General features: G+C 30.7%; 52 protein-coding genes, 1 tRNA gene and 1 pseudogene (1 of these 54 running past the window's edge). 23 read left to right on the top strand and 31 right to left on the bottom strand.

Features of this window, described 5'->3' with window-relative positions:
- Both ACH5TW_RS02010 and ACH5TW_RS02015 read right to left on the bottom strand, forming a co-directional pair.
- Positions 1-1631: SprB repeat-containing protein (locus ACH5TW_RS02010; RefSeq protein ID WP_439334806.1), on the bottom strand; the 1631-nt coding region annotated here is incomplete at its 3' end.
- A gap of 717 nt (positions 1632-2348) precedes the next feature.
- Positions 2349-2641: pseudogene (locus tag ACH5TW_RS02015) on the bottom strand (PaaI family thioesterase); the annotation flags it as partial.
- A gap of 205 nt (positions 2642-2846) precedes the next feature.
- Here ACH5TW_RS02015 and ACH5TW_RS02020 point away from each other — a divergent pair.
- The 3 genes from ACH5TW_RS02020 (at position 2847) to ACH5TW_RS02030 (ending at position 4321) form a co-directional block, all read left to right on the top strand.
- Positions 2847-3176: an ArsR/SmtB family transcription factor gene (locus tag ACH5TW_RS02020; RefSeq protein WP_439334807.1), complete on the top strand. Its 330-nt coding sequence runs from the start codon at positions 2847-2849 to the stop codon at positions 3174-3176.
- Positions 3169-3618: an SRPBCC domain-containing protein gene (locus tag ACH5TW_RS02025; RefSeq protein WP_439334808.1), complete on the top strand. Its 450-nt coding sequence runs from the start codon at positions 3169-3171 to the stop codon at positions 3616-3618. Before ACH5TW_RS02020 ends, ACH5TW_RS02025 begins: the two co-directional genes overlap by 8 nt.
- Before the next feature lie 136 nt (positions 3619-3754).
- On the top strand, positions 3755-4321 hold the full coding sequence (locus tag ACH5TW_RS02030; RefSeq protein WP_439334809.1) for a GNAT family N-acetyltransferase: 567 nt from the start codon (positions 3755-3757) through the stop codon (positions 4319-4321).
- Between the two features lie 15 nt (positions 4322-4336).
- Here the strand turns inward: ACH5TW_RS02030 and ACH5TW_RS02035 are convergent, their stop codons facing one another.
- Both ACH5TW_RS02035 and ACH5TW_RS02040 read right to left on the bottom strand, forming a co-directional pair.
- Positions 4337-5812 carry a pyridoxal phosphate-dependent decarboxylase family protein gene (locus ACH5TW_RS02035; protein WP_439334810.1) on the bottom strand — a complete coding sequence of 492 codons (1476 nt, stop codon included), beginning with the start codon at positions 5810-5812 and terminating at the stop codon, positions 4337-4339.
- Positions 5813-6041: 229 nt separating this feature from the next.
- Entirely contained in the window at positions 6042-6734 is a 693-nt protein-coding gene (locus ACH5TW_RS02040; protein WP_439334811.1) for a hypothetical protein, read from the bottom strand.
- Positions 6735-7163: 429 nt separating this feature from the next.
- Here ACH5TW_RS02040 and ACH5TW_RS02045 point away from each other — a divergent pair, with 429 nt between their 5' ends.
- A complete protein-coding gene (locus ACH5TW_RS02045) occupies positions 7164-9224 on the top strand; it encodes a DUF3857 domain-containing transglutaminase family protein (RefSeq protein ID WP_439334812.1) in 2061 nt (686 codons plus the stop codon).
- A gap of 143 nt (positions 9225-9367) precedes the next feature.
- Here ACH5TW_RS02045 and ACH5TW_RS02050 read toward each other — a convergent pair whose 3' ends face one another.
- The 4 genes from ACH5TW_RS02050 to ACH5TW_RS02065 all read right to left on the bottom strand — a co-directional run bounded on the left by ACH5TW_RS02050 (position 9368) and on the right by ACH5TW_RS02065 (position 14448).
- Positions 9368-10495, bottom strand: a complete 1128-nt coding sequence (locus ACH5TW_RS02050; protein ID WP_439334813.1) for an alkaline phosphatase — start codon at positions 10493-10495, stop codon at positions 9368-9370.
- A 179-nt stretch (positions 10496-10674) separates the two neighbouring features.
- Complete coding sequence (locus tag ACH5TW_RS02055) at positions 10675-12333, bottom strand: DUF5060 domain-containing protein (protein ID WP_439334814.1); 1659 nt, start codon at positions 12331-12333, stop codon at positions 10675-10677.
- Between the two features lie 11 nt (positions 12334-12344).
- Entirely contained in the window at positions 12345-13283 is a 939-nt protein-coding gene (locus tag ACH5TW_RS02060) for a family 43 glycosylhydrolase (RefSeq protein ID WP_439334815.1), read from the bottom strand.
- 178 nt (positions 13284-13461) lie between these two features.
- Positions 13462-14448 (bottom strand): aldo/keto reductase, encoded by a 987-nt coding sequence (locus ACH5TW_RS02065; protein ID WP_439334816.1) that lies wholly within the window; start codon positions 14446-14448, stop codon positions 13462-13464.
- 131 nt (positions 14449-14579) lie between these two features.
- On the opposite strand from ACH5TW_RS02065, the gene ACH5TW_RS02070 reads away from it, so the two are divergent.
- Positions 14580-14936: a hypothetical protein gene (locus tag ACH5TW_RS02070; RefSeq protein WP_439334817.1), complete on the top strand. Its 357-nt coding sequence runs from the start codon at positions 14580-14582 to the stop codon at positions 14934-14936.
- On the opposite strand, the gene ACH5TW_RS02075 is transcribed toward ACH5TW_RS02070, so the two are convergent.
- Complete coding sequence (locus tag ACH5TW_RS02075; RefSeq protein WP_439334818.1) at positions 14929-15876, bottom strand: NAD(P)H-dependent flavin oxidoreductase; 948 nt, start codon at positions 15874-15876, stop codon at positions 14929-14931. The genes ACH5TW_RS02070 and ACH5TW_RS02075 overlap by 8 nt on opposite strands.
- Before the next feature lie 173 nt (positions 15877-16049).
- Here ACH5TW_RS02075 and ACH5TW_RS02080 point away from each other — a divergent pair, with 173 nt between their 5' ends.
- Positions 16050-16553 (top strand): nicotinate-nucleotide adenylyltransferase, encoded by a 504-nt coding sequence (locus tag ACH5TW_RS02080; RefSeq protein WP_439334819.1) that lies wholly within the window; start codon positions 16050-16052, stop codon positions 16551-16553.
- A 14-nt stretch (positions 16554-16567) separates the two neighbouring features.
- On the opposite strand, the gene ACH5TW_RS02085 is transcribed toward ACH5TW_RS02080, so the two are convergent.
- Together ACH5TW_RS02085 and dnaK are read right to left on the bottom strand one after the other, a co-directional pair.
- Complete coding sequence (locus ACH5TW_RS02085; protein ID WP_439334820.1) at positions 16568-17797, bottom strand: class I SAM-dependent rRNA methyltransferase; 1230 nt, start codon at positions 17795-17797, stop codon at positions 16568-16570.
- 204 nt (positions 17798-18001) lie between these two features.
- Positions 18002-19906 (bottom strand): molecular chaperone DnaK, encoded by a 1905-nt coding sequence (dnaK, locus tag ACH5TW_RS02090; protein WP_439334821.1) that lies wholly within the window; start codon positions 19904-19906, stop codon positions 18002-18004.
- A gap of 423 nt (positions 19907-20329) precedes the next feature.
- On the opposite strand from dnaK, the gene ACH5TW_RS02095 reads away from it, so the two are divergent.
- The 4 genes from ACH5TW_RS02095 (at position 20330) to ACH5TW_RS02110 (ending at position 24913) form a co-directional block, all read left to right on the top strand.
- Complete coding sequence (locus ACH5TW_RS02095) at positions 20330-21754, top strand: L-serine ammonia-lyase (RefSeq protein WP_439334822.1); 1425 nt, start codon at positions 20330-20332, stop codon at positions 21752-21754.
- Positions 21755-21857: 103 nt separating this feature from the next.
- Entirely contained in the window at positions 21858-23192 is a 1335-nt protein-coding gene (locus tag ACH5TW_RS02100) for a rhamnogalacturonidase (RefSeq protein WP_439334823.1), read from the top strand.
- Positions 23193-23298: 106 nt separating this feature from the next.
- Complete coding sequence (panB, locus tag ACH5TW_RS02105) at positions 23299-24117, top strand: 3-methyl-2-oxobutanoate hydroxymethyltransferase (protein WP_439334824.1); 819 nt, start codon at positions 23299-23301, stop codon at positions 24115-24117.
- A 94-nt stretch (positions 24118-24211) separates the two neighbouring features.
- Positions 24212-24913, top strand: a complete 702-nt coding sequence (locus ACH5TW_RS02110; protein ID WP_439334825.1) for an RluA family pseudouridine synthase — start codon at positions 24212-24214, stop codon at positions 24911-24913.
- A gap of 10 nt (positions 24914-24923) precedes the next feature.
- Here the strand turns inward: ACH5TW_RS02110 and ACH5TW_RS02115 are convergent, their stop codons facing one another.
- The 5 genes from ACH5TW_RS02115 to ACH5TW_RS02135 all read right to left on the bottom strand — a co-directional run bounded on the left by ACH5TW_RS02115 (position 24924) and on the right by ACH5TW_RS02135 (position 28117).
- Positions 24924-25571 carry a sensor histidine kinase gene (locus ACH5TW_RS02115; protein ID WP_439334826.1) on the bottom strand — a complete coding sequence of 216 codons (648 nt, stop codon included), beginning with the start codon at positions 25569-25571 and terminating at the stop codon, positions 24924-24926.
- A 125-nt stretch (positions 25572-25696) separates the two neighbouring features.
- The gene (locus tag ACH5TW_RS02120; protein WP_439334827.1) at positions 25697-26422 is read right to left on the bottom strand and encodes a hypothetical protein; all 726 of its coding nucleotides are present in this window, start codon (positions 26420-26422) and stop codon (positions 25697-25699) included.
- A gap of 6 nt (positions 26423-26428) precedes the next feature.
- The gene (locus ACH5TW_RS02125) at positions 26429-26944 is read right to left on the bottom strand and encodes a hypothetical protein (RefSeq protein WP_439334828.1); all 516 of its coding nucleotides are present in this window, start codon (positions 26942-26944) and stop codon (positions 26429-26431) included.
- Positions 26945-27030: 86 nt separating this feature from the next.
- Positions 27031-27657 carry a CPBP family intramembrane glutamic endopeptidase gene (locus ACH5TW_RS02130; RefSeq protein WP_439334829.1) on the bottom strand — a complete coding sequence of 209 codons (627 nt, stop codon included), beginning with the start codon at positions 27655-27657 and terminating at the stop codon, positions 27031-27033.
- Position 27658: 1 nt separating this feature from the next.
- Complete coding sequence (locus ACH5TW_RS02135; protein WP_439334830.1) at positions 27659-28117, bottom strand: Lrp/AsnC family transcriptional regulator; 459 nt, start codon at positions 28115-28117, stop codon at positions 27659-27661.
- Positions 28118-28275: 158 nt separating this feature from the next.
- On the opposite strand from ACH5TW_RS02135, the gene ACH5TW_RS02140 reads away from it, so the two are divergent.
- Both ACH5TW_RS02140 and ACH5TW_RS02145 read left to right on the top strand, forming a co-directional pair.
- Positions 28276-29475: an aminotransferase class I/II-fold pyridoxal phosphate-dependent enzyme gene (locus ACH5TW_RS02140; RefSeq protein WP_439334831.1), complete on the top strand. Its 1200-nt coding sequence runs from the start codon at positions 28276-28278 to the stop codon at positions 29473-29475.
- A 71-nt stretch (positions 29476-29546) separates the two neighbouring features.
- Positions 29547-30281 carry a hypothetical protein gene (locus ACH5TW_RS02145; protein WP_439334832.1) on the top strand — a complete coding sequence of 245 codons (735 nt, stop codon included), beginning with the start codon at positions 29547-29549 and terminating at the stop codon, positions 30279-30281.
- A gap of 103 nt (positions 30282-30384) precedes the next feature.
- Here ACH5TW_RS02145 and ACH5TW_RS02150 read toward each other — a convergent pair whose 3' ends face one another.
- Both ACH5TW_RS02150 and ACH5TW_RS02155 read right to left on the bottom strand, forming a co-directional pair.
- Complete coding sequence (locus ACH5TW_RS02150; RefSeq protein WP_439334833.1) at positions 30385-31119, bottom strand: metal-dependent hydrolase; 735 nt, start codon at positions 31117-31119, stop codon at positions 30385-30387.
- Entirely contained in the window at positions 31074-31406 is a 333-nt protein-coding gene (locus tag ACH5TW_RS02155; RefSeq protein WP_439334834.1) for a metal-dependent hydrolase, read from the bottom strand. The genes ACH5TW_RS02150 and ACH5TW_RS02155 overlap by 46 nt, the downstream gene beginning before the upstream one ends.
- A gap of 101 nt (positions 31407-31507) precedes the next feature.
- On the opposite strand from ACH5TW_RS02155, the gene nhaC reads away from it, so the two are divergent.
- The 10 genes from nhaC to ribB all read left to right on the top strand — a co-directional run bounded on the left by nhaC (position 31508) and on the right by ribB (position 41665).
- Complete coding sequence (gene nhaC / locus ACH5TW_RS02160; protein ID WP_439334835.1) at positions 31508-32992, top strand: Na+/H+ antiporter NhaC; 1485 nt, start codon at positions 31508-31510, stop codon at positions 32990-32992.
- A 141-nt stretch (positions 32993-33133) separates the two neighbouring features.
- Positions 33134-33772, top strand: a complete 639-nt coding sequence (locus ACH5TW_RS02165) for a peroxiredoxin (protein ID WP_439334836.1) — start codon at positions 33134-33136, stop codon at positions 33770-33772.
- An 11-nt stretch (positions 33773-33783) separates the two neighbouring features.
- On the top strand, positions 33784-34095 hold the full coding sequence (locus ACH5TW_RS02170; RefSeq protein ID WP_439334837.1) for a thioredoxin family protein: 312 nt from the start codon (positions 33784-33786) through the stop codon (positions 34093-34095).
- The gene (locus ACH5TW_RS02175; RefSeq protein ID WP_439334838.1) at positions 34076-34333 is read left to right on the top strand and encodes a DUF6952 family protein; all 258 of its coding nucleotides are present in this window, start codon (positions 34076-34078) and stop codon (positions 34331-34333) included. The genes ACH5TW_RS02170 and ACH5TW_RS02175 overlap by 20 nt, the downstream gene beginning before the upstream one ends.
- A 138-nt stretch (positions 34334-34471) precedes the next feature.
- Positions 34472-34975, top strand: a complete 504-nt coding sequence (gene tpx / locus ACH5TW_RS02180) for a thiol peroxidase (protein WP_439334839.1) — start codon at positions 34472-34474, stop codon at positions 34973-34975.
- 10 nt (positions 34976-34985) lie between these two features.
- The gene (locus ACH5TW_RS02185; RefSeq protein WP_439334840.1) at positions 34986-35354 is read left to right on the top strand and encodes a diacylglycerol kinase; all 369 of its coding nucleotides are present in this window, start codon (positions 34986-34988) and stop codon (positions 35352-35354) included.
- Between the two features lie 108 nt (positions 35355-35462).
- Entirely contained in the window at positions 35463-37853 is a 2391-nt protein-coding gene (locus ACH5TW_RS02190) for a DNA translocase FtsK (RefSeq protein ID WP_439334841.1), read from the top strand.
- A gap of 15 nt (positions 37854-37868) precedes the next feature.
- A complete protein-coding gene (gene lolA1 / locus ACH5TW_RS02195) occupies positions 37869-38504 on the top strand; it encodes an outer membrane lipoprotein periplasmic chaperone LolA1 (protein WP_439334842.1) in 636 nt (211 codons plus the stop codon).
- 9 nt (positions 38505-38513) lie between these two features.
- Entirely contained in the window at positions 38514-40487 is a 1974-nt protein-coding gene (locus tag ACH5TW_RS02200; protein ID WP_439334843.1) for an LptF/LptG family permease, read from the top strand.
- 32 nt (positions 40488-40519) lie between these two features.
- On the top strand, positions 40520-41665 hold the full coding sequence (gene ribB / locus ACH5TW_RS02205; RefSeq protein ID WP_439334844.1) for a 3,4-dihydroxy-2-butanone-4-phosphate synthase: 1146 nt from the start codon (positions 40520-40522) through the stop codon (positions 41663-41665).
- A gap of 98 nt (positions 41666-41763) precedes the next feature.
- Here the strand turns inward: ribB and ACH5TW_RS02210 are convergent, their stop codons facing one another.
- A complete protein-coding gene (locus ACH5TW_RS02210; RefSeq protein ID WP_439334845.1) occupies positions 41764-42957 on the bottom strand; it encodes a DegT/DnrJ/EryC1/StrS family aminotransferase in 1194 nt (397 codons plus the stop codon).
- 109 nt (positions 42958-43066) lie between these two features.
- Complete coding sequence (locus ACH5TW_RS02215; protein WP_439334846.1) at positions 43067-43696, bottom strand: NAD(P)H-dependent oxidoreductase; 630 nt, start codon at positions 43694-43696, stop codon at positions 43067-43069.
- 188 nt (positions 43697-43884) lie between these two features.
- Between ACH5TW_RS02215 and ACH5TW_RS02220 the strand changes: the two genes are divergently transcribed.
- Positions 43885-43969: transfer RNA gene (locus ACH5TW_RS02220), tRNA-Ser, on the top strand.
- A 156-nt stretch (positions 43970-44125) separates the two neighbouring features.
- On the opposite strand, the gene ACH5TW_RS02225 is transcribed toward ACH5TW_RS02220, so the two are convergent.
- The 11 genes from ACH5TW_RS02225 to ACH5TW_RS02275 form a co-directional block, all read right to left on the bottom strand.
- Positions 44126-44767 carry a DUF6266 family protein gene (locus tag ACH5TW_RS02225; protein WP_439334847.1) on the bottom strand — a complete coding sequence of 214 codons (642 nt, stop codon included), beginning with the start codon at positions 44765-44767 and terminating at the stop codon, positions 44126-44128.
- A 1003-nt stretch (positions 44768-45770) separates the two neighbouring features.
- Positions 45771-46559, bottom strand: coding sequence for a hypothetical protein (locus tag ACH5TW_RS02230; protein ID WP_439334848.1), 789 nt, complete (start codon positions 46557-46559; stop codon positions 45771-45773).
- Positions 46560-46564: 5 nt separating this feature from the next.
- On the bottom strand, positions 46565-47782 hold the full coding sequence (locus tag ACH5TW_RS02235; protein WP_439334849.1) for a putative phage abortive infection protein: 1218 nt from the start codon (positions 47780-47782) through the stop codon (positions 46565-46567).
- Between the two features lies 1 nt (position 47783).
- Positions 47784-48992 carry a GIY-YIG nuclease family protein gene (locus ACH5TW_RS02240; protein ID WP_439334850.1) on the bottom strand — a complete coding sequence of 403 codons (1209 nt, stop codon included), beginning with the start codon at positions 48990-48992 and terminating at the stop codon, positions 47784-47786.
- A complete protein-coding gene (locus tag ACH5TW_RS02245) occupies positions 48985-50922 on the bottom strand; it encodes a DEAD/DEAH box helicase (RefSeq protein WP_439334851.1) in 1938 nt (645 codons plus the stop codon). Before ACH5TW_RS02245 ends, ACH5TW_RS02240 begins: the two co-directional genes overlap by 8 nt.
- Before the next feature lie 3 nt (positions 50923-50925).
- Positions 50926-53634, bottom strand: a complete 2709-nt coding sequence (locus ACH5TW_RS02250) for a class I SAM-dependent DNA methyltransferase (protein WP_439334852.1) — start codon at positions 53632-53634, stop codon at positions 50926-50928.
- Between the two features lie 172 nt (positions 53635-53806).
- Positions 53807-54529 carry a hypothetical protein gene (locus ACH5TW_RS02255; RefSeq protein WP_439334853.1) on the bottom strand — a complete coding sequence of 241 codons (723 nt, stop codon included), beginning with the start codon at positions 54527-54529 and terminating at the stop codon, positions 53807-53809.
- 29 nt (positions 54530-54558) lie between these two features.
- Positions 54559-54846 (bottom strand): helix-turn-helix domain-containing protein, encoded by a 288-nt coding sequence (locus ACH5TW_RS02260; RefSeq protein ID WP_439334854.1) that lies wholly within the window; start codon positions 54844-54846, stop codon positions 54559-54561.
- Position 54847: 1 nt separating this feature from the next.
- Entirely contained in the window at positions 54848-55144 is a 297-nt protein-coding gene (locus ACH5TW_RS02265; RefSeq protein WP_439334855.1) for a helix-turn-helix domain-containing protein, read from the bottom strand.
- A gap of 66 nt (positions 55145-55210) precedes the next feature.
- Positions 55211-56905, bottom strand: a complete 1695-nt coding sequence (locus ACH5TW_RS02270) for a hypothetical protein (RefSeq protein ID WP_439334856.1) — start codon at positions 56903-56905, stop codon at positions 55211-55213.
- Positions 56906-56944: 39 nt separating this feature from the next.
- Positions 56945-57671, bottom strand: the 3' portion of a protein-coding gene (locus ACH5TW_RS02275) for a site-specific integrase (RefSeq protein ID WP_439334857.1). Its footprint extends 575 nt past the window's final position; only the last 727 of its 1302 coding nucleotides appear in the window; its start codon lies off the right edge, out of view — the gene reads right to left on this strand; the stop codon is at positions 56945-56947.

The following is a 57671-nucleotide window of genomic DNA, read 5'->3' on the forward strand; positions in this document are numbered from 1 at the left end:
CCCTCGATCGTAGCCTCGTCTGATACAACAAATGGTCCATCATCTGTAGATAATGAGAAGATTGGTGTACCTGTACCTGAAGTACTTACTATGGTTAATGTGCCATCGGCATCATCATAACATGTTACATTCGTGCTTGAGGTTACTAGGGTAACATTATCTGGCTCATTCACATTAGCAGTGCAACTGCTAGAACAATCTGTATCATTAGCATCCCTAACTAAAATAGTATAATCTGTACCTGACGCGGATAACGTGCTAAATGTATGCTCATCATCGCCCCCATCAGCAAACCAATCCGTACCATTATTAATACTAAATTCATAATCGCCACTACCTCCTGTACCAGTTACTGTAATTGAACCATCTGATCCCCCATTACAACTTACATTACTAGGAACGGCATTGCAAGTAACTTGAGATACAGTAATTGTTTCTTCACAAGTCACGATAACACCTGATTCATTTCCTAATTCTACTTGAACAGTATACGACCCTCCTTGTATTGTAGTAACAGATACATTTGCGGTATCAGTTATCCCACCATCAAAAGATGCTCCTGCGGTGTTACTAACAAATGTCCATGAATACGTATCGGCTCCTGAAGCTTCTGGAACACCAAAATATTGAGTATCTCCAGCACATAAACTAGTTGGACAATCTATAGGTTCCCCCTGTGAATTAGTACATAACCCAGTTGGGTTTTCTGGAAAATCACTAGGACAAAGAGGCGCAGCCAATGCAATTTGCAAAGACCGATCTTGGTTACCTAAATTCCCTAAATTCCAATCTATAACTCTCATATGATATGGTGATCCATTAATGCCACCAGCCGATAAAATAGGACTAAGTCCCCAATCTTGTCTTAGAGCAATATGTCCTCCCCAAGACATTATTACAGTTTCTTGAGATGGCGTAAATTTAACCGTAAATTCTACTTTTGTTTCTCCTCTAGTCAAGTCTAAAACTTCCACAGCATTTAGTGGAGTGCCACTTTCAAAATATTCGTAAGTAACTCCATAGCCATTATTAAAATCGGCGCCCCATATAGATATAAATCCATCTCCAAGGGCTCCATAACCATCATCATCTCCATTAGTTACTAATGCATTAAACTCATTTCTAGCATTTTGAACACCTGTAATACCATCGTTTGGAGCTGCTAAATAAGAAGGAAGCGTAATATCAAGTCTATCATCTGGAGCAGACAAAGCAGATGGAAGTAAAGGATTTACTTCTTCTTCATTGGTATGGGGTACCCCAAAATTATGTGGTTGAAGTTGCTGATAATGTGTTATAAAATCTATAGCATATTTTGAACCATTAACCAAATCATATCCTAAGGTTAGAATAACTTCTTGATTTATTGGCATATTAATCATAGTCGCTCTATACGCTACTGAATGTCCTTCAATATAATGAGCCTGATTTGGATTTAAATTACCATTTTGCCACATCATTGGGTCATCAGGATTTGCACTGTCTTCATTTCCTGCCTGAGCCAAACTAATCCCTTGTCCATAAATTGTCGTGGACAAAAGAAACATCCCCATTGTTAAACAACAATAGATTAAATTTTTAATGACGGTACTTTGAATAGACCAGCCATTTGGTTTTGTAAAATTTTGCATAATAGTAGAAATTAATTAATAGTCGTGTTTACCTAACAGGAAGTAAATATTATAGGCAGATAACAGGGAATTTATTAAGCATAAAAAATTATACTAAATAAATTATTTTGCTATTAATCAATAAAATTAACCATTAAAGGTTATCCTAATATTCTTAAGGGAATAATATAACAATATAAATATTTAAATCAATTTACCAACATTAATTCGTTAAAAATCAATAATTCACGACCAACTGTTTAGTTTTTTTTATATTAATTTTCTATTTTTGATGAAGCATTCTCCTAACTTAGAAAATAACCGCACTAAACTTTCGCTTTTAGATTTAAGCAATTATTAGAAATTGCCAAACAACCCAATTTAGTAAAATTGATACATCAGACGATTAAAAAAACTATGTTCAAAATGCTGTGGATACTTATTATCAAAAAACCACAATACCTTTTATTGTGTTTGATAAATTAATAAATACCTATGCTGGTTGTACACGTTTTGCTTAATTAATTGGAATAATAAAGTATTACTTATTGGTTGGACTTGGATTGGGAGTTTAAACAAGATAATGAAATGAAGTTACTCTTAAGCTAGTAATTAATTTACTATGACATTAGCAAAAGTTGTTTATTATAAAGCGACATATTCAGATATTCCCAAGTCATTTTCAACAATATACATTTCAGGCTTACCAACTGCAATTTCCATATTTATAACACATCGAACAAAACCTTCTTTGACGCTTTTTAAATGGTTTGCAGTAATTTCTATACCACGCACAAAAAACTTCTCGGTATCAATAAAAATATGAGACGCAACTACCAACACTTTCAGCTAATGCTGCCGTAGCTCCACCATGCAACACACCATCAGGCTGATACACTCTAGAATTTATAGGCATTCTTGCGACTAAAAATTGTCACCATAATCTACAATCTCAATGTTTAAGGTTTCCATTAAGGTGTTTTACTCACTTTGTTGGCTTGCTCTAAAATGTCTTCTTTAGATATTGACATAAAATAATGTGTTTCTTTTGTGTTGGTAAAAACACAAAACGCCATGCTATTCTAAACGCTATTTTATTTTGAATTCATTAGAATAATTGCAAATTAGTTTTTGGTAAGTCTGACCTCCTATTCAAAAAAAAATTAAATTTATTAAATTATTTTTGCGTAACCGAATAGTTACATTTATATTTGTAACCAATCAGTTACTTAATTTATGAGAAGAGATGTATTTCAAGCTATAGCAGATCCCGTACGAAGAGATATAATCGATCTTCTTTCAAAAAGTAAGCTTACTATAAATGAAGTGGCTGATAAATTTGAAATTAGCAGGCCAGCTATTTCAAAGCATTTGAAAATTCTTGACGAATGTGGTATTGTTTCCTTTGAAAAAAAAGGACGAGAACGCATTTGTTATATCAATCATCAGAATTTAATTCCTGCTTTCCTATGGATTGATAAATATAATAAGGAATGGGAAAAACGAATTGATTCTTTTGAAGACTACGTTAATCAATTAAAACACAAAACAGACAACAATGAGTGATTTAAACAACAGAACGCTTACACTAGAAAAAATATTTGATGCACCAATAGACATTGTTTGGAAAGCTTGGACAGCATCAGAACATATATTAAAATGGTGGGCACCTCAAGGTATGAGCTTAAAAGTTATTGAACATGATTTTAAAGTTGGGGGTACATGGAAATACACTATGCCAATGCCAGATGGAAACGATTTTATTTCTGAAGGTACCTACAAAGAAATTGTAGAAATGGAAAAAATTATTACCAGTGCCGATTTTAAACCTATGACAGAGAATGTAGAGTTACAAGCTTTTTTTGAAGCACAAGGTGATAAAACAAAATTCACATTTAGCGTCGTACATGAAACTGAAGAGTATTGCAAACAGCAAGAACAAATGGGATTCTATAACGGCTGGGGTTCTGCTTTTGATAGATTAGGTAAGCTTTTAGAAGGTATTTAATAATTAAGAAGAATAAAAATATAGAAAAGGCATTTGATAATAAATCGAATGCTTTTTTTTATTTTCAAAGTACAAATAATTATATTTGATTTAGTTTTAATTAAAAAAAATTCCTGTCTTCTCAGGAATAAAAACTATGAAAATACCAACTCTAGAAAACGAACGTGTAAAATTATCAGTTTTAGGTTTAAGCAATTATAAGCTTATTACTGAAATTGCTCAGCAACCTAATTTGGTACAATACTCCCCAAGTAAAATTGATACACCTGAAGATTTAAAAAGTTATATTCAAACTGCTGTTGATGCTTATTACAAAAACACCGCTATACCTTTTATAGTTTTTGATAAGCAAACGAATGCATATGCTGGTTGTACACGTTTTGGATTAATAAATTGGAAAAATAAAGTATTACATATTGGGTGGACTTGGATTGGAACACAATTTCAAGGTAGCGGACTTAATGCCAATATGAAGTTTTTAATGCTACAATATGCTTTTGAAACCCTGAAGTTCGATAAGGTTGAGTTTCGTATAGACGAACGTAATATAAAATCTAGAAAAGCAGTTGAAAAATTAGGTGCAAAATTAGAAGGTATTTTACGTAAAGATACGCTTATGCTTGATGGTTTTAAACGAAGCACATGTTGTTACGGTATTATAAAAGAAGAATGGGAAGATATAAAGAATGATATCACTTTATAATTTTCACTCCATTATTTATTCAGACAATTTTAAATGCACTTTCTTCCCTACTCTAACAACTATATCTATAATTTCTTTAATGTCTTTTTCTGAAGTTCTGAAATTGACAATACAAGCTCTCAAACAATAGTGTTCTTTACCAATAGCGTTAGATAAAAACACATCACCGCCAGTTTGTAATTCATTTAATAAATCTTCATTTAACCTATTAAGGTATTCGCTGTCATTATTACCTTCCAAAGGTTTATAACGAAACGTAGCAATGCTTAAATTTTGAGAAACCGCTTCTAATTCAGGATGTTTGTTAGCAAGGTTGAATAACATTTCAGAAAGCTGAATATCTTCACTAATTAGTTTTTCATAACCACTTCTACCTACTTGTTGTAATGCTAACCAAACTTTTAAAGCTCTAAAACCACGCGAGTTTTGAAATCCGTACTCATAAAAATTCTGAGCAACATCATCTTCATTATTACTAAAGTTATAATATTCTGGATGCGAACTATAGGTATCAATTAAATGTTGCGGATTCTTTACCAAAGTACAACCAGCTTCAAGTGGACTATACAACCATTTATGAGGATCTAAAGCAATAGAATCAGCATCCATAATGCCTTCAAACATCTGTTTTAGTTTTGGAATAATAGCAGCTGGCGCACCATAAGCTCCATCAATATGAAACCACAAGTTGTATGTTTTACAAATAGTAGCTATAGCACTTAAATCATCAACCATGCCTGTACTAACATCGCCAGCAGTTCCAACTACCATTAATGGTGTGCAATTGTTTTCTAAATCCTTTTTTATGGTAGATTCTAAAACCTTAATATCCATTTTATTGGAAGCATCCGTTTGTATCCAACGTACCGCGTTTGTACCTAAGCCAAATAAAATAGCTGCTTTTTCAATCCAGGTATGTGTTGTTTTAGAACAGTAAACTGTTAATTTATTAGATGTATTTTGAATACCTTCTTCCTTAACACTTTTTGGTGCTTTCGCAGTTCTTGCCGCTAAAAACGCCGTGAAATTCGCCATATTACCACCACTAACTAATATGCCACCATAGTTGGGTGATACACCAATAAACTCACATAACCACTTAACCGTTTGTTTTTCAATTTCGGTTGCTATCGGGCTTAAAATATGAGCGCCAACATTAGGGTTTACAGAAGCTACTAGTAAATCGGCCAATGCGCCAATTGGAGCTGCAGAAGATGTTATATAGCCAAAAAACTTAGGATGCCCGTTAAGTAAGGAATGGTTAAACAATAAATCGGTTGCTTTAGACATCAATTCGTTTGCATCTGTTCCGTTTTCGGGTAAGGGCGCGTCACCTAAAATGCTTTGTAATTGATTCGGACTCTCATTTGGAGTCACTGGTTTTTTATCTATGGAACCAATAAAATTAGAAATATCATCAATTAATTGATACCCGATTTTTCGAAATTCCTCCGAATCCATTTCGATGGATGACGTTCTGGTTTTTGACATGGTAATTGCTAATGTATTTATGTATCTACTAATTTAGGAAATATAAACTAGATTGGGAATTCGGGAGGGTTTCAAGAGTTACGCTTATCGGTTACGTATAATATTAGTGGCGCGTTTAGGCACTAATTTAATAAATAGAAACTTGCCAGCGGAAAATTCCGCAGGAATTTTCCAAGTAGGCTAGAACCAGCCATTAATTTTATGCTTTGTTGGCAAATCGTATTTTGTTTCAATAAACTATTTCAGTTATTATTAATCGTTTTATGAAATAGTCATTAAAATCAACTTTAGATTTTAACATTCCGCCTGCAATAATAAATGGGTGAATTATTCCAGCAGCTTCTCGTATGTCAAGGTATTTGGTCAAATAATCGGATTTGTTAGTGATTGAATTTAATGCTCTTGAATAGCTACCAACATAATTTATATCAATCCAATTTTTTCGAGATTCGATGATGGAATCCACATTAATCGGATCTTTGTATCTAAACGAAGATTCAGAAGTATTGTATCCGAAAGTTCCATCTGGCAATAAATATTTACGCCTAATTTTTAACATTGGAACTCCATTATAACTCAAAGTCAGTTTTTTTGGGTCACGTTCAATCCAAATCGAGTCAGGAACACTGTAAACTTCTAGTCTCAAATCACTTTTTTCAAAAATTTTCCTGCTGCTTTTTGAAAACTTATTCCAATATTCTGTATCCTCTTTTATCAGTTCAGTTAAAAATTGCTTGTATGCACTTTTTGTGTTTAAATTCGGGTATTGTCTTTTAAGAAAGTCCGATTCAAAATCGTTGACAAGATAAGTCAGAGTTTTGCTATTTTCTTTTCCCAAAACTTTTTCAAATTCTGCTATATTTTTTTTATTAGAACAGCTAAAAATCAGAAGTAGAATTATGAATAGATTGATGAGTTTCATTTTTAGATATATGTTTGCCAACGTTTAAGATATGAATCTGTTTCAATGATTTATATCATCCGATAAGCGAAGCTAGAATTTTCTTACCACAAAATCAATTGTTTAATATGATAATTTACAACAAGTTATAAACAGTTGTCAATAAATATACCTACCAAAATATTGAAAAGTGTTTGTTTGATTTTATTAGATTAAATAAAAACTTAGTAGTACGCTTTAGGTGATTTCTCCTAACGTCGAAATGACTCGTAATTGTAAAAAACACTCGTTTGTCATGTCGACATGAGGCACGATTGAGACATCGCATAATACTCACACGCAAAACAATGTAATTATTTTATGGTTTAAATAATTTAATTTCAAAAATATATTTGTTAAGAATTTTCAAACATTTACATTTACTCTACGAAACTATTGCATCCTTTTTATATGAAAAACGTCGTTATTGCTCTCCTAATTACTTTTATAAGTTCGTCTTCCCTATTTTCTCAAGTCATTAAAAAAAAAGAACCTTCTTGGATAGATCATGTCGATTATTACAAATCTGAAATGAATAAAGACGATGTTGCCGAAGGTTCTGTAACCTTACTTTACGACAACCAAGTTAACATACCCAAACAAGAAGCGTATTCTAGATTAACTACCAAAATTATTGACAACATTGGTGTGCAAAACGCCTCTAACATTACTATAGATTACGACCCAACATACCAAACCCTAGCCCTACATAAGGTTAATATTATTAGAAACGGAAAGGTTCTAAACAAATTAGATATTGCAAATTTTCAGGTAATGAGACGTGAGCCTAATGCCGAAATGTATTTGTATGATGGGTCGCTCTCGGCTGTTTTAAATATTTCTGATGTTAGAGCTGGCGATATTATAGATTACTCATTTACTATAAAAGGATTTAATCCATTGCATAAAAAATTCTCGGTATCTTTTTACCTAAACGATTTAGTACCTATTGGCAAAATTCATGGCCGTATTTTATCTAAAAATGAATTAAATATTAAGTCTTTTAATACCGAAATAAAACCTGAGATTTCTAAAAAAGGTAATTTACATCAATACAGATGGCTTTCTACAAATACCGAAAAATTAGATTACGAAGAAAACACACCAGAGTGGAAACTTCTTTTTGAAACCGTTTTTGTTAGCGAATACAACTCGTGGAAAGAGGTTGTTAACTGGGGTGCAAACCTTTTTAAAATAAAAGAACCTTTAAGTCTAGAACTTTTAGCCAAAATAAAAGAGATAAATAATACTTATAAAACCGAAGGTGAAAAAATAAAAGCCACTCTAAATTTTGTACAAGACGATGTTAGGTATTTAGGTTTAGAATCTGGTATTGGTGGCTATAAACCTTTTACACCAAACACTGTTTTTGAAAGACGTTTTGGCGATTGTAAAGACAAAAGTTTATTAATGACAACTATGCTTAATAGAATGGGAATTACCAGTTACCCAATGCTTGTTAATACTACTTTAAAACATACCACAAAAGACTTACTACCGTCTCCTAAATTTTTTAATCATTGTGTTGTTAAAATTATTGATGGTGCTAAAAACGAGTTTTGGTACGATCCTACCATTTCTAATCAAGGTGGCGAATACAATACAACATATTTCCCAAATTATGAATGTGGTTTAGTTTTAAAAAAGGACAATGATATTTTTGATGATATTGTATCTTCTTTTGATAATCGTGTAGATACTATGGAAGAATACACTCTCGAAGGTGTTGGAAAAGGTGCTAATTTAGTAGTAACTACAACTTATTACGAAAGTGAAGCGGATAATATGCGTAACTATTTTAAATCGTACAGTATTAGTGCTATAAAAAAGGAACTAGAAGCCTATTACTCGGCCTATTATTTTAATGTGTCATCAGTTAACCCTCCAAAATACTCAGATAATATAAAAGAAAATATATTTACATTAAATGAAGAATACCAATTAGATAGTTTATGGCAGCCTATGATTGAAAAGAAAGGTTATTTGTCTGCTACTTTTATGCCAACAAGTTTAGTTAATATCATTTTTGAACCAAAAAAAGAAACTAGAAACGAAGATTATGCTTTGTACTATCCTATATCAAGATCGCATAGAATTAGATTAAAAGTTCCTACAAATTGGCCTATTGAAAAATTAGACATTGATATAAATTCTTCTGGGTTTTATTATGAATTAGATGTTAATTATCAAAAACGAGATAAAATTATAGATATCTCACATTTTTTTAAAACTCAAAAAGATTACATTTCTCCTGAAGAATATAAGCAGTATACCAAAGACATTAGTAAACTAGACCAAAGTATTTCGTATATATTATATGCTCCAGAAAATTATTCTAGTAGCAGCGCCCCTATCGATTCCAATTTAATAATGAATGGTATTATGAACATTATTAAGCTCTTAATAGGCTTAGCTGTAATTATTGCTATTGTTATATTAATTTATTGGAAAATGAATAAGGACAAGGGGTAAATATAGATTTTCTTGTAGAGCCTTTTTTTATTATGCAGTAATGAGGTACGTTTGAGATAATATCTATTATTTTAAAAACCTAGAATTCTCTTTATGTGATTTCTCCTATCGTTGAAATAACTAGCGCCTGCTTAACATATTGCTTAATTCTTAGGCTTCCAGTTTGTAACCTTTAATATTTTATGAAATATTTCGTTATTCTGGTATACACCTGAGAACTCTTCTGCTCCCGGACCATAAGCAAAAACAGGTATTAAAGTTGCTGAATGCCCTCCTGTAGAGAAAGTTGGTGTAATGTCGTTATAATCGCTATACTCTTTACCATCTGCATCTTTTTTCTTTGTAGATGCTAGCGTAAACCCTCCTGTTTCGTGGTCGGCAGTTACAATGACTAAAGTATTCCCATCTCGTTTGGCAAAATCTAGTGCTTTTCCAATGGCATTATCAAAATCTATTAATTCTGAAATAAGAAAATCGCTGTCGTTATCATGTCCGCCCCAATCTACTTGAGAGCCTTCAACCATTAAAAAGAAATTAGAATTGTCTTTATTCAAAAATTGAATTCCAAGTTCTGTTGCATTAGGTAAAAAATCACCTCTTCCTTTTGCTACTGCCGGCATATGTTTTTCACCCAATACATATGCAAACTTTGATGCCGATTTTATACTTTCAATACTACCCAAGGCTGTTGTGTCAATTTTAAATGATTTAGCTGTTAAATCATCAAAAAGATTTCTTCCGTCTTTCCTTTTATTAAAAAACTTAATTCCACCACCAGCAAGAAAATCAATATCAGATTCTACTATGTCTGAGGCAATTTCTTCATCAAAATTTCTACTTAAAGCATGTGCTAAAAAACTAGCAGGTGTTGCGTGTGTTAAAGATGATGTAGATATAACACCTGTTTTAATCTGTAATGGTGATACAATTTCAACCAATGAGATTAACTCCGTTGAATCTTTAGCAACACCAATGGCGCCATTATAAGTTTTTGTACCTGCTGCAAAGGCCGTAGCTCCAGCTGCAGAGTCTGTAATATCATGACTAGAAGAAGACGTATTAATTAATCCAATATGTTTAAAACGACCATAATTAGGCGCTGTTTCTTTAAAATAAAAAGCTGAAGACACTTGTGACAAACCAGTACCATCTCCTATTAAAAGAATGACGTTTTTAGGTGTATTCTTTTTGGTTTCTGTTAATGTTTCTACTGGCTTACAAGAACAAAAAGCAATGATACTAATGAACAAAAGATACTTTGTAAATTTCATTATTTAAATATTAGAATTTGAAGCGATAAAGTTAATTAAATCAATGTCACTAAAATGTTTTTTTTATAATATTTATACAATTCCTCCTAAAGCAGAAATAACTCGATTATGTAAAACCATACGTTTGTCTTGTCGAAAAGAGGAATGACTGAAACATCACAACATTCGCGTTTTTATTATTATTTCTTAATTATCAAAACCCAATCGGTTAAAGTATCTGGTGCTGTAAATGTAACGGAGTCATTATTAGATACTGAAATAGCATCTATAATTATTTTGTTACCTGTTTTAGCATCTAACCAAATAGCATTTTTATAATCGCCTGCTTCTAATTGTAAATCAAACGGGTTTCCACTTGTTGTAAATACTAAGTATTGGTTTCCTTTTTCAGATAAACACCATACTTTTTTAGCATCATGATTAGATAATAAAGCATCCGTTGGAATCATCTTGTAGAATGTAATCTCATTCATCATGACATCACTTAAAATATCTAATTCTAAAGTAGATGCTAAATACGGGTTATCATCTTTAAAAAATGGTAAACCTTCAGGACCAAAAGCTACCAGTTCGTCTTCGCCTGCTTGTCCGCACCAATTAAAAGAAGCTCCAGCAGTAACACATGCCCAAGCTGCTTGACGTAAATCGTCTAAAGTTGCCTTTGTACGTTTCTGCCAAAAACGTCTCCATAATGCGTTACCTTCAATCATATATACAGGTTTCCCTGGAACATAGCCAGCTAAACAAGCCTCGTGATGTGTCCATGGTTCTTTCCAATAAGGTCTATCAACATCACGTTCTTCAGAAAATATATAATGATTTTCTATAGCTGCAAAATTATATGCTTCACGATGGTATTCGTTATTAATGGGATACTCATCTTCATAAGTACGTAAATGATTAAACACATCGTATTTTTTAACTAATTGTGCCCAACCAAGTTCTTCTTCTTGTCTGTCTCCTGGAACTTCCCAAACATAGCCCCAACCCGCAATATTTGCATATGGTGCTAATCTGGCAACTACATAACGCACATAAAAATCTTTTTCAGCATCACTTAAACTTGTCCATTTTGGACCATCATTTCTACTACCATCAAAACCAAGAAACATGTGTAAGCCTACATCTTTATTATTTAACCATTCTACATGGCTTTCCATAAGCTTCCATACATCTAAACGCATAGTGCTTGATGCTTTACCCTCTTTATACAATGTTAAGTCTTGAGTTGTTGGCACTGGTCCATCATGATAATATTGCTCAAAACAGCATAAAGATAACAGCCAATTAACTTGTAAATGATTATACCCATGATCTATCATAGGTTGGTATACATTTTTTGTAATCCAATCTAAAGGTTGTGCTATAGAAGCATGACCGCTTTCATAATAAGATTTTAACCATACAGGTTCTTCGCCATTATAAGCAAACCACCTTGGGTTTTCTTTATAAGCCTTTAAAATACCTTTACCTGCTTCTTCAGAAGTACATTCAAACTTTGCTTCTCCTCCTTCAGTAGCATCACTCCAATTCCATTTATAAGTCCATACTCCTATTTCATTTGGAATAAAACGCATTTTCCAAATATTTCCAGTAGTAACATCTCCACCGCCTTTACCATCGCCATCAAAAAAACCAAAAAACTCAGTTGTTTTTCCTGAAGGTGAAATGAATGTTGTATTCAATTCAACATCATTAAACTTATTAGCATACACATTTTTATTTTCTAATGTTTTTTCAAACGTTCGATGCAAACCAATTTGCTCTAGAGGTTCTGGTTTTGCACAACTAAATGCTGTAAAAGCAATAGTTAAAAAAAGTAAAAAAGTAATTCTCATCTTGTGTTTAGTTATTTGGTTGGTATGACTGGTTGTATAGTACCATCATCATTATAAAATAATTTATCAAAACAAATAGATCTTCGGTATGGATGCGGACTCGTTTTATGTCCCCAACCAAACTTACGCTCAATATCTGGGTTATTTTTGTAATACAAATCGGAGTTATGATAAAACATATACCATTGTCCTTTATATTCTACAATAGAATGATGATTCGTACCACTATTCATTTTAGGTAAAATAATACCTTTATAATCAAAAGGCCCTAACGGATTATCACTCATTCCGTATTTAATCTCACCACTTTCGCCAACATAAGATAAATAATATTTGCCTTTGTATTTATGCATCCAAATAGCTTCAAAAAAATCATCGGTACCTTCTAATAAATGAACTTCTCCATCATAAGAAATCATATCTTGATTTAGCTTTATAGCATTTACAACCAGTTGCCCCATATATAAATAAGCTTGTCCGTCATCATCTATAAATACAGCAGGATCAATAAAATCGCGATTACAAACAACACCTTCTGTATTGGTATGAATTAATGGCTTACTTAACGGATCTACGAATGGACCTGTGGGTTTATTACCAACGGCAACACCAATTTTACTATGCTCTACAGGATAATAAAAATAATATTTACCGTTTCTATTAATGCAATCTGGTGCCCAAGCCTGAGAACTTGCCCAATTAAGGTTATCTACAGAAAATGCTTTTCCGTGGTCTGTCCATGTTTCCATATCAGTAGTGGAAAACACATGCCAGTCTTCCATAGTAAATTTTATAGCATCATCTTTATCATGAGATGGATAAACATACAATGTATCGTTAAATACCCTAGCTGATGGGTCGGCAGTATACATGTGCGTAATAAATGGGTTTTGAGATAAAACCAATTTAGTAATTAAAAAACAAATGGTTAATAGCGTGAATCGAATCATTATATTTAGTCTTTGGTTAAAAGTTTAATTGGTGTAATCTAAGTTAATAAATCAAGATAACTTGCCTTAATATTAATGCTCTCAATTTCCTTCACAAATTTCGTTTTAGGCTTCTGTTTTATATAATACGTTTGGTATTCAGTAAACCCTAACTTTTTTGTATTTATATAACTTTGATTTAATATGCACCACGAATTTCGTTATGAATGGCTGATTTATATAATTGTATTAAAGCTTCATGTGTTTCAGAAGACATAGCATCTATATTAGAAACTTCAGCATTTGAAATGACTTGATTGGTGGAACTTGCACCAGGAATAATTACACTTACAGCATCATGATCTAACAACCAACGTAATGCCAATTGCACCATAGATAAGTTACTTGGTAAAATGTCTTTTTTTATAGTTTCTACAAATTCTAATCCTTTTTCAAAAGGCAGGCCTGCAAAAGTTTCACCTACATTAAAAGCGTCTCCGTTTCTATTATAATTTCTATGATCGTTCTCTGGAAAAGTAGTATCAGCACTAAACTTACCAGAAAGCAAACCACTTGCTAATGGCAAACGCACTATAATACCTACTCCTTTTTCTTTTGCTTTTGGAAATAACTCGGTTACTAATTTTTGACGGAATACATTAAAAATAACTTGTAGTGATAATAAGCCTTCTTGTTCTATACAAATTAAACCTTCTTCAACAGTTTCTACACTTGCTCCAAAATGCTTTATCAAACCTTCTTGCTGTAATTCGCGTAGCCAATTAAAAATATCACCATCTATTAAATACTGAGTTGGAATACAGTGTAATTGTAATAAATCTAACGCATCTACTCCTAATCGTTTTAAAGAACCTTCAACGGCATTTCTTAAAACTGCTTTTGAATATTTATCTGGATACGCATCTCCAGTTCTACCAAACTTTGTGGCTACACGTATTGGTGTATCACAAGTTTTTAAAAATTCACCTATTAGAGTTTCACTTTTTCCATCACCATAAACATCGGCTGTATCAAAAAATGTTATACCATTTTTAACAGCTTCATTTAAAATACTAAAAGCTATTTCTTTTGAAATATCTTGTCCCCAATCTGCACCTAATTGCCAACAACCTAAACCAACCTCACTCACATTAAATCCATTATTTCCTAGTTTTCTACTATTCATTATATATTATTTAAATTAAAATCAAATTTAAAGTTTTTAAACACTTTATCGTAAATATACTTATACAAACGAATATTTTGTCTTATCTATAAATTAATTAGATATTTTACATTACCAAATTAAAAATATTTATGAAAACAATTGTTCTAGTTCTTACCCTAATGTTTACAGGATTGTGTCATGCTCAGTTTATATCAAATGATGGTGAATACCATGTTGCAGCAGGTGCTTTAATTTCAGGAGTAACATATACTTTTGTATATTCCAAAACAAAAAATAAAAGCAAAGCTTTTTGGTATAGCTTAGGGGCGTCTGCTCTTGCGGGTATTACTAAAGAAGTTTATGATAGTACAAAGACTGAAAATAGTTTTGATAATGCAGATGTTCTTGCTACTGTAGTCGGTGGATTAACAGCAAGTGCTAGCTTGAGTTTATTTGTTGGCAACAAGAAAAAGAAAAAAAACAAAGAGATTGCTTTAGTTAACTAGTCAAATACCTAATAATATCTTTTGTTGGTAGAATTTTATGAGTATGTTCTATACTAGGACCTGCAACCCATACCGTTTTATAAGTTGCTTTAGTTGCTGCGTTTTTAGTAGCATTCATGCCTATTGAAAAGCGAATCATTTTAACCCATTTTTTAAGTTTTCTATTTTTATTTAAAATCGATTCTAACCAAGTTTGTTTCGTTCCAATTTTCTGCACATATGGCGTATTAATAACTGTACAAGGTGTGCCAGAAATACGTTCTGTCATAACAATATCATCTGCTCCATAATCTACACAAGCTTGTTTATATTCGTTAGTAACACTTGCTTCAATTGAAGCTATAAACGGACTTCCAACTGAAACACCTTCTGCTCCATAGCTTAACATAGTATCAACATCAGCTTTACAGCCAACACCACCAGCAGAAATTATTGGAATACTACAATTTTTACTAAGATTTTCAATAAGTGCTTTTGGCGTTTCATTACCTCTATGTCCTCCTGCTTTATTATTAACCGCAATAATAGCATCGGCGCCTAAAGCTTCTACTTTTTTTGCAAATTTTAAATCGACTACATCACAAAAAACTTTAATTCCTACTTTATGAGCTTGATTTATTGTTTCCTCTGGACTACCTAAAGATGTAATTATAAAATCACAACCTTCTTCACAAATAACACGTAGTTGCTCTTTATATTTTAAGTTTGATTTATTTACTATTAAATTAAAACCAAAAGCGCCTTCTTTAGGTTTAGCTGCTTTTAACTGTCTTAAGGCTATTCTTAACTCGTCGAGTGTTCTATAATTTAATGCAGGAATACATCCTGCAATACCTCCATGCATAGCCTCTTTTACCATTGCTACGTTTGAAACTAAAAACATAGGAGCCTGAATAATAGGGTGTTTTATACTTAAAAGCTTAGTGAGTTTTGTAGCCATAATTATTTTTATTCAAATATAGTAAAATATTATGCGCGCATAGTAACTGATAATCAATTAGTTATAAATACTTCAACAAAAACAACCATAAAACACTGATTTCATGATATTTATCATTTTATTATTATACCTATATATCTAATTTTATACTATAAACTAAATACCAATAAATCATGAAAAAAATAATATTAGGTTTCCTCTTTTTAGGATTAATCACGTTAACAAATGCTCAAACAGTCGAATTATCAGAAACAGTAATTGATTTAAACAACAAATACTTAAATGCTGTAGATCACAACAATGCCTCTAAATGTGTTAAATATTTAGAAGAGAAAGTTGTAAACTATAGAAATAACACTATATATACTTCATTGTATAATGATGAGTATGACACATATAAAGTATCTTTTAATATTCCTGATGGAGAAATTACAGCAGTGTATAATATAAATGGAAAAATTGTTGAAACTAGAGAAAATTATAATGATGTAAGATTACCTCTAGTAGTTTTACAATCTATAGCTAAACGATTTCCTAATTGGGGTATAATAGGTGATGCTTATTATATTAAATACCAAAGCGAAAAAGACACAGTAACACAAGAATATAAAATAAAGATTAAAAATGAAGATGAAATAATTACAGTAAAAACCAATGAAAACGGTTTATTCTTGTAAAAAATCTATATTAATTAATCTAAAAAACGATAATAAGCACATTTTAAATATGCGCCTTCTGGAAACCCAATAGGATGATCTTCATCATGTTGGGTTTTTAGTATGACTTCATATTTTCTATTTGATGATGCTAAAGTTTGACCATTAATATCGAAAAAAGCTTGACTAAGCACTCTTGATGAGCAAGAAGCTAACACTAACAATCCATTTCTAGCTGTTAGTTTTTCTCCTAACTCTGCTAATTGTGCGTACTTCTTTTTTGCTAAATCTATTTCTGAAGCTTGTTTTGCAAAACTAGGTGGATCTATAACAACAACATCAAACGTTACTTTATTTTTAATTAACTTTCTAAGTGCTTCAAAAGCATCACCAGCAATGGTTTTATGTTTACCTTTATAATTATTTAACTTTCCATTTTCAAGAGCAATTTCTAAAGCTTGTTTACTTATATCTAAACTAGTTACTTCTTTAGCGTCATTATATAAAGCATGTACCGAAAACCCACCAGCATAAGAGAACACATCTAAAACTGTTTTATTCATACTCCACTCTCCTACTTGTTTTCTATTAGCTCGATGATCTAAAAAGTAACCTGTTTTATGTCCTTTAATAACATTTGCCGAAAAGTTAACACCATGCTCTACAAACTGAACCACTTCGTTATCTAAAACGCCATAAACAACATCTCCATTTTTTAGTTGGTGCGCTTTAGACTGTTCTAAACTTCTACTTAAACGAATAACAACCGTTTTTACTTCAGAAACTTCTTGTAAACTTGGAATAATAGTATCTAAATAAGGCAGCCATATTTCAGAATAAATTTTAACTACTAAAACAGAAGCATACACATCGGCTATTAACCCTGGAAAACCGTCGTTTTCACCAAATAATAAACGATAACTATTCGTGTTTGTCTTTAATAAATTTTGACGTTTGTTATAGGCTATTTCTATTTTGTTATGAAAAAAAGCAGCATTTATCTCTGCCTTTTCAATGCTGCTATGCAACATTTTAATGCTTATAGGAGAATTAGCATCATATAAACCTAAACCAACAACACGGTTTTTATTTTTACCAAAAATGATTGCTAAATCACCTGATTTGGCATCGGTATTTATTTTAATAATATTATCTGAAAACACCCAAGGATGTCCTTTTACAACAAACTGTTCACCTTTGGCATTAAGCTTTACTGCTAAACGCTTAGGATTGTAATCTGACTTTAATTTTGTTGAAAAGTACATATTAGAAATTTGATGCAAAAGTAACAGTTTTCTTTTTGTTTATTGAGTTAGAAGAATAATAAGTATAAACAAAAAACGCAACCATTTCTGGTTGCGTTTTTATTATTTAAAACTTCAGTCTTGCGACTTCTAGCTTAGATATAAAACCCTTTGACTTCGCTCAGAATAAGTGATTCACTCAATTTTAAAAAATCGGTTCTCTACTTACTTAACTTCTTCAAAATCTACATCTTCTACATTATCACCTCCTGCTTGAGCTGGTTCTCCTGCTCCTGCATCTGGTCCTGGAGCTCCTCCTTGAGCTTCTGCCTGTGCTTTGTACATTTCTTCAGAAGCCACTTTCCAAGCTTCGTTTATTTTATCTAAAGCAGGTGTAATAACCTCTAAATCTTTAGATTCGTAAGCTTTTTTCAACTCTTCTAAAGCATCAACAATAGGTTGTTTTTTATCATCAGATAATTTATCACCAAACTCTTCTAATTGTTTTTCCGTTTGAAAAATCATAGAATCTGCTTCATTTAATTTCTGAGCATTTTCAGCTGCAGCTTTATCTGCATCAGCATTTGCTTCAGCATCTGCTTTCATTTTCTCGATTTCTTCTTCGCTTAATCCAGAAGATGCTTCGATACGAATATCTTGTTTCTTACCAGTTGCTTTATCTTCCGCAGATACTTTAATAATACCATTGGCATCAATATCAAACGTTACTTCAATTTGTGGTGTCCCACGTCTTGCTGGTGGAATATCACTTAAATGGAAACGTCCAATTGTTTTATTATCGGCTGCCATAGCACGTTCACCTTGTAATACGTGAATTTCTACTGAAGGCTGATTATCGGCTGCTGTAGAGAATACTTGCGATTTTTTAGTAGGAATTGTTGTATTCGCTTCAATAAGCTTAGTAAATACATTACCCATAGTTTCAATACCTAAAGATAAAGGTGTTACATCTAAAAGTAATACATCTTTAACATCTCCTGTCAATACACCACCTTGAATACCAGCTCCTAAAGATACTACTTCATCAGGATTAACACCTTTACTTGGTGTTTTTCCGAAGAATTTTTCAACAGCCGCTTGTACAGCAGGAATACGTGTAGAACCACCTACTAAAATAACTTCATCAATATCAGATTTTGATAAACCTGCAGATTTTAATGCAGATTGACAAGGCTCGATAGTACGTTTTACTAAATCGTCAATTAATTGTTCAAATTTAGAACGTGTTAACGTACGTACTAAGTGTTTTGGTCCACTAGCTGTAGCCGTAATATATGGTAAGTTTATTTCTGTTTGTGCAGAAGCAGATAATTCAATCTTCGCTTTTTCAGCAGCTTCTTTTAAACGTTGTAAAGACATAGGATCTTGACGTAAATCCATAGACTCTTCAGCATTAAACTCATCGGCTAACCAGTTAATAATTTTATCATCAACATCATCACCACCTAAGTGTGTATCACCGTCTGTAGATAATACTTCAAATACACCGTCACCTAATTCTAGAATAGATACATCATGTGTTCCTCCACCAAAATCAAAAACAACTATTTTTTGGTCAACACCTTTTTTGTCCATACCGTAAGCTAATGCAGCTGCAGTAGGTTCGTTAATAATACGTCTAACTTTTAAACCAGCAATTTCACCAGCTTCTTTAGTTGCTTGACGTTGACTATCGTTAAAGTAAGCCGGTACAGTAATAACAGCTTCACTTACGTCTTGTCCTAAATAATCTTCAGCTGTTTTCTTCATTTTTTGAAGAATCATAGCCGATAATTCTTGAGGTGTATATAAACGACCATCAATATCTACACGAGGTGTATCGTTATCTCCTTTTACTACTTTATATGGTACGCGTTCTGCTTCTGCTTTAGATTCAGAATATTTATTACCCATAAAACGTTTAACCGAATAAACTGTTTTTGTTGGGTTAGTAACTGCTTGACGTTTTGCTGGGTCACCAACTTTAATTTCGCCTCCTTCTACAAATGCAATAACCGATGGCGTAGTACGCTTACCTTCTGCGTTTGGGATTACAACAGCTTCATTACCTTCCATAACAGAAACGCAAGAGTTGGTTGTACCTAAATCGATTCCAATAATTTTACTCATAATATTTTTTATTTATTGTGTTGAATGTTCATTTTTAAATTCATGGTACTAAAGTCAATGATTATGCCAACCCAGAAATGCTGACACAGTGTCATATTTCTATCACAGTAAGCTCTCGAAACAATCAGTATTACTTAAATCGAGTAAAAAATTCAGTCACCTGTCATTTATCATTTGTCATTTATTTTGGGCGCAACCACAAGGGGTCGGGCTATTCACTACAAGTTCTCGCTCGTACTTCGCTGCGGGCTTTTATTCGTAAATTATTAATTTTTAAATTATTGAACTCATGAATATAAATATTTCATTGCTATCCATTACGCAAAGATAAATACCATCAGAAAACAACAAACTATTAACTTTAGATAGTACTAATCAACTAAAAAAAGAATATATATTTGTTTTAAACTAAAACGTTAATTCATGGAGTCCATTTCTGTTTTCGACATGTTAAAAATTGGTATTGGTCCTTCCAGTTCACATACCTTAGGGCCTTGGCGTGCTGCCGAACGCTGGTTAAAAGAACTTAAAAAGAAAGATGAATTTAACAAGGTAAAAAAAATTAAAGTAAACCTATACGGCTCCTTATCATTAACTGGAAAAGGACATGCTACAGATTTTGCTATTATGCTTGGTTTATTAGGGTCCGACCCAGAAAGAGTGCCTACAGAAAGTATTAAAATACTAATAAACTCTATAAAAGAAACAAACACATTACTACTTAACAACGAAAAACCAATACGTTTTAATCCTGAAACCGATATTATTTTTAATAAGGATTTTTTACCATTTCATGCAAATGCTTTAAAGTTTACAGCATATCTAGACGACAAAAAAACAAGCTCTACTTTTTATTCTATTGGCGGTGGTTTTGTTGTTAAAAAGAAAAGAAAAAACTCAAAGAAGCAAAAGAAAATCTTTAAAACAACCTTTCCATATCCTATTTCTCTAGGAACCGAATTATTAAACTATTGTAACACACTTAATAAATCAATTTCTGAAGTTGTTTTAGAAAACGAAAAATCCATTAGACCTATTGAAACCATTGATTCTGAATTAGAACGCATTTGGGACACTATGCTTGAATGCATGTATAATGGAAGTCATACCGAAGGTTTTTTACCTGGAGGTTTAAATGTTAGACGTCGAGCATATGACACTAACAAATTATTAATTGGAGATGCCACTTATACAAACCCTAATGAATGGATAGCTGCCATTAGAAATACCGAAGTTAAATTTCGTCAAATCATAAAATGGGTTAGCTGTTTTGCGCTTGCTGTTAACGAAGTTAATGCCTCATTAGGTCGTATTGTAACAGCTCCTACAAATGGTAGTGCAGGCGTTATTCCTGCCGTTTTAATGTACTATTTGGTTATTGAAAACCATGATGGTGACTTTGAAGATATTAAACGTTTTTTATTAGTTGCTGGTGAAATTGGCAGCCTCTTTAAAAAGGGAGCTACTATATCGGCAGCCATGGGTGGCTGTCAAGCAGAAATAGGTGTGTCATCTGCAATGGCAGCAGCAGCCTTATGCGAACTACAAGGTGGCTCACCAGAACAAGTTCTAATTGCTGCTGAAATTGCTATGGAGCATCATTTAGGATTAACCTGTGATCCTATTGGAGGTTTAGTACAAATACCATGTATTGAGCGTAATGCTATGGGAGCAATTAAAGCTATTAATGCTTCTGAATTAGCGCTTGATACCAATCCTGAAAACACCAAAGTACCGTTTGATAAAGTTGTAAATACCATGTGGAAAACTGCAAATGACATGAATACTAAATATAAAGAAACCAGTGAAGGAGGTTTAGCTATTAGTGTTAATATGGCAGATTGTTAGCATTATATCTTTCAAGAAATTTTTAATACTCTACACTTAATTTACTATTTTTACATACTTTCAATATTAAAAACATAATCACTAAACTTACCCTATTAAAAAAATGAAAAACATCTATTTATTAGTTGTCGCTTTGATATTCGTATCATGTTCGCAACAAACAAAACAAAAAGCAAGCAATGAAAACGTTTTTCCTGACGGAACCATCATACCAGATTGGTTTTTAGACGATTCAAAAATAAACTATGCCAGCCTTGGTAAACTTTATACGATAACTGATTATGGAGTAACTAATGACAGTACCATTGTACAAACTGTTGCAATTCAAAACACCATAGATGAAGCCTACAGAAATGGTGGTGGCGTTATTGTTATACCAGAAGGTACATTTTTAAGTGGTGCTTTATTTTTTAAACCTAACACCCATTTACATGTTACTAAAGGTGGTGTATTAAAAGGATCTGATAATATTGTAGATTACCCTTTTAAAGCTTCTAGAATTGAAGGCCAAAGTATAGAATATTTTTCTGCGCTTGTAAATGCTTTTGGAGTGAACGGATTCACTATTACTGGTAACGGTATTATTGATGGTAACGGATTAAACTACTGGAAAGCCTTTTGGCAACGTAGAAAAGAAAACCCTAAATGCACAAACCTTGAAGTATCTCGACCTCGTTTAGTATTTATTTGGAAATGTGACAATGTACAATTACAAGATGTACACCTTAGAAATTCTGGTTTTTGGTCTAGCCACTATTATCAATGTAATAATGTTAAGATTTTAGATTTGCGTATTACCTCTCCACACAAACCTATTAAAGCTCCAAGCACAGATGCAATAGATTTAGATGTGTGTTCTAATGTATTAGTTAAAGGATGTTATATGGCTGTAAATGATGATGCTATTGCATTAAAAGGAGGAAAAGGACCTTGGGCAGATAAAGATGCAAGTAATGGAGAAAATACTAATATTATTATTGAAGATTGTGAATTTGGTTTTTGCCATGCCGCATTAACTAATGGTAGCGAATCCATTCACAATAAAAATATAGTAATGCGTAATTGTAAAGCAACTGATGCCAAACGTTTATTATGGTTAAAAATGCGCCCAGATACAGCTCAAAATTATGAATACATTACTGTTGAAAATATTACAGGCCAAGTACATAGCTTTATTTATATTAAACCTTGGACACAATTCTTCGATTTAAAAGGAAGAGAAGATGTGCCTCTATCTTATTCTGATAACATTACTATGAGAAATATTGACGTCAAATGTGATATTTTTTACGATATGAAAATTACTGAATATGATAAGCTTACAAATTTTACGTTTGAAAATATAAATGTTGAAGCCAAAAATGGTGATTATGATAAAACGATAATTGAAGGCCTTACATTTAAAAATGTAAAAGTAAATGGTGAATTAATTGATTAAAAATATTAAAACAAATTATGCAAGTTTTAAATTTAAGTCGCCTTATTATTTTAACTTCAAACGAATTTGTTTTAGTATTTTTACATACTATAAAAATTAAAAAGACATGTCTGTAGCAAAAAAAGAATACAAACGTATTACAGTAAAAACATTAGTTGATATGAAAACTAATGGTGAAAAAATATCGATGCTTACAGCCTATGATTATACCATGGCAAAAATTGTTGATAGTGCTGGTGTAGACGTTATTCTTGTTGGTGATTCTGCTAGTAATGTTATGGCAGGACATGAAACAACATTACCTATTACATTAGACCAAATGATTTACCATGCATCTTCTGTAATTAGAGCTATAGATCGTGCTTTAGTAGTAGTAGATTTACCGTTTGGTAGTTACCAAAGTGATCCTAAAGAAGCCTTACGCTCTGCTATTAGAATTATGAAAGAAAGTGGTGCACATTCTGTAAAACTAGAAGGTGGTAGAGAAATAAAAGATTCTATAAAACGTATTTTAAACGCGGGAATTCCTGTTATGGGACATTTGGGTTTAACACCACAATCTATCTATAAATTTGGCACCTATACAGTTCGTGCTAAAGAGGAAAAAGAAGCAGCAGATTTAATTAAAGACGCTAAAACACTAGAACGTATTGGGTGCTTTGCCATTGTACTTGAAAAAATACCTGCTGCTTTAGCAAAACTGGTTGCAGAAAGCGTTAGCATTCCTATAATTGGTATTGGAGCTGGAAATGGTGTTGATGGACAAGTTTTAGTTTTGCATGATATGATAGGAATGACACATGAATTTCATCCTCGCTTTTTACGTCGATATATGAACTTATATGAAGATATGACAAGTGCTATTTCTCAATATGTTGGTGATGTAAAATCTAAAGATTTCCCTAATGATTCTGAACAGTATTAAGTCTTTTTAGTCCCGTATTAGCAACCAGTTAATTCATATGCTTTAAAACTTTGCGTCTTAGCGCCTTTGCTCAATAAAGAAAATAGTAAAATTAGTGTCAACGAAAATAGTTTCAAATAAAAAAAATCTTCAAGTCTTATTTGAAGACAATCACATTATTGTGGTTAATAAACGAGCTGGCGATATTGTACAAGGCGATAAAACAGGAGACAAACCACTAAGTGATGTTGTTAAAGAATACATTAAAGACAAGTACAACAAACCAGGAAATGTTTATTTAGGAACCGTACACAGACTAGACAGACCAACAACCGGCTTGGTTATATTTGCAAAAACGAGCAAGGTATTACCACGGTTAAATGCACTTTTTGTTTCGAAAGATATACAGAAAACTTATTGGGCTATTATTAAAAACAAACCTAAAAAGGATAGTGACACTTTAATTAACTGGCTAAAAAAGAACCCTAAAAACAACAAATCTACTGCTTATACTAAGGAAATAAAAGATAGTAAAAAGGCTATTCTTCATTATGAATTATTAAAAAAATTAGATAATTATTTCTTAATTGAAATTAATTTAGAAACTGGTAGGCATCATCAAATACGCTCACAACTATCAAATATTGGTAGCCCGATAAAAGGTGATTTAAAATATGGTTTTGACAGAAGTAATAAAGATGCTAGCATTCATTTACATGCTAGATATATTGAATTTATTCATCCTGTAAAAAAAGAACCAGTAACAATTACTGCACCTTTACCAAAAGATCCTATTTGGGACGCTTGTTATAGTTAAATATTGCTATTTAGTAGGGGTAGTTTAATGTTAATAAAACACCTCCTTTAAGTTTTGAAACAATCTCTAATTCTGCATTAATTAAAGCGGCTCTACTTTTCATATTAATTAAACCTGACCCCATTTCTATATTTCTTATATTAAAACCTACTCCATCATCTTTTGCTGTAATTAATAATTTATCAGGTTTATAATCTAAAGTAATCTCTAAATTTTTAGCTTCAGAATATTTTACCGAATTAGATAAAAACTCTTGTAAAATTCTAAAAATAATGATTTCGTGTTTTCTATTTGAAAAATCAACCTTATCTCCTATTATTTTAAGCTCCGCAGAATTAAACTTCATTTTTTTAAGTCGGTTTAACTCATTAGTTATAGATTTTTCAAAACCAATATTCAAAACCACCTCATTATTTAATGTTTTGGAAAGCGCTCTAACTTCCGATAAGCTTTGTCTTAAAGCATGTGTTGTATCTGAAAATTTATCTTTAACATCATCAGCAACTTGCATTTTTAAAATACTTAACTGCATACTAGCAAATGAAAGTAACTGACCTACATTATCATGTAATTCCCAGCCAATATTTTTTAAAGTCTGTTCTTGAGTTTCTGTTTGAGCTAATGTAATCTCCTCTTCAAAAGCCTGTTGTTGTTTCATTTTATCTAATAGTAATTTATTTTTTCGTTTCAAAAAAACTACAAAAAACACTATAAATAAAGTTATTATAATTACTAAAACAGCAATCATATAAACTAATAAATATCGTTCTGAAGCTGAACTAACTAATCGTTCTGAGGTTTGCACCATATTAAAGCAAAGGTAAAAGTTGAATACATTAAAATGTTTGAAAACAAATAAATCTGCTGTCTTAGCATAGTAAAATCCCAATCAATATATATATTTTTTAGACTATCATACACATAGTAAACATCATAAAATACAATAGGAGTAATAATTAACCACCAAATAAATATTCCAGTAGCAATATAGAAATTCATAGATTTATAAAATGTTAAAACTTTATCACTTTGTAAAATTTCTACAAAATAAAACATACAACACAAAATTATTATAACGGCACCGAACACAACGATACTTGTAAAGAATTTAACAAAAAAATCATCCCAATTAATAATAATACACCCTATTGAAAACACAAAAAAAACTAAACCACTAATAGAAATTATTTTTTTGAAAGATTCTTTTTTTAATATTATATTAAAATAAAAAACAAAAAATAAAATAGCACCAATATCCCAATATAATGTACACCACCAATAATTTTTAGTAAACACAGTTCCTACTAAAAAACTTAAAAACATATCTGGTTGAACAAAGCTGTTATACTGATTTGCTAAATCGCAGATAGTTAAATAAACTAAAAAATATATAAAATATTTAACAACAGTAAACTTATATTTTTTAAATAATAACAATCCTGTTATTGCTGCAATAGCTTCAAAAACATGTGTTAATAAACTATAATTTTCTTTTAAGAATTCTTCCACATTAAATTAAGGGGCATAAGGTTTTGTTCCTCCATCTCCTCTATTTAAAGGTGGTGCAGGAATATCATCATCTGAAGGCGGTAAAACTATATTTATACTATTTGCCTTAGAAACCGATTTATTTCCTGTTGGAACAATAAACATTGTGTTTCTATTTTTTTTAGGGGGCTTAGCATTATTATCATATTTACCTAAATATACCCGTATACCAGTCATATTATAACCTAATGTATCAGATTTTGCCTTTGCGTATGCCAAATATTCGTTAACATCTTTTAATGACCACCATACAGAACGTGTTGCTTTTTTTGATCCTTCTACTTCTAAAGTAGAATCTATTTCTGTTGGGTTATTATTTGCCCAATTATTACTTAATTTAATAGCTTCTGCCACCGAAATTGTATCTTTTGGTATAACAATATTTGTTACCTCTCTATCCAATTCAATATCTCTTGGGCAAAAATAATAGGTAGCCAATGCACCCAATATAATTCCCAAAATCATGTAACTTATTTTTTTCATATTTACATTTAATTTTAGTTAAAAAAGTTTTTTAAAAGTAATAAAAAAGACTCAACTCTGTGAGAGTTATTAAATGTTAAAATATTTTAAGTAGGAAAACCTAGCATACCACCCATACCAACAGTAAATAACCAACTACCATAAATAGCATGTTCGACAGATACTAAAAGTGTTGATTTTGTTTTATTAAACGTAAATGCAAATAGCAAACCTCCTAAAAAAGTTAAAATTATCACCAAAGAGTTCTTAAAAAACAAATGTGCTAAAGAAAACACGATGGCATTTACAAAAATGAAAAGTGATATGTTTTTAAATAACAGGTTATAACGTTTAAAAAAGAACGTTCTATACAATAACTCTTGTGGATACACCGAAAACAAGCTATATATAAAAATAAATTTACCCCACATAATAGGTTTATTAATAACAATTTCAAAAAGCACCTCTGCATGAGTTAACCAAACAAAAAACGTTGTTAAAACGGCAATTATTAAAAGTTTAATTAATGTTTCTTTCCAAAAGCGTTTCCAATTTAACTTAGGAGTTATTTTAATTTTTTGATTTTCAACTTTCAATAAAATATAAATGATGTAAAATAATCCCAAAATCCCAAGAGAGAGCTTTAAATACAAAGAATAAGGAAGTGAATAACTAACTGGTATTAGTATATAAATGATAAAAAACTCGATACTTTTATAGGATATTGAATTCATTTTAAAAATTAATTGCTGTAGTGTGCTTTACTTCATTTATTACAAACATACTATGTGTACTACCAATATGGTTAATTGATGTTAACTTATTTACCATAAACTCTCTAAAAGCTACCATATCTTTTACTAATACTTTTAGTAAGTAGTCGTAATCACCACTAATATGATAACACTCTAACACTTCATTTAAATTAGTGACTTCTTTTTCAAATTTTACAACATAATCTTGAGTGTGCTGAATAAGTTTAATATGACAAAAAGCAACAAACGATTTATCGACCTGCTGTTTATTAACCAATGCCACATATTTATTTATAAACCCTTCTTTTTCAAGCTTTTTTATACGTTCATAAACAGCAGTAACAGACAAATTTAACTTATTAGATAGCTCTTTATTTGTTTGCTTACTGTCCTTTTGCAAATATTCTAATAACTTTTTATCTATAGCATCAAAAATCATAATGGAAAATTTTTCATTAAAACATATTCAAGACTTAAAACTACAATAAAATAATCTATAATTATCAATTATCATAGTTTTATATATCAAAAAATTACCAATCTATTGTTTTTAATTCTAAATATAATCAATTTTGTTTAAATACTAAAACTTACATTATGGCATTTAAACCCGCAAACAATATACAAGACTTACAATATTTTGGAGAATTCGGAGGAGTAAACCCATCTATATCAGATTCTTCAACATATACCTTCCTCTCAGCAAAAACTATGTTTGACACCTTTGAAGGCAATGCAGATGGTTGTTATTTATACTCACGCCACTCCTCGCCTTCTAATTTATATTTAGGTGAAGCTTTAGCGGCTATGGAAGGTACAGAAACTGCCAATGTATCTGCTTCAGGAATGGGAGCCATCACCCCTGTTTTACTACAACTTTGTAATACTGGCGATCATATTATATCTAGTAGAACCATTTACGGAGGCACTTATGCTTTTTTAAAAAACTTTACACCTCGTTTTAATATTGAAACCACTTTTGTTGATATTACTAATTTACAAAAAGTTGAAGCTGCTATTACACAAAACACAAAAGTATTGTATTGCGAATCGGTTAGCAATCCACTATTAGAAGTGGCAGATATAAAAGGTTTATCTGAAATTGCTAAAAAACACAACTTAAAATTAGTCGTAGATAATACATTTTCTCCGTTATCAATTTCTCCTGCTATTTTAGGAGCAGATGTTGTAATTCACAGTTTAACAAAATTTATAAATGGCTCTAGCGATACTGTTGGAGGTGTTGTTTGTGGTACGCAAGACTTCATAAACGATTTACGAAATGTAAATACCGGAGCTTCTATGCTATTAGGCTCTACAATGGATAGTTTAAGAGCTTCCTCAGTTTTAAAAAACTTAAGAACACTTCATATAAGAATGCAACAGCATAGTAAAAACGCCATGTATTTAGCAGAAAAATTTGAGTCTGATGGTTTAAAAACCGTATACCCTGGATTACAATCGCACCCGTCTCATAACTTATTTAAAAATATGATGAATGAAAAATATGGATTTGGAGGTATGCTAACTATTGATGTGTGGTCTTTAGAAAAAGCAAATAAACTCATGGAACTCATGCAAAACAAAAACCTAGGTTACTTAGCGGTTAGCTTAGGATTTTATAAAACGCTATTTAGCGCTCCCGGTACTTCAACATCTTCTGAAATTCCAGAAGACGGACAACAAGCTATGGGACTAAGCAATGGACTAATTAGATTTTCTATTGGTTTAGATGACGATATTGAGCGCACTTACCTAACTATGAGGCAATGTATGGTTACTGTTGGTGTATTATAATTTAAACAACATTGTTTATGTATTTTTCTTACATTACTTTATTATATTAGCTGCATATAAAAACTTATAAAATGAAAAAAACATTAACTTTTTTAATGCTAGCATTTGTTCTAATAAGCAATGCTCAAGAATCTACCTTATTAAGATTAAACTACAACAAAGGCGATAAATACAAAATGTCTATAGAAGTATCTCAAAAAATGGGAGCTGCAGGAATTATGGACATGAAGATGATCATGGAAATGGATATTATCAATGTTAAAGATGATACGTATGATAGTAAAATAAAATTCACCAAGATAGCCATGAATTCGAATGCTGGAGGGCAAGAAATAAATTTTGATTCTGATATGAAAGATGAAGAATTAGACGATATGGGAAAAATGATGAAAACACAAATGGCTCCTATGCTAAGTGCAATTATTTCAGCTAAAGGAAATAATTTAGGGGAAGTTACAGAAATGAAAGTAGAGCCTAATGTTCCTGGATTAAATGACATTGGTAACCAATTAAGCAATGTTACTTATCCTAAAGAAGCTATAAAAGTAGGAAGTACTTGGGAAATGGAGAAAGAATCTAAAGGTATGAAAATGAAATTTGTATATACTGTAAAATCAATTTCTGAAAATGAAATTATTTTAGATATTTCTGGTTCTATTTTAGGATTGGCTGAAGGAGACATTACAGGAGACATGAATATTGACAAAAAAACAGGGGTTCCAATGGAATCAAATATAGCTATGAAGATGAGTGTACAAGGTCAAACAATAGATAGTAACATTAGTTTATTATCTGAAAAAATATAAAGTAAAAAACCTATTATTATTTTTGTAATTAATGCTTGATGATTTATAATATCGTCAAGCATTAATTACATAAAGAAACACTCTTTTGCAAAATGATGCGTCTTTAATTCCCTTTAATACGTAGCCACATAGAAGCCATAATAGCTCCCAAACTATCAAATTTAGGTTCAAAAGGTTTCATATTGAGTCTATTTTCATCTTTATAAAGCAATAAACTAAACACAGATGTATTTGGAGTATTTTCATCTAAAATAGGATATCTTAAATCATTGTATTGATATTGATTATCACCAATTTTATAAACGCTGTAATATTGATTACTAAACCATGCTAAATTCTTAATATCATTAAATTTTGAAGGTTTTAAATCGCGCTTTTTAGGAATAGCTTTAAAGTTTAAAAACCTGTTTTTTGTATCAAACAACGAATAATTAGCAACAAAATAAGAGGTATCGGTTTCAGCGATACCATACCAAAGTATATTATTTAAAATAGCTGGTTGTGTAGTAAATCGTATGGCATTTACATCGCTATCTTTTAAAGATTTTATAAAAACTGAATCGATATATAATTTATTTCCTAAAGTAAAAATCATATATATAGAACTTATACCAATTCCAAACTTTAACCATAATTGTCTTTTAACAGTTGTTCTTTTAAAAAACATTAAAACAATCATACATATTAAAAAAGGCAACGTATATAGTGGGTCTGCAACCGCTATATTATTAAATGCCACACGATAATTACTAAAAGGCGCAAATAACTGTGTGCCATAAGGCGTAAAACAATCTAATATGGGATGCGTAAAAAGTGACCAAAAGAATAATAAACCCAATCTTTTTGTGTTGTAGTATGCAATCGTTTACCAGAATTGTAGAGCTTATAAACAAGCCATCCTAATAGAAAAGCTGCTAAAACAGAAAATAAAATGGAGTGCATAAACCCTCTATGAAATAACATCGCGTCAATTTCATTACCATGCAACCAACCACCAACCAAAACATCTAAATCTGGTATTGTACCACCAATAGCTCCAAATAACAAGGCTTTATTCCCTGCCTTTTTTCCAAGTACTGCCTCACCACAGGCAGCTCCTAATACAATTTGAGTTAATGAATCCATTATATAATTTAAAAATAACATGCAAATGTAACCAACTCATATGATTTGCATACATTCTACTAAAATCGTAACATTACATTTAAAATTTAAAACTCTTAATAATGGATAGCCAAGAAATAAAGCCAAGAGGACCACAAGATGAACATATAGTTGAAAATAAAGAACTTAATATATGGGAAGCTTTAATTCCTGTTATCGCATTGGTAATCATGCTATTTTTTAATGTTAAGTATGTTTTTGGAGATGATGCTCTTAGTGGCAGTAATCAATTTATAATGCTTATAGGAGCTGCTATAGCAGTAATTGTTGGTATGCTTAATAAAGTATCTTTTGCTCAAATGATGGAGGAAATTGCTGAAAACATTAAATCTACAATTGGAGCTATACTAATAATATTATTTGTTGGGGCTTTGGCAGGAACATGGTTAATAAGTGGTATTATTCCAACAATAGTATATTATGGCTTACAAATATTAAGTCCTAGTATATTTTTACCCGCTTGTGTTATAATTTGTGCGCTCATATCAATTGCAACAGGTAGTTCTTGGGCAACATCAGCAACGGTAGGTATTGCTTTAGTTGGTATTGGAAATGCTTTAGGTATAGATTCAGGTATGACAGCTGGAGCAGTTATTTCTGGAGCATACTTTGGAGATAAAATGTCGCCATTAAGTGATACTACAAACCTAGCACCTGCAATGGCTGGTGGTGAATTATTTTCTCATATAAAATATATGACGTACACCACTATTCCAACTATTGTTTTAACACTTATTATATTTATAATAATAAGCTTATCAATTGATGTTTCTGGAACAACTGATACATCTGGAATGATTACAGCTATTGAAGAATCTATAAATATCACTCCATGGGTGTTTCTTGTCCCATGTGCAGTTATATTTATGATTATAAAAAAGACGCCTCCTTTAATTGCATTATTCATTGGAGCTCTATTAGGTGGTATTTTCGCTATTATTTTTCAACCAGATATAGTAAAACAAGTTGCTGGATCTGAAGAACTTAATTTTATTTCTGCATACAAAGGTATAATGACTTCTATAACTGTAGATTCTTCAATTAGTACTAGTAGCGAACAACTTAATGAATTATTCTCTTCTGGAGGAATGGCTGGAATGCTAGGTACTATATGGTTAGTTATTTGTGCTATGGTATTTGGAGGTGTCATGGATGCTATTGGAGCTTTATCAAGAATAAGCAAATCTGTTTTAAGTCTATTTGACAGTATATTTGGATTATTTGCTAGCACTGTGATTAGTTGCGTAGGATTAAATGCTATAGCTTCAGATCAATATTTAGCAATCGTTATACCTGGAAGAATGTATAAAAAAGCATTTGAAGATAAAGGATTAGCTCCCGAAAATTTAAGCAGAACCTTAGAAGATTCAGGTACTGTTACATCTGTATTAGTACCTTGGAATACTTGCGGAGCTTACCAAAGTGGCGTTCTTGGTGTAGACACCTTCTCATATGCAGGTTATGCGTTCTTTAATTGGCTAAGTCCTTTCACCACACTTTTATTTGCTGCGTTTTCAATTAAAATAAAACAACTCACCAGTAAATAAGATAAATTTATGACAACTTAAAAACATCATAAATTAAACTTATAGCTAAATAAAAAATTAAAATTTTATTTTCATCAATATTTTAGCTTGTGTCTTATCTTTGTATTATCGAAAATTAATAATAATTAAATATAAAAACACATGGCATTAGTAGGAAAAAAATTCCCAAATTTAAACGTTGACGCAATGAACGAAATGGGCGATACTTTTAAAGTAAACGTTCTTGAAGAAGCAGTTAACAAGAAGAAGAAAGTAGTTTTATTTTGGTACCCAAAAGATTTCACATTTGTATGTCCAACAGAATTACATGCATTTCAAGCAGCATTACCAGAATTTGAAAAACGTAACACTATTGTAATTGGAGCATCTTGCGACACACCTGAAGTTCATTTTGCATGGTTAAGTGCTGCAAAAGATAATGGAGGAATTGAAGGTGTAACATACCCTATTTTAGCAGACAGTAATAGAAACTTATCTAGTATTTTAGGTATTCTTGATATTACAAACGAAACGTTTGATGAAGAAACAGGAACCGTTCAAGTTGAAGGTGATAATGTAACTTACAGAGCAACTTATATTATTGATGAAGATGGTGTTGTACAACACGAAAGTATTAACAATATGCCATTAGGTAGAAATGTTGGTGAATATATTCGTTTAGTAGACGCTTTAACACATGTACAGGAAAAAGGAGAAGTTTGTCCTGCAAACTGGGAAGAAGGAAAAGATGCTATGGCTCCTAATGCTAAAGGAACTGCAGAATATTTAGCTTCACACTAAATTATAAAGTTATGCAAGAATTAGCACAAGACAATTTACAAGAAATTGTAAACAGTAACGATATAGTAGTTGTACAATACGCTGCAACTTGGTGTGGAAATTGTAGAATTATGAAGCCTAAATTTAAAAAATTAGCTTCAGAAAACGACAATGCAGTTTTTGTAATTGCTGATGCTGAAAAATTCCCTGAATCAAGAAAACTAGCAAACGTTGACAATTTACCAACATTTGCCACATTTAAAAATGGTGCATTTGTAAACCAAGTTCAAACCAATAAGTTTGATGTTTTAAAAGAATTAGTAGATGAAATTACCAGTAATTAAACACTTAACTCAGTTTATAGAAGATAATGACGAAGATTTCGTTATAGAAACTATTGAAACTCTAGAAGCTTTAACCGAAGTTCCTTCTTTAAAAGATGAAGAATTAGACGTTATAGGAGAATTAATCTCTAATATGTATGGCGCTATTGAAGTTAACAAAATGGTTAAAGATGGTACTACTAAAAAAGATGCTTTAAACGGTTTTATGAAACGTGTTTTAGGTTCTATTGATTCGTAAACTTTATTTAAAATAAAATTACAAACGCTTTATCTGATAAAAAAGATAAAGCGTTTTTTTGTTAAACAATTTTTACAAAAACACCGTTTGAAAGATTAAATATTCATATTTTTAAATTCTAAAATTAAAAACAAAAAAATGGCAACAGTTACACTAAAAGGAGGTCCAATTGAAACCTCTGGCGAATTACCAAAAATAGGATCAAAAGCACCTAACTTTACATTAACAGCAACAGATTTATCTTCTAAAAGTTTAAATGATTTTGCTGGAAGCAAAGTTGTATTAAATATTTTCCCAAGTATAGATACTGGTACTTGCGCACAATCTGTTAGACAATTTAACAAAGAAGCAAGCGAATTAGAAAACACTAAAGTACTTTGCATTTCTCACGATTTACCATTTGCTCAAGCTCGTTTTTGTGGTGCCGAAGGCTTAGATAATGTTATTAATCTTTCTGACTATAAAGATGGTAGTTTTGGTAAAGATTATGGCTTAAACTTCATCACTGGACCATTAGAAGCTTTACACTCACGTTGTGTAGTTGTTTTAGATGAAAACGGTACCGTTTTGTATACAGAACAAGTTCCTGAAATAGTAGACGAACCAAATTACAAAGCTGCATTAGAAGCTTTATATTCATAATATATTATAGATGTCTGAAAAAGAATCCTTCTTATTAAATAGAATTAAAAGCATTGGCTACGCTACTAAAGGTGCTTTTCTTCTTTTAAAAACAGAGGCTAGCATAAAAATTCAATTTACACTAGCTATTTTGGTTACAGCTGCAGGATTCTTTTTCAACATTTCCTCAAACGAGTGGATTATTCAACTTTTAGCAATTGGCTTAGTAATGAGTACTGAGGGGCTTAATACAGCCATTGAAGAAATTGCTAACTTTATACATCCAGAACATCATAGTAAAATAGGGTTAATTAAAGATATTGCCGCTGGATCCGTTTTTATAGCATCACTTTTTGCTATAGCAATTGGTTTAATAATATATATTCCAAAGATTTTTTAAATACTATTACCCCTAGGATAAACGTTAGTAATTTGTATTTTTGTTCCTTTGTAAAAGCACAAACAATAAATAACAGATTTCTACCATAAAATATAGAAACTAACCTTAATGGCGAAAAGCAAAACAAAAAAAACACCACGTAAAAAACTTAAAAAGCCTAATTTCAAGCTATCTAGTCAACAAAAATTAGTTGTAGGTAGTTTTCTTGTACTTTTTGGTGTTTTATTATGCATTGCTTTTATTTCTTTTTTCTTTACGGGAGAAACAGACCAAAGTACACTTTCTGAATTTGCTTCACGCGATGCAAAAGCCGAAAACTGGTTAAGCAAATTAGGTGCTTGGTTAAGCGATTTCTTTATTCAAAAAGGTTTTGGAATTCCATCATTCATTTTCTCTGGACTTATATTTATTTCTGGTATTTATACTTTAATGAATATAAACAAAAGCAAACTAAGAAAACATTGGTTTTGGGGTACTTTAATCGTAATATGGTCTTCAATCCTTTTAGGTTTCTTTGGAAATAATAATGATCTTTTAGGAGGTACTATTGGCTTTGAAATTAATAGTTTTCTTCAAGATTATATTGGTAAAATTGGTGTGTCGCTTTTACTTTTATTCGGATTAATAACCTATTTAGCCATACGTTTTAAACTTACTTTTGAAAGCTTCACAACACTATTTACATCTGCAAAAAAGAATATAAAGGATGAATTTTCAGAAATGAAAGATGATATCATCGTTCCTTTAGATAATAATTTAACCGAAGAAGTAGAAGCTTTTAAATCTGCTTTTGAAATTCCTCTAGATAATAATAACCCTGAACCAAAGAAGCCTACAAAACCTAAAGAAATTGTTTTAAAGGAAAAAACAAAACTTGAAGTTAAAGTTGTTGAAGAAGAAACAATAGATGAAGATTTAGAAATAAAAGTTGTTGAAGTTCCTGAAGAACTATCTGAAACCGATAATTTAGCAAATAAACTTGTTGAAGATTTTGGACAATTCGATCCCACTTTAGAACTCGGAAATTATCAATTCCCTCCTTTAGATCTTTTAAAACAATATGATACTGGAGGCATTACAATAAACCAAGACGAACTTGAAGAAAATAAAAATAAAATTGTTGATACTTTAAGTAATTATAAAATTGGTATTGCAAGTATTAAAGCCACTATTGGACCAACAGTTACTCTCTATGAAATTGTACCAGAAGCTGGAGTACGGATTTCTAAAATTAAAAATTTAGAAGATGATATTGCTCTTTCTTTAGCTGCATTAGGTATACGTATCATTGCTCCTATTCCTGGAAAAGGAACTATTGGTATTGAGGTTCCTAATAAAAATTCAACAATCGTTTCAATGCGATCAGCTATTGCATCACAAAAATTTCAAAAATCCGACATGCAATTACCTATTGCCTTAGGAAAAACAATTAGTAACGAAACTTTAGTAGTCGATTTAGCCAAAATGCCACACTTACTTATGGCAGGTGCTACCGGACAAGGAAAATCTGTTGGATTAAATGCTGTATTAACATCATTATTATACAAAAAACATCCAGCTGAAGTTAAGTTTATACTAGTCGACCCTAAAAAGGTAGAGCTTACTTTATTTAATAAAATTGAACGTCATTATTTAGCAAAACTTCCAGATAGTGAAGATGCTATTATAACAGATAACACCAAAGTTATAAATACACTAAACTCTTTGTGTATTGAAATGGACAATCGCTACGAGCTACTTAAAAATGCTTTATGTAGAAATATTGCCGAATATAATGCTAAATTTAAGGCTCGTAAATTAAATCCTAATGACGGGCATCAATTCCTGCCATATATTATTTTAGTGGTTGATGAGTTTGCCGATTTAATAATGACTGCAGGAAAAGAAGTAGAAACACCCATTGCGCGATTGGCACAATTAGCGCGTGCCATTGGTATTCATTTAATAATTGCAACTCAACGTCCTTCGGTTAATGTAATTACAGGTATTATAAAAGCAAACTTCCCAGCACGTATTGCTTTTAGAGTAACCTCAAAAATAGATTCTCGTACCATCTTAGATGGCTCAGGTGCCGATCAACTTATTGGTCGTGGAGATATGTTATACACACAAGGAAACGATTTAATTCGTGTACAATGTGCTTTTGTTGATACTCCAGAAGTTGAAAGAATCGTTGATTTTATTGGTGCCCAAAAAGCATATCCAGACGCTTATCAATTACCAGAATACGTTGGAGAAGAAAGTGGCACAAGTCTTGATATAGATATATCAGACAGGGATAAACTGTTTAAAGACGCTGCTATTGTTATTGTTACAGCTCAACAAGGTTCTGCTTCATTATTACAACGTAAACTTAAATTAGGTTACAATCGTGCGGGCAGAATTATAGATCAATTAGAAGCCGCAGGTATTGTTGGTCCTTTTGAAGGTAGCAAAGCAAGACAAGTACTAATAACAGATTTAACAGCACTAGATCAACATTTGGAAAACGAAATATAATTTAAAATGAAGATGATGAATAAAATTATAACATTATTATTAATAACACTATCTATTAATGTTTTTTCTCAAAATAAAGCTAAAAATTTATTAAACGAAGTTTCTGAAAAAGTAAAAAGCTACGATAATATTTCAATAGACTTTAAATATGTTTTAGAAAACACTTCTGAAAATATAAAACAAGAAACTAAAGGTGATGTTATTTTACAAGGTGAAAAATACAAACTTAACATACTTGGTGTAACACGCCTATATGATGGAAAAACTCTATACAGTATTAGTCCAGAAGATGAAGAGGTTACAATATCTTCTGAAAGTGATAATGAAGAAGATGCCATTACTCCAAGTAAAATGCTTTCATTTTATGAAGATGGGTATATGTATGCTTTAGACGTTGAGCAAAATATAAAAGGTAGAAAAATTCAGTATGTAAAATTAACACCTATTGATTCAGATTCTGAAATTAAATACATCCTTTTAGGAATAGACGCTAATACTAAACATATTTACAATTTAATTCAAATTGGAAAAAACGGCTCAAAAACAACACTTACTGTTAATTCTTTTAAAACAAACGAGCCTTTATCAAAAAGCTTATTTACCTTTGATGCCAATAAATACAAAGATTATTACATCAACAATTTAGATTAGGTAAACACCTTGAAAATACTAGACCGTTACATACTAACTACATATCTTAAAACTTTTTTCAGTGTGTTTATTATACTCATACTGATTTTTATTTTGCAATCTATTTGGCTATACATCAAAGAGTTTGCTGGAAAAGATATAGGCTTAGATATTATGTACAAATTCGTAATTTATGTCTTTCCTAAGCTAATTCCTTTAGTATTACCGCTCACCATATTACTATCCTCCATTATGGTATTCGGTAGTTTTGCAGAAAACTACGAGTTTGCCGCCATGAAGTCTACAGGTATTTCGTTACAACGTGCTATGTCGGGATTAAGTATTTTTATTGTTGGTGTTGGTATTGTTACTTTCTTCTTTGCTAACAATGCTATCCCTTGGTCTGAGATGAAGTTTTATAACCTAAGAAAGAACATAGCTAAAACCAAACCTTCTATGGCCATTGTTGAAGGTCAATTTAATCAAATAGAAGGTACAGAATACAACATAAAAGTAGAAAAGAAAACAGGAGACAACGACCAATATTTAGAAAATATTACCATACATATAAAAGGAGGAGACGGAAGAACAAATGCTAAAACTATTAAAGCTAAAAATGGCGAGTTTTTTTATGATGAAAGTTCTGGAAACTTACAACTTATTTTATTTAATGGTAATTACTATCAAGATTTACCTAGAAATGATATAAGTAGTAAAAACAAAAAACCATTTGCTAAAGGACCTTTTGAAAAAAATATTATAAATATAGATTTGTCTCAACTTGGCAATGTTAATTTTGATGAGGAATCTCATACTGATAGATATAACATGTTAGATATTGTAGATTTGGACGAAACTTTAGATTCATTAGCTGAATTACACTATAAGGTTCAAAAGGGAATTGCTTCTAACTTATATACTCGTTCTAGCATTGTTAGATTTAGTAAAGAGTTAGCTCCAGATTCTAAAAACGATTTGACAAATACAGGACCTATTCTAAATGCTTTTGATACCAAAAATAAATCTCAAATAGTTGATGTAACTTTAAAATCTACTATAAGTGCAAAACAAATAATTGACCAAAAAATAAATTCATATAAAATATCTAAAATCACATTTAACAGACATATTATCTCTTTTCATGAGAAATTCGCTTTAGGGTTTGCTTGTATTATACTTTTCTTTGTTGGTGCACCACTAGGAGCATTAATTAGAAAAGGAGGTATTGGCTTACCAATGGTTATAGCAATCTTATTATTTTTATCATATCATTTTATTGGTATTTTCGCCACCAATAGTGGTAAAAGTGGTGATTTTAATCCAGTTTTAGCTAGTTGGTTTTCCACCTTAATCATGCTTCCTTTAGGAATATATTTAACTAAACGTGCTACTGAAGATAAAGGATTGTTTGATACAGATAGTATTATATTACCACTCAAGAAAATATTCAACATTAAAGAGAAAGAAATTGTAGACTACAAGTTTCTTGGTAATTATAAAGATGAAGAATTGCTTAATGTAATTTCTAATTATGAAAAATTAGGGCACGATGAAAACTGTCGTTATGAAGCACTAGTCCTTTTAAATAAAAGAGGTAAAACAATTAATAACCTTCTTGAAAATGGTTTAAGTATTGATAAAGACTATAAGATTTCTAAAGAAAAATATACAGACTATAAAGACCATTCTAAATATGCAATTACACTATATTGCATAGGAGTTGTTTTATTAGTTTTACATTTTGTTTTTAACAACAATAAATTACCGTCACTAGCATCTGCATCTATACAACTTAGTTTAGTGTCTTTATTTTTGTTTTTAATTTATTATTTAAAGTCTTTAATAAATACCTTTTCTTTTTATAAACACATAAATAAAAAAGAAAAATCTCCTAATATCTTTTTACTTATAATGGGAATACCGCTTTATTTCATAGTAAACTTGTTTCTAAATGTTAAAATGAAAGAAGACTTAAAGCTTAATTGTTTAGATTCTTTAAAATAAGCAATATCTTTGCAAAAATTACACTTAAATCCATGATAGAAAATACAACTTCAGAATTAAAACTGAACACCATACATGATGCTATTGAAGATATTAGAGATGGTAAAGTTATTATAGTTGTTGATGATGCAAACCGTGAAAACGAAGGCGATTTTGTTGCTGCTGCTGATAAAGTAACACCAGAAATGATAAACTTTATGGCAACTGAAGGAAGAGGTCTTATATGTGCACCGCTTACCGAAAAACGTTGTAAAGAACTAGAACTAGATATGATGGTTAGAAATAACACAGATCATATGGAAACAGCCTTTACCGTTTCGGTAGATTTAAAAGGCAAAGGCGTAACAACAGGTATTTCTGCTAGCGATAGATCTTTAACTGTAAAAGCGCTTGTTGAAGATGATACTAAACCTTTTGAATTAGCTAGACCAGGTCATATTTTTCCTTTAGTAGCTAAAAACGGTGGCGTTTTAAGACGTACAGGGCATACTGAAGCAGCCATAGATTTCGCAAGATTAGCAGGTTTAAAACCAGCTGGTGTTATTGTAGAAATAATGAATGAAGATGGTACCATGGCGCGCTTACCACAACTCATTGAAATTGCAAAAAAGTTAAATATTAAAATAGTTTCTATTGAAGATTTAGTTGCATATAGAATGCAGCACGATTCCTTAATTGAGAAAAAAGAAGATTTTCAAATAGAAACTCGTTTTGGTAGTTTTAGATTAAGAGCATACAAACAAAACACTAATAATCAAGTCCATATAACTTTAACGAAAGGACAATGGAATGACAATGAAAAGGTTTTAACTAGAATAAACTCTACGCTAGTTAATAATGATATTTTAGGCACACTAACGAATAACGCTGATAAGCAGTTAGACGATATGTTTAAGGTAATTAATGATGCAGGAAAAGGCGCTATTATTTTTATAAACCAAGAATCACAATCTATGAATATTTTAAATAGATTGTCATTTTTAAAAGAAAATCAAGACGCTAATAGCATTACAAAAGCTCCAAAAATTGATATGGACGACAGAGATTTTGGTATTGGAGCTCAAATATTACACGATTTAAACATACATAAACTGCGTTTAATTTCTAACACCATACAAACCAAACGTGTTGGTTTAATTGGTTACGGATTAGAAATTGTTGATTATGTTAATTATTAAAACAACTTTAAAGGTTGTTTAATAAAAAAGTCTCAGATTAAAATTAATCTGAGACTTTTTTATTTACGAGTATAGTGTAATCATTTACTAAGCAAAGATTAAAGCACACTTTTTATAGCTTCAGCCATTCTATTAGCTCTTTCTATCACTTCTTGCTCTGCCCATGATAATTTTATTAAACAAGAGATATTTCTTCCTATAAAATGATCTGATTCTGGAAACTCTTTAGTTTTAAGGTACTCTAATCCTTCTTTTACCTCAGCAGAAATTGGGAATAACGATTTTAAATCTTTTAAATGATTCCATTCTCTAACATAATGCCAATTATTGTTATAATAATTCCAACATACGTCTACTCCAGTTTCTTTAAACTCTTTAATAACTTTATTTGTTGTTTCTAAATCTGGCAAAAAGAAATTTAAAAAAGAATAACTCTCTTCACCTCCTTCTGGAACCGTTCTAAAAGTTACTTCAGGAATTTGTGATAAAGCTTCTCTTATAATACTATAATTTTTTTTCTGAAGTGCAATAAATTCTGGTAAACGTTTTACTTGTGCTAAACCAACTGCTGCATGCAATTCTGAAATTCTAAAATTATAACCTATAAACGGATGTGTCTCTGCTCCCCTATCATTACCAACATGATCGTGACCATGATCGCTATAATGATCGGCATTTGTATAATATTCTTTATTATTAGTTATTACAGCTCCACCTTCGCCACAAGTAATGGTTTTAACAAAATCGAATGAAAAGCAACCTAAATCACCAATACTTCCTAAAGGTTTTCCTTTATAGGTTCCACCTATAGCTTGACAAGCATCTTCAACCAATAAAACATTATGTTTATTAGCAACCACCTGTAATGCATCCATATTTGCCATACTTCCACACATTTGAACCACCATAATAGCTTTTGTTTTTGGCGTAATAGCTTGCTCTACCGCTTCTGGATTTAATCCTAAAGTATCATCAATATCTACTAAAATTGGTATAGCACCAAGCATCATAATAGCTTCAAAACTAGCTACAAAAGTAAATGTTGGCATAATAACTTCGTCTCCTGCTCCTACTCCTGCTGATGCTAAAGCTACAGAAACAGCTGCTGTTCCGCTAGATACTAATTGTACATAGTTTGACTGTAAAGAAGTTTGTAGTTGAGTTTCTAGCTCTTTAGCTTTCCAATATCCATTTCTCATTCCATCAAAGCCGTAGCGCATTAAAACACCGTTATCTAATACATCGTTTACTTCTTTTCTTTCTGCATCTCCGAATAATTCAAATCCTGGCATATATTTATTTGTTCTTTTAGTTTATTTGTACTTATTATTACATTAAGGATTACTCATTTATTTTATTAAACATAAAATTATAAATACTCCTACCCAAACAATTAACTTATTACATTTCTATAATGGTTTCTTCTAGAGGTTTTCTAACTTTTTTTAATTCTGAAAACATATCGTCTTTAGCTCTATACCCTACAGGTAACAATAATACCGACTTTAGTCCTTTTTTATCTAACTGAAGTAACTCGTCGTACTTAGATGGAATAAAACCTTCCATTGGACAGGCATCTATACATTCTACAGCACAAACAGTCATTAAATTCCCTAAAGCTATGTAAGCTTGATTTTTAGACCATTGCTGCTGTTCTGATATCGTTTTTTTATCCATCATTTTAATAAGATCTTTTCTATACGGATCTAAAATAGAATCAGGAGTATCTCTTATGTTTTTTATGTTTGTGTAATAACTATTCACATCTATTTCTTCAATTTTATTTTGAATACATATAACCAGCAAATGAGACGCTTCTAAAACTTGCTTTTGATGGTATGAATGCTCAACTAAAGGTGCTCGTAGAGTTTCCTTTTCTATAACAATCATTTTAATAGTTTGTAACCCGAATGAAGTGGCTGTTAAATTAAATGCTTGTTTTAAAACATCTAACTTCTCTTCTGACAGCTTTTTTGTTGTATCAAAATTTTTAGTAGCATAGCGCCATTGCAACTGTTTTATAATACCCATGTAATAATTTTAGTTTTGGCAAAAATAAGGTTTGGAATTATCTTTTTATATAAAATAAACCATAAAATGTCTACTAATAAATGAGTTATAAATTATTTTATAAAAAAATAGATTTTTATTTGACTAGAATGAAAAAGGACGCTATATTTGCACCCGCATTCAGGCATATAGCTTGATTAGTCACTCAAGGAGAAATGGCAGAGTGGTCGAATGCGGCAGTCTTGAAAACTGTTGAGGGTCACACCTCCGGGGGTTCGAATCCCTCTTTCTCCGCTTAAAACAAACCCTAACGGTTGATAATCAATTAGTTAGGGTTTTTATTTTTAATATATCCCCACATAATCCCCGCTTCATTTTATTACAAAATAGCATAAAAAAACCGTTACAAATTAATGCAACGGTCTTTTAACCATTTAATTAGGATCACTTTTAAGATGCCGTACCACTACCTAAATAAACGCTGTTTGATACTTGTGTACCATCAGCAGAAATAAAAGCCATAAAAAGCTCTACTGTATCACCTGCATAGGTAGAAGGAATTATTACTCTTTCAGTTCCAATCGTTCTATCTGCTCCTTCTAATTGGGCAATAGATTCCTTTTTAATTGGATTGTAAACTAACAACATTGCTTTATCTGTTCTATTTGCATTTCCTTCAGCAGAATTATCACCCCATGTAAATGTTACTTCTCCTGGTATTGCTAAATTATTATCAGGATTTAATACTCCTGATAAATTCCCTCTACTTAATAATGCTTTTGAGTAATCAACATTAAAGTCAGGCTCTATACCAGTAATAGCATTATTTAGCACATAAGACATTGCAGCATTAAACTCCGTTTTTTTAATTGCATAATTTTTATACCCTTTTTGAATAAATGCAAGATTTGGCTGCAAATACTCTAAAGTTACGGTAAACTTATTTCTTTGGTTTACTTGTCCAGCTGTTCTTGGATTTGAAACACTTGTAGGCTTTATTCTTAAATAATCAATACCTTTCCAACTTCCGCCAATAACATTTCCTACTTTTCCTGATAATCCTCCTAAGATTCCTTGGGCTATCTTTCCCATAACATATAACAATTTTTAATTAATACTCTTTCGGACTTGGTACGGTCTTGATATAGTTTAAAACTTAATTTTCTAATTATATAACAATAATATAATTTTTCTTTTCAGTTTTGAAGCTTTATGGATTCATTTACCTTTAAATACATTCCTTTACGTCATTTTTACACATGATTTTATAAACTTATTTATTTTTTTTATGCATTCTTCTAGCCATTATTTTTGGAAAAGAAAGAAAAAAGATGTGCTACTCTAAAGTGCCTTGGATAAGACTGTCAAGGTTTTTGGATAAAAGTTTTTTGAATTAAAATGTTTAATGAAGAAAAAGAAAAATTGTGAAAAAAGTTTTATTCAAAACCCGTAGGGCTTGACCTTTACGGGCTTTTAGCGTTTGCTGTAGCAAGGCACTTATATTTGCTAACTTTTTTATTTTTTTTATGTACTTAAGTTTCTTGTTTAGTACCATTTAAAAACTTTCGGTTTTAGTAATAAGTTACTACGTATTAATGAACTTTAATATTTGTTAACGAAATGAAACAAACAAAGACTTGAGGTAAGGAAAACTTGGACTTAACGATGGTTTTGTGCAGATGAATGAGATAACGTATATTATTCTAAATTAATGTTACCCATTAAATGTTCGACTGTTTAATTATTGTTAAAAATGTGGTTGTTTATTCGGAAGTGAGCGTTGGATAAGCGGATATTTTACATAATACCAGTTATAACTACGCCCGAAATAATAAAATGCACGATAGTGTAACCATAATAGGGAAGTATTATAACTTGTATTATGTAACATAGCTTGGGAGAGTTTAGGGTTTTATGATATAATAATAACAGAATAGCTTATTGCAGTTTGGTTTGTTTTTTTGCGAACCAAAGCTGTGATATGCTATTACCTTAAAGACAAAAAAACGCTAAACTTGTCTGGTGAGCGGAACAACACAAAAGACAGAGTATTTTGAGATACGAAAAAAACTGGGTTTTGGGTTGTGGGGACTCATTACTTCAAACTAAAAACAAATTCAAAAAAGGTCTTTTGATTATTAGTAAATAAATCTGAAGTTTGATATATTTCTTTGATGTGTTGACGAATTAGGTTGTCCTTTTGTTTACTCTTAACAGACTTTAATTTTACACTTAAATCTTTGATTAAACTTTCATACTTATCTTTATTCATTAAAATAGCAAAACTACCTTTTGATAATTTACCTAACAACCAAAGTAGATTATCTAACTTTTCATAGTTGTTTATATTTGTGTCTAAATTAAGTTGCTTCAAATAACCAAAATAATTATCCTCTTTTATTGTACTTTTAATAGTAATAAGGCTATTCTTTTTAAGTAGTTTATATGAGTCTATAGCCAAACTATCATAAATTGGGAAATTACCATCATTTAAAAAATAGATATATTTAGATATTAAAGAGATTGCTTTTCCAAATGGTTTCCCAGACTTGTTAATACCATATTCTTTTAAAAATAAAGAATTAATTATAGAAGCCTCATTTGGGTTATTGAGAAATTTAGTTGTTTCAGTTTTTAAAGTATCATCTGAATATTGAGCAAGGTTATTTGCTAATTCATCAATACCATATAAGCGTTTACTCATTTGTGTAGAGTAATAACTATCAATTATTGTGATTCTATTTTTTACAACACTTTCAAAGTTTGCAGTATTATTACTCTTAAATAATACTGAAATAATTTCTTTGTTAGATAAATATTGTGTTTCAGAATTAAGAATATTATGAGCTATATTAGAATAATGCTTTAGTGTTTTTATTATCATAGCTCTTAATTATCACCCCATTCAAATAAAGGACCATCTTCTTTTTTTAAAGAATTTATGTATTCTCTAAAATGGTCTCTAGGATGAGTAGCATACTTAACCTTATCTACAGGCAAATTATGAATCATTCTATACTTTGTAAGAAATCCATTTATTTCCCAATCTTGACCAAAGCCAATAATACAATTATAATACAACATAAGTTGTTCATCATTGGACATTTGAGATCTTAAAATTCTCAAATATTCTCTAATCTGCTTATAATCAAATAATGTTCCTTCTTTACTAACAACAAACTTAACTGTAGAATATAAATGTCTATAGTAGTGCCCTAACCTTGATTCGTGACCAGAAAAAGGACTATATTTAATATATAACTCTACATTTGTCATCCAAACATCTTCATTAGCTCTTTCAAAAACATTGGTTTTTCCATTACTATTTCGATGTCTATTTCTTACGTTGTTCAAATGATTTTTAAAACGAATCATTGAAAGGTCATCAATCACTTCAGATGATGGGATTTCAGATTTTATACCAAAGAAGAATAGCTTATATGCATAAGTTAATAGCTCTTCCTTTTCAATTGAGGTCTTATATTGTTCATTATAAAATTCTAAAAATTGATACAAAGCAATCAATTCAGTATGCATTGTTACAAATACTTTTCTTGACTCCGTGTATTTTATTGTTTGTGATTTTGTAGTAGTTCTATTTTTAATTGGCTCTCCATTATCATTATTTACCTCTTGAATAGACTCTTGAATGGACACATCATAACCGGTAATCCTCATTTCATTCACATTTTCTTTGTGTAAACGCAGCATTTCGTAAAATTGAGACTCAAACTGTTGTATTTGAAACTGTTTCTGTACTTGTACATTGGCACGGTATTGTGCATAAAAAGCTAAAGATGCTGCGATTATACCAATGAATGCTACAGCCGGATTTAGAATGCCACCTACCAAATCTCCAAAAGCTCCAACTTTTGTATAATCTGTAGAAATTTTATTTACATTGTCAATAAAATAATCGGTAACTAAACTGGCACCTGCTAAAAATAGAGATGAAACAAACAAAAGAAAAAATGAAATAATTACTATATTGTTATTCCACTTAACTTTAAATAACCACCTTGGGTTATATTTATCTAAGAGTAAATAAAAAAAGATGCCAAAACTTAAAAATGTTAAAAACACAAATACAATGATTAAGAACAGCATATCATAATTGAATTAACTGATTAATTTCAGCATTATACTTATAATTCACTATATCGCCAGACAATATCAATTGAATAACTTTATCTATAATTGTTAATGGAACAACAAACCATTCTCTTGGTGTTATTCTTCTTCCTTTATCATCATGAATATCAACGTTTAAACATACCTCTGCAAAAAAGCGATGAATTAATTGTTCAAACTTTTGAGCATTTAGGTTATAGGTTTTATATGATGCTATAATGTCAACTTCTGCCATTAAATAGGTAGGTTCTTTAGATGCGTTTTTAATACGCTCAGGAACAGGAACAGTTGAATAACCTATTTTATAAAGATTTTTTAGCGAGGATATTTCTTTATGAGTAGATTTAGATTTAAGTATATAAATCCATCCTGTTTCTAAATCTTCTTCACTTACAGAATTTACATTATCAAATAATTCTTTAGCAGTTTCGACTTCTGTTTTGGTTACTAAGTGGCCATTTTCAAGTAACTGTTTACCTATTGACCTATAAAGCATATTACTCAAAGTACCATTCTCAAAAATTATCCTTGTTCTTCCGTCTTTTCTGTTTTTATCACTTACAGGTTCATCTTCGAGAGTTCTACTTAAATCAATTTCTTCTAAATATAAAAGAACACCATCTAAAACATAATAGTTTCCTTTTTTTAAGTTTTTTTCCGGATTTCTAAACCGTTTTAATGAAATTTTTCTTTCTCGTAATTGCTTATGTACGTCTTTAAACATTGCTTCATAAGGTAAAAACTCCTTGTCTTTCATAGCTGTTCTTTGTGCTACAAAATCAGAGTCTGCTCTTTCAGTTGAGCTCGGTACATTTTTTAACTTAAATATTGATAAGGTTTCATCTGTATCTAATATTCCTAAATCATCATCCTTTAGAATATCTGCAACGGACTTAACTTCTTCTTTGATATTTAATAGATTATGGTAATCATAAAGCTTTAATATTTCTACTTTTTTCGCATCATTTCTTAACGCTTTTAATCTGCCTCCCAACTTATGTTCAGAAACTGGCATTACATTACTTTTTGGCTCACGATTATTCGTTTCAAAAAAGGCATTAATTTCTTGGAACGACTCTATTAGTCGTTCATCTTCAGTTTTAGCATTAGAGTTTTGGGGTTTAGAATCTAAAATCCCAAACTCGTCATCATTAAATATATCTTCTAATGTTTTCTTTTTACTCATTAGATGCTGCTTTTCGCTTTTGTTCTTTTAAAAATATTATGGCTTCTGCTAAACGTCTTTCTTGTGGGTCAAAAGCTTGTATACTTGGTTGTTCTCCTGTTTTTGCTATCCAATTTTTTATTTTAGGCCATAATATAATGGCTTCTTCTTCTGTCATTTGTATTCTTGTGGCATCAATAGTTTCTTGAATGGCTTTAAATACAGATGCAGTTACTGATTTAGATAAGATTTCAAACGCTTTTTGAAATGGATTGATAGTGTCTATTAAATCAATATTAATGTCATCTATATTTACAAAACTATCTGCCATACGAATAAAACGCTTATCTCCTTGTTCTTCTATAGTTCCATTTTTTATAACTGAATCTACAACTATGTGTTGACGAACTGCTTCTACCTCTTCATCAGATAAATCTGGATAAGTTTCTTTAATGATTTTTGGAATTAACACCTTATTAATGACCTCTGGGTCTACATTTCCAGGCATTGCTTTAAGCATTTGGTCATCTTGCATTATTTTTGCCTTCAAGTCATTCAAATCACTTTCAATAATATCTTTTGCTCTTTGTGAGCTCGGAAGCTTAAAACCTCTTATTTTTATAGTGTTTTCATCATCTTCTGAATCCTCGTTATCTTCTTCTGGAAATTTAGGTTTAAACTTAAAATTAGGTGCTAATACTTGCTCCATTAATAGCGACGCTGTAATTGCCTTAAGCATATTATTTACAGATAGCTTTACCAAATCATCTTCTGCATCTGGTTGAGCAATTAAATTAGTAAACTGTGAGTGTGTTTTGTTTTCACTATCACGTGTTGCTCTTCCTATAATTTGAATGATTTCTGTTAATGACCCTCTATAACCAACTGTTAAAGCGTGTTCGCAATATGGCCAATCAAAACCTTCCTTCGCCATACCTAGAGCGATAATAATATCTATATCATCTACCCTTTTTATTTTACGTAAATACTCTTGTATTTTATCTCTATCCTTTTGATTATCGTGAACTAAATCTGCGATTTTTAATGTTTTCCCTGTGGTTTTACTTTTAACATATAGAACACCAGTATCTGGGTCTTGATAATCTAATTCCCCTAAACTATCTATAATTCTATTAACTTCTTCATATTTATCTTTTGTAGATTCACCAGAATTTACACTTGGAATATGAATAATTGTCTTTTTATTTTCGTCTAATACTTCATTAATAGCAGACGTATATCTACCTTGGTAAAAATGATAACCTATCCCCAAAGATTTTAGATAATTGTAACCATTTAATTGTTGGTAATAATCATACTTAACTTTTGTGAATTTTGCTTCATCTTCTGGTAATAAAATAGGTACAGAATCTCCTCTAAAAAATGAACCTGTCATCGCCACTATATGTGTAGTAGATTTTTCCATTATACTACTTAGTACAATACCTAACTTGTTATCTCCATCTACTGATACGTGATGAAATTCATCTATTGCCAATAAACAATCATTGAGTTGTTTTTCGTCTATTGCATCAAATGCAAAACGTAAAGTAGCGTGTGTACAGATTAGTATTTTTTCATCACTTTCTAAAAAGTTTAAGAATGCTGTTACTTTGCTTTTTTCAATACCAGGTGTACATAAATTATATCTTGGATTAGGTTCCCAATCTGCAAAAAAACCAAACTTCTTTAATTCTGTTTTAGCAAACGAACTACCAATAGACCTTTCGGGAACTGCTACAATAACCTTTTTAATATCTTGATTTATTAATTTATCTAAGCCAATAAACATTAAGGCACGAGATTTACCAGAAGCTGGCGGTGCTTTAATTAATAAATATTGAGCAGTACGAGCTTCAAATGCTTTTTGTTGCATTTCTCTCATACCATATTCGTTGGTACTTTTACTTTTTCCTGTTTGTTGGTATTTTACGTATACTATATCTGGCATATATTAGGCTTTCTTTTTACGTGTTCTTTTTGGTTTTTCTAATAAGGTGTTTTTATTTATCATCTTTTCATATTCTTTAAAAAGATATTCTAAACGCTCTGTATCACTTTCAAAAGGTTTTAAACGATAGCAACGCTCTATAGCTAAATCTAATTGATGATGCGCTTCTTTTAAACCTTTAGGCATTTTATCAGGGTCGTATAATTGTGCTAATGTTTTACCTGAATGTTTTTCACGTTCTTCTAATACTTCAAAAACGTGTAGATTGATTTGTTCTTTTTGTTTTTGATTGATTTTTGGAAACGGAAATGTATTATAACATATTGAAGATGAATATCTGTAATCTTCTCTTAATCTTCCTGCTACTGTACTTACCCAAGACATATGCATCCTCGAATTAATGACACCAAAAACCCAAGCCTCTGCTTCATATACTGCTTGTGCTGAAGCATAAATAACTGGACCAGCTTCAATAAAGTCTATTGGTATATAATCACGACGTTGTGAAGTTACACAAGGAACAATTAAACAGGGTTTATTATAATATCTATCTTCTGCAAAACGGTAAGGGAATTTAGCAAGAGCAACTGTTGTTTTTTTTGAACTTGATAATCTCATTACTTCAACACCTTTAAGTCTTTTGATTATTTCAACCTCATCTTTTATTTCCTCTAAAGAATCTACAGTAATATACAGACACCATCTTTTTAAGTTCTTAATAACTTCTTGAGCACCAATAAATGGTTTTAAAAAAGGTCTTACTTTTTTATTTTTAGAGAGTTCATTAAACTCATTTTCATCTAAAATTAAATGACCTCCATCTGCAGGGATACTTCCTTTAATCATTTTTGGTAGACCACCTATTGAAGCAGACTTCCTACTTAAAAAAATGTTTGAACCTTCAACAAGATAAGGGTTAATGTTTTTAGCCTTCTTTACAATCTTACCACTCCATATGTATTTTGCTCCAGTAGATACATTTCTTAAACCTATAATTACAACTGATACACCTGCATTGCCTTTTGCATTGTTAGTCCAATTAAATGTTTGATAAGCAAAATCAATTTCTTTACTATCACCAATTAATAATTGCCAAAGAATATTTACTTGATCACCTTGGCAAATAGAATTTGTTGTTACAAATGCATATTTAGAATTAATTCCATTTATAAAATGATTAGCCTTATAAAACCAAGCAGAAATATAGTCAAGGGATTTAAAATTTTTAACACCCCTAAACACAAATGCCATATCTTCTTTTTGAATTTTATCTTGATTACGAGTACCCAAATAAGGCGGATTCCCTAAAATATAAATTTCATCATTTTCATTTTTAGGACAAGTATCTTCCCAGTTTAAACGTGTGGCATTACCTTGTGTAATATTACCAGCTTCTTTAAGCGGTAAAATGTCTTCCGCTTTACCATAATCGTGAAGTTCACTAACAAACTCTTTATTCATTTGGTGTTCTGCTAACCATAAAGATAAAATTGCCATTTCGTGTGCAAAATCGTCTAATTCTATACCATAAAATTGAGAGAGTTTAATTTTAGTGTACACATCTGGAAAACCTAAATTAAGCTGATGGTTAATTTCATAGATTCTTGCTAAAATCTTTATTTCTAATCGCCTTAATTGTTTATAAGCAATAATTAAAAAATTACCACTACCACAAGCAGGATCAAACATTTTAATTTTTGCAATTCTGTTAATGAGTTTATTTAGTTTTTTTACATCATTAAAATGCTTTTCAAATTCTTCGTTTAATTCATTCAAAAACAAAGGTTCAATCACCTTCATAATATTAGGTACAGAAGTATAATGCATCCCTAAACCACTACGATATGCAGGATTTACTACTGCCTGTATCATAGAACCGAAAATATCTGGATTGATTTCGCTCCAATCTAAATCGCCACACTCAATAATTATTTTTCGTGCTTCTTTAGTAAACTTCGGTGATACTATTGTGTCTCTAAACAAACCACCATTGACATAAGGAAACTCTTTAAAATGAGCTGCTTCTTTACTGTTATCTTTTGTATTAAGGACTTTAAAAAGCCTATCTAAAAATGTATGTGTATCACTACCATCTTTTTGAGTATGTTGCTCTAATGTATCTGTAAACATTCCCTCAATTGGAAATATATCTGTGTCTTCTGCAAAAAAACAAAATAATAAACGAGATAGGAATATATTTAAGTTATGACCACCATCATCGTATATGTTTGGGTTTTCTGTAACCAATATATCATAGAGCTTCGCCATTTTGTATGACGCTTTTCTATCTGCATAATTCTCGTTTTTTTGAGTATACTTCTCTTGACCTGCCCAAGGTAAAAAGAAACCGAAATGTTTATGTATTTCAAGAATAGGTGTATCTAATGCTAAACCTGTTCTTATGTCTTTTGCTAATAATGTTTTATAATCTGTTACAATTACAAATCTTGGGTTGTGTTTTAATGAATCTGTATCTTTTGTTAATTCGTCAATAGTATTTAATAAAGTACCAGGTTCTACTTCTTTAAAAAGCAATTTACTTTTATAAAGCACTTCACCATCAATTTTAGATAAGTTAAAATCCCCCTTCTTTAATCGTGTAATAGATGTTTTAGAAATACCGTATGCTTTCAGTAAGTCGAATACAAATTCTTCTTTATTGAATTTTTCAACTAATGCTATTACGTTTTTTTCTATTTGGGATGCGTTCATTTAGTCTTTTCTATTGCTCTTTTAATGAACTCATAAAAATAGAAATATATATTGATATTCCCTGTACGGTTTAACGTAATTCCTTTCTTTCTTTATTTATCTATTTATTAAACAAGAGTTATAGCATTAATATATAGTCTTAATACAACAACTATCTATTATATATATCTACTTATAATGTTTCTATTTTCTTCCTTCTTTTAAAATATAAATTGGAGTAAATTCTATCAATTAGCTGTAAATAGTACTCCCCATTGACAAAAACTACATTTTGCCTATCTCCTCTATATTCATTACCTTTTTTTGTGGCATAAACTTGGTTTTTATTTATTTTGAAGTACTGTTTTTTAACCTCAATCAAGCCATATTTTTCGGCTTCTTGTTTTAGTCTTACCGCTTTATTAATTGTTAGACCGTAAAACTCTTTTACGCTTAACACAGAAACTTCTGCATATTTTTTAATATCACAGGAAAACGCAATAGACTCATTGGCGCTTCTACTTTTTAGCACGTTGCTACTACGTTTTAAATATTTCCTGCAATATGTTTTGTAAAGTTGAGTGTATATAATTGCGCCTAGAGATGCTCTTATATGTGTTAAATCTTTATAGGTAAAAGGATAGGCTCTTCTTAAGACCCAATTGTTCTTGTCTCTAATTTTTTCTAATGCATGGAGTCTATAAAACTGAAATTCATCGTCATAATACAACCAACCTAAATCTTGAACTTTCTTAAAATTACTTTTTACTGTCTTAGATGTATTACATAGAGTAATTCTTGCCAAATCAATATCAGTTTTACTCCATTGAATTTTACCAGATGGATAACTTAGCTTTAAATACAAATAAAGTCTGAATGGATTTTCTTTATTATTAATTGTTACCCAATTGCACATTTGCAACGGAATATTAACCTTAGGTGTTTTTACAATTTTTTTTTACTAGAAATGTAATTTTCATCTATTACTTTGTGTATATCTGATAACTTATAGTAAATCTTACCTTTAATTTGACAAAAGGGTAATATTTGCTCTTCCCTCCAATTTACAGCTGTTTTAGGTGAAATTTTAAATAATTGTAAAATCTCTGAATTATCTAACAATACATAATTTGGATCTAGCTTATTTTTAAATGTATTTTGTTTAATCAAATATTCTAATCTATCTAATATCTTTTTTAAAGAGTCGTTAAATGGGTGCTTAAAATTGCTCATATTATCTGTTCTTAGAATTAATACTAATTAATGCTTCTTCTAATTCAGCTTGTTTATATCTAATTAAATTTCCTAATCTATAAGGCTTTAAAATGCCTTTTTTATTCCAATCTGTTAGCGTTACTAAAGATACTTTTAGAATAACAGCTACTTCTTGTCTGGTAAGATATTCAGGAGGTTTAATAGGTTGGAAATTTTGAGCAATTACATTTAATTCTGCTCTAACATCATTGATGATGTCTTCTTTTAATTCGGTAGGTGTGATACCGAATACTTGTGTCATTTTACTTTCTTGCATCGTGGATACGTTTTATTGTTCTACGATGCTAAATAAGTACAAAGCTTATTCGTTGAAAATTCGGATTTATTCGGATTTATTCGTTGATAAATTGTTTTGGGAAATTTTGATTAAGTCCTTAACATCTTCAATATAATTCTGGTGATTGGACAAATTAGTTTCATTCTTGATTTCTGCTTTATATTCATCATTTAAAAACTGAATGTACTTTTTTAATGATAATCTATTTTTGAAAATTAAAGACTTACAATTTTCATCTCTGAAGATTGCATTACTAATAGCTTGAAAACTTCTTTCAGGCTTATTCTTATTATCAATTGCTGCTAATTCTTGAAGTGCATCATTAAACCAGTTTTGAGATTCTACACTTATAAAAATATCATTTCTAAACTTTGGTGTACTTTTTTTAGATTCTTCATTGCCACTTTCATAATACTTATGTGTTTCTAATAGCTTATTTTTTTCAATGATTTTTTCATAAACCTTATCATTATATATTTTATTAGATTCACTTTCTAAAACTTCATATAAATATGAAAATTCAAAAATATTTTTATTAACAATATTTATTTGACCTGAAATAAACTCAACTGCTTTATGTTCTAAATAAGGTGTATGATTGAGCCCAATGTGCCTAATAAGATTATGAAAGGTTTGAAAACTATATTTAATTTCGCTTTTAGCAATATTTAATCTATTATCATTAAATCCTAAAATTTGATCTGGAGTATAATCTTTAAAATATGGAATTGCTGTTTTTAACAACTCTCTTACAGCTTGTAATAATATTGCAGAATAAATATCGGCGTTCTTTTTTATTTTTTCATCATAATTAAAAAATTCTGAAAACTTTTCTGTGTACAAATCCCTTAATTCATAAGTCTGTTTAATAATCTTATTTAGTTCTTCTAAATTATAAATTCTCAAATTTCTTTTCCTCTTTTTTAAATCTTCTAAATATTTCATTTTTAAAGAAGCTGGATATATTACAACACTTTCGGCATTAGGAAATCTCATATAAAATAATGAGTATCCGTTTATAAGATATAAGTTTAGCTTCTTGTCAAAAATTTCATAAGTTGTTTTAACTGGTCTGTTTTCATCAGATAAAAATTCAAAAAGCTCTTTTAAAAAATTTGAGTTTTTTGCTAAAGGTTCTTTGAAAAAAGGGGTTTCCTTATGCATTTGATAAAAGTCATCAGCGGTTTTGACTTTTTCAAATTTGAATGAAATACTTCCAAAAACATTCTTTGTTTCTTGCTCCTTTTTTTTAGAATCATTTACTACTTGTAACTCTTTCTGGTTATTAGTAGATTTTAAAGATTCCAAAAACACTTTTAATTCATTAGCATAAAAATTTAAAAAATATAGAAGTAAATTTTCTTGAATACTTCTTAAATAATCAAAATTCTCATAGTATTCTTCCCAAGATAGTTTAACATCAATGACATCATTTAGTTCATAAGGGTAAGTTGTATTTATTAAATCATCAACAGTTACATTTAGATTATCTAAAACATGCTGAATTTTTTCAATCCCAAAATCTTTTAAATAGTCCTGTTTATCAATTTCGTGTATTAAATATCCTAAATAATAATCATTTTGCCCTTCATTACTTAATTTTAGTAAAACATCAGATTTAATTTCAGAAATACACAACTGAAGCATTTTAATAATTCCAGCTACAGAATGTCTCTTTAAAATGTTACTATCATTTAAAAGTTCACAAAACTTATCAAAACCATAAAATTCTTTACTCATAGAAAAAGTTAAAAAGATTTAAATTTATTAAACCTTATCTTACTTTGCTACTTTCATATTAACTTTTTCAATATTATTTTCTTTATTCTGCTTTAACCAATAATCTTGAAGTGTTTTCGCGTTCTCTTTTGGTGTGATTTTTATGTATTTTAAGAATTGTACTTCTGTTTGATGACCTGTAATAGCCATAATAACCATATTAGGCAGTTTACCATATAAGTTAGAAGCGAAACTTCTGCGACATATATGGGATGTTACTAGCTTATGCATAGCATAAGTACCTTTTTCTTTTCTTTTGGTTTTAGGGTTAATCATACTCCCTTCTATTTGTTGAGTAAAACCTGCTTCCTCACACACATCTTTTATATGTAAATTAAATTTTTGGTCTGAAATTTTTCTAGGAAATCCATTATGCTTTTCTAGAATTTTTTTTACTTGTGGATGCATTGGAATAACAACGTTTTGACCAGTTTTTTGAGTTTCTATCTCAATAAAACCTTCTTTTATATTAGTAGCTTTTAATCTTAAAAAATCTGATATTCTTAATCCTGTTCTTAAACCAATTATAAACAAGTCTCTTGCGTTCTCTAATCGCTCTACACCTTTATAATCGTGATTGTATATTTTATTTATTTGTTCATCTCTTAAATAGATGCTATCGGCTTTTACTTTAGGAGCAAAGAATTTAGGATGATTAATATGCTCATGAACCGGTAAGCCTTGAAGCTTTGCATCTCTGGCCATTGTTTTAATAGTACCTATATAA

Origin of the sequence: Thalassobellus sediminis, assembly GCF_044386045.1 — a bacterium.
In the GTDB taxonomy this organism is placed as follows: domain Bacteria; phylum Bacteroidota; class Bacteroidia; order Flavobacteriales; family Flavobacteriaceae; genus Thalassobellus; species Thalassobellus sediminis.

Excerpts from the sequence above, each read along its gene's own strand:
- ACH5TW_RS02020 (WP_439334807.1), top strand. The coding sequence starts at position 2,847 with ATGAGAAGAGATGTATTTCAAGCTATAGCAGATCCCGTACGAAGAGAT.
- ACH5TW_RS02025 (WP_439334808.1), top strand. The coding sequence starts at position 3,169 with ATGAGTGATTTAAACAACAGAACGCTTACACTAGAAAAAATATTTGAT.
- ACH5TW_RS02030 (WP_439334809.1), top strand. The coding sequence starts at position 3,755 with ATGAAAATACCAACTCTAGAAAACGAACGTGTAAAATTATCAGTTTTA.
- ACH5TW_RS02035 (WP_439334810.1), bottom strand. The coding sequence starts at position 5,812 with ATGTCAAAAACCAGAACGTCATCCATCGAAATGGATTCGGAGGAATTT.
- ACH5TW_RS02040 (WP_439334811.1), bottom strand. The coding sequence starts at position 6,734 with ATGAAACTCATCAATCTATTCATAATTCTACTTCTGATTTTTAGCTGT.
- ACH5TW_RS02045 (WP_439334812.1), top strand. The coding sequence starts at position 7,164 with ATGAAAAACGTCGTTATTGCTCTCCTAATTACTTTTATAAGTTCGTCT.
- ACH5TW_RS02050 (WP_439334813.1), bottom strand. The coding sequence starts at position 10,495 with ATGAAATTTACAAAGTATCTTTTGTTCATTAGTATCATTGCTTTTTGT.
- ACH5TW_RS02055 (WP_439334814.1), bottom strand. The coding sequence starts at position 12,333 with ATGAGAATTACTTTTTTACTTTTTTTAACTATTGCTTTTACAGCATTT.
- ACH5TW_RS02060 (WP_439334815.1), bottom strand. The coding sequence starts at position 13,283 with ATGATTCGATTCACGCTATTAACCATTTGTTTTTTAATTACTAAATTG.
- ACH5TW_RS02065 (WP_439334816.1), bottom strand. The coding sequence starts at position 14,448 with ATGAATAGTAGAAAACTAGGAAATAATGGATTTAATGTGAGTGAGGTT.
- ACH5TW_RS02070 (WP_439334817.1), top strand. The coding sequence starts at position 14,580 with ATGAAAACAATTGTTCTAGTTCTTACCCTAATGTTTACAGGATTGTGT.
- ACH5TW_RS02075 (WP_439334818.1), bottom strand. The coding sequence starts at position 15,876 with ATGGCTACAAAACTCACTAAGCTTTTAAGTATAAAACACCCTATTATT.
- ACH5TW_RS02080 (WP_439334819.1), top strand. The coding sequence starts at position 16,050 with ATGAAAAAAATAATATTAGGTTTCCTCTTTTTAGGATTAATCACGTTA.
- ACH5TW_RS02085 (WP_439334820.1), bottom strand. The coding sequence starts at position 17,797 with ATGTACTTTTCAACAAAATTAAAGTCAGATTACAATCCTAAGCGTTTA.
- dnaK (WP_439334821.1), bottom strand. The coding sequence starts at position 19,906 with ATGAGTAAAATTATTGGAATCGATTTAGGTACAACCAACTCTTGCGTT.
- ACH5TW_RS02095 (WP_439334822.1), top strand. The coding sequence starts at position 20,330 with ATGGAGTCCATTTCTGTTTTCGACATGTTAAAAATTGGTATTGGTCCT.
- ACH5TW_RS02100 (WP_439334823.1), top strand. The coding sequence starts at position 21,858 with ATGAAAAACATCTATTTATTAGTTGTCGCTTTGATATTCGTATCATGT.
- panB (WP_439334824.1), top strand. The coding sequence starts at position 23,299 with ATGTCTGTAGCAAAAAAAGAATACAAACGTATTACAGTAAAAACATTA.
- ACH5TW_RS02115 (WP_439334826.1), bottom strand. The coding sequence starts at position 25,571 with ATGAAACAACAACAGGCTTTTGAAGAGGAGATTACATTAGCTCAAACA.
- ACH5TW_RS02125 (WP_439334828.1), bottom strand. The coding sequence starts at position 26,944 with ATGAAAAAAATAAGTTACATGATTTTGGGAATTATATTGGGTGCATTG.
- ACH5TW_RS02130 (WP_439334829.1), bottom strand. The coding sequence starts at position 27,657 with ATGAATTCAATATCCTATAAAAGTATCGAGTTTTTTATCATTTATATA.
- ACH5TW_RS02135 (WP_439334830.1), bottom strand. The coding sequence starts at position 28,117 with ATGATTTTTGATGCTATAGATAAAAAGTTATTAGAATATTTGCAAAAG.
- ACH5TW_RS02140 (WP_439334831.1), top strand. The coding sequence starts at position 28,276 with ATGGCATTTAAACCCGCAAACAATATACAAGACTTACAATATTTTGGA.
- ACH5TW_RS02145 (WP_439334832.1), top strand. The coding sequence starts at position 29,547 with ATGAAAAAAACATTAACTTTTTTAATGCTAGCATTTGTTCTAATAAGC.
- ACH5TW_RS02155 (WP_439334834.1), bottom strand. The coding sequence starts at position 31,406 with ATGGATTCATTAACTCAAATTGTATTAGGAGCTGCCTGTGGTGAGGCA.
- nhaC (WP_439334835.1), top strand. The coding sequence starts at position 31,508 with ATGGATAGCCAAGAAATAAAGCCAAGAGGACCACAAGATGAACATATA.
- ACH5TW_RS02165 (WP_439334836.1), top strand. The coding sequence starts at position 33,134 with ATGGCATTAGTAGGAAAAAAATTCCCAAATTTAAACGTTGACGCAATG.
- ACH5TW_RS02170 (WP_439334837.1), top strand. The coding sequence starts at position 33,784 with ATGCAAGAATTAGCACAAGACAATTTACAAGAAATTGTAAACAGTAAC.
- ACH5TW_RS02175 (WP_439334838.1), top strand. The coding sequence starts at position 34,076 with ATGAAATTACCAGTAATTAAACACTTAACTCAGTTTATAGAAGATAAT.
- tpx (WP_439334839.1), top strand. The coding sequence starts at position 34,472 with ATGGCAACAGTTACACTAAAAGGAGGTCCAATTGAAACCTCTGGCGAA.
- ACH5TW_RS02185 (WP_439334840.1), top strand. The coding sequence starts at position 34,986 with ATGTCTGAAAAAGAATCCTTCTTATTAAATAGAATTAAAAGCATTGGC.
- ACH5TW_RS02190 (WP_439334841.1), top strand. The coding sequence starts at position 35,463 with ATGGCGAAAAGCAAAACAAAAAAAACACCACGTAAAAAACTTAAAAAG.
- lolA1 (WP_439334842.1), top strand. The coding sequence starts at position 37,869 with ATGAATAAAATTATAACATTATTATTAATAACACTATCTATTAATGTT.
- ribB (WP_439334844.1), top strand. The coding sequence starts at position 40,520 with ATGATAGAAAATACAACTTCAGAATTAAAACTGAACACCATACATGAT.
- ACH5TW_RS02210 (WP_439334845.1), bottom strand. The coding sequence starts at position 42,957 with ATGCCAGGATTTGAATTATTCGGAGATGCAGAAAGAAAAGAAGTAAAC.
- ACH5TW_RS02215 (WP_439334846.1), bottom strand. The coding sequence starts at position 43,696 with ATGGGTATTATAAAACAGTTGCAATGGCGCTATGCTACTAAAAATTTT.
- ACH5TW_RS02225 (WP_439334847.1), bottom strand. The coding sequence starts at position 44,767 with ATGGGAAAGATAGCCCAAGGAATCTTAGGAGGATTATCAGGAAAAGTA.
- ACH5TW_RS02230 (WP_439334848.1), bottom strand. The coding sequence starts at position 46,559 with ATGATAATAAAAACACTAAAGCATTATTCTAATATAGCTCATAATATT.
- ACH5TW_RS02235 (WP_439334849.1), bottom strand. The coding sequence starts at position 47,782 with ATGCTGTTCTTAATCATTGTATTTGTGTTTTTAACATTTTTAAGTTTT.
- ACH5TW_RS02240 (WP_439334850.1), bottom strand. The coding sequence starts at position 48,992 with ATGAGTAAAAAGAAAACATTAGAAGATATATTTAATGATGACGAGTTT.
- ACH5TW_RS02245 (WP_439334851.1), bottom strand. The coding sequence starts at position 50,922 with ATGCCAGATATAGTATACGTAAAATACCAACAAACAGGAAAAAGTAAA.
- ACH5TW_RS02250 (WP_439334852.1), bottom strand. The coding sequence starts at position 53,634 with ATGAACGCATCCCAAATAGAAAAAAACGTAATAGCATTAGTTGAAAAA.
- ACH5TW_RS02255 (WP_439334853.1), bottom strand. The coding sequence starts at position 54,529 with ATGTGCAATTGGGTAACAATTAATAATAAAGAAAATCCATTCAGACTT.
- ACH5TW_RS02260 (WP_439334854.1), bottom strand. The coding sequence starts at position 54,846 with ATGAGCAATTTTAAGCACCCATTTAACGACTCTTTAAAAAAGATATTA.
- ACH5TW_RS02265 (WP_439334855.1), bottom strand. The coding sequence starts at position 55,144 with ATGCAAGAAAGTAAAATGACACAAGTATTCGGTATCACACCTACCGAA.
- ACH5TW_RS02270 (WP_439334856.1), bottom strand. The coding sequence starts at position 56,905 with ATGAGTAAAGAATTTTATGGTTTTGATAAGTTTTGTGAACTTTTAAAT.